The following is a 55,954-nucleotide window of genomic DNA, read 5'->3' on the forward strand; positions in this document are numbered from 1 at the left end:
TTCCACTGCCCGAGCACGTTGAAGATCGTGATGCTGATGATGCCCGGCCTGGCCATCGGCAACATGATCTGGAAGAACACGCGGGTGTGCGAGGCGCCGTCCACCATCGCCGCCTCCCCCACCGCCGTGGGCAGCGTACGGAAGAACGCGGTCAGGAAGAACACCGTGAACGGCATCGAGTACGCGATGTAGACCAGCACCAGCCCCGCATGCGTGTTCAACCCGATGTACGGCCCCACCAGCGGCACCGCCCCCATGTTCTGCACGACGAAGAACAGCGGCGTCAGCTTCAGGTACACCGGGAAGGCCAGCCCGGACACGAACAGGAAGTAGATCGGCCGGTTGGCGCGGAAGGGGTACCGGGCCAGCACGTACGCGGCCATCGAGCCGAGCAGCATCGTCCCGGCCACGCTGAAGGTGACGACGATGACGCTGTTGAGCATGTACTGCCCGATGTGCGCCTGCTCCCAGGCGCGGGCGAAGTTGTCCCAGTTGAGCTTGGCCGGCAACCCCCACGCCTCGCCGAAGATCTCGTCCTCGCTCTTCACCGAGGCCAGGAAGGTCCACAGGATCGGCACCACGACGAGCACCGTCCACACCAGGAGCGCGACGTGGGAGAGCACGGCCATCGGCCCGAGCCGCCGCCGGCGCTCCTGACGGGCCAGTTTGCGGGAGTTCGCCACCGTCCACGTGGTCGTCGTTGTCATCTAGTACTCGATTCGTTCGCGGCGTGACAGGCGCAGCGAGAGGATGGCGAAGCCGACGGTGAAGAAGAACATCATGACGCCGAGGGCCGAGGCGTAGCCGAAGCGGAAGTACTGGAAGGCGTTGCGGTAGATCTCGGCGGCCATGACGGTGGTCGACCAGTCGGGGCCGCCGTGCTGGTCGGTCATCACCCACACGATCGCGAACGCGTCGAGCGCCAGGATGCCGAGGTAGACCCAGGCCACCTGGATCGTGTCCCACAGCAGCGGCAGCGTGATGCGGAAGAACAGGCTGAACCGGCCCGCGCCGTCGATCTGCGCCGCCTCGAACATGTCGCGCGGGATGGAGGCCAGCCCGGCCGAGAACAGCACCACGTAGAAGCCGACCGCCTGCCAGACCAGCACGCCCAGCACCGACCAGAAGGCCACGCCGGGGTCGGACAGGAAGCCGACCGGCTTGGCGCCGAGCGCGATCAGCGGCCCGTTCAGCATGCCGCTGCCGTCGGGCCGGAACACCTGCTGGAACAGCACGCCCACCACGGCAACGGCCAGGACCTGCGGGAAGAAGAACACCACCCGGTAGAACTTCGAGCCCGCGATGCCCGAGGAGCCCTTGCGCCCGCCCACGTTGAGCAGGAAGGCGAAGAACAGCGCGATGACGATCGTGAGCAGCGGCAGCAGCACGAGCAGCATGGCGTTGTGGCTGACGGCCTTCCAGAAGACGCCGTCCTTGAACAGCCGGACGAAGTTGTCCAGCCCGATGAAGTCCGGCGTGGCCGTCACGCCGCGCCAGTCGGTCATCGCGATGCGGAACGCCTGGATCAGCGGCGAGATGACGTAGGCGAGGTAGAGGATCACCGGGGCTGCCAGGAACGCGGTGATGAACAGCCCGCGGCGATACCTGTTGAACAACATCAGCGCTTGAACTTCTTGATCGCGGAGTCGTTCTTGATCTCGTCGGCCTTCTTCTGCATGCGCTCCAGATACTTCTCCGGCGTCAGGCCGCCGGACATCAGCTCGCCGGTGGCCGCGATGCCCTCGTCCTTGAGCTGGCCGTACCAGGTGTTCCAGCGGTAGTAGACGGTGTTGGCGCCCGCGTCGGCGACGGCCTTGGAGGCGCTGGTGACGCCGGGCGAGATCGTGCGGCCCTCGGTCGCGCCCTTGACCGCGGTCACCGTCTTGACCATCTCGCTGAAGTCGCCGGCCGCCTTCTTCGACAACATGCCGCGCAGGTACTCGATGCCGCCCTGCGGGTTGGCGCTCCTGGCCGCGACCATGAAGTTCTCGCCGGGCTGGGTGTGCAGGGTGCCGTACGGCATCTTGTCGGAGCCGGTGACGTCGGGGATCGGGAACATGCCGTACTCGAAGTCGGGCGGGGTGGTGCTCTTCTGCTCGTTCTCCAGCCACGACCCGGACGGCAGCATGGCCACCTTGTACTTGTTCTGGGCCGTCTGGGTCTGCACGTGGTCGAGACCGGTCGTGCCCTCCATGAGGTACTTGGCGCCCACCTCGGCCCAGGCCGCGGCGGCGGTCTTCATGGCCTCGGTGGTCCAGGCGCCGTCCTCCAGGTTGTCGATGTTGACCAGCACCTCGTTGCCGCCGATCTTGGCGGCCATGGTCAGCAACGGCTCGTACAGGTACTGGGGGAACTTGCCGGCGTACGTGAAGGGCGCCATCTTGCCGGACTTCTTGATCGTCTCGCAGAGCTTGACGAACTCGTCCCAGGTCTTGGGGATCTCCCAGCCGTTGTCCCTGAACACCTTCTGTGAGTACCAGATGCCGTGGATGTAGTTCACGTAACCGAGCACGCTGAACTTGCCGTCGTAGGTGCCGATGTCGATGACCGACTGGTCGATGGTGTCCCTGACCTTGACGGCGGGGTCGTCCCAGCTCGGCGCGTCGAGCAGGGGGGTGAGGTCCTGGAGCTGGCCGTCCTGGGACAGGGCGCCGAAGTCCATGAAGTTGGCGCCGGAGTTGTCGATCACCTCCGGCGGGTTGCCGCCGGCGAACCGCGGCTGGAGGACCTTGGTGATCTCCTTGGTGGCGTTGTGCTTGATCTCGCTCTTCGGGTACTTCGCTTTGAACAGCGGCTCGTGGATGTTCTTGGCGTAGTCCTGGCCGAAGCCGCCGTCGAAGATCCACACCTCCAGCGGCTTGCCGTCCGCGACGCCGAACGGGTTGGCCGCGCTGGTCGCCACCGGCGCGGACGAGGCGGTGGCCGTGGGCTTGGCGGCCGGGGTGGCACAGGCGGCCAGCGCCCCCGCGACGGGGACGAGGGCCGCGCCGCGCAGGAGTTGACGACGGCTGATATGGGGGGTGTCAGGCATTGATGGCTCCTAGCTGTTCATGATCCTCGTCGTATTCGCCCTGCGTATCGGCTCTCCAGGGCCTTGTTGTGCTCGTCGCCGCCGGTCACGTTGACCGACAGGTAGACGGGAGGCCGCTCGCCCAGGGCGACGAGCTCCTCCACCGCCTCGGTGACCACCATCTGCGCGAGCAGCGCCGAGGTGATCGTGGAGACCGCGCCGTACGTGCCGCCGTCCGGCAGGTCGAGGACGGCGTCCCCGTACGGGGAGCCGTTGTCGAGCACGACGTCGGCCAGGTCCATGAGCTTGCCGCCCGAGGGATGGCGCGAGGTCATGCGCGTGCTGTGCGCGACCGAGGTGATCGCGACAAGCGGGTGGCCGCGCTCCTTGACCAGCGTGGCCAGCTCCACGACCGTGCCGTTCACGCCGGAGCTGGAGACCAGGACGAACACGTCCTGCGGCTCGACGGGGGCCAGGTCGTAGATCTCATGGGCGACGGCCGGGTCGCGTTCCAGCTCCGGGGTGAGCACGCTCGGCGGCCGGCCGCCGTACAGGACGAGGTCGCGCGGGGAGAGGCGGTTGCTGGGCACCAGGCCGCCGGCCCGTCCGGCGATCTCCATGGCGATGGCCTCGGAGTGCCCCGACCCGAACGCGTTGACCACCCCGCCGGCGCGCAGCGCGGCGACGATCAGGGCGGCGGCCCGGCGCACCGGCTCCGCCTGGCTCTCGGCGACCTGTCCGGCGAGGGCGAGGGCCTTGGACGCGTACCGCATGTCAGCCTCTCTCCACGCGGTGGCTCTCCACCGCGCTGATCGTCAGCTCGAACGCCTCGTTGGTGCGCTCGTACGTGCGCTGCGCGACCGCCACGTAGACGGCGTCGAGCACGAAGATCTGCGAGTGCACGGCCGCCAGCCCGCCCAGCCGGAACGTGGTCTCCCTGCTGGCCGTCGTCAGCACCAGGCCGGCCAGTTCGGCCAGCGGCGAGCGGGCGAAGGAGGTGACGGCGACCGTGGTCGCGCCGTGGCTGCCCGCCTCGGCCAGCGCCTCCATGACCTCGCGGGTGCGGCCCCGGTGGCTGATGCCGATGGCGACGTCGTCCGCGCCGAGCAGCGCCGCCTCCGACAGCGCCACGTGCGCGTCGCCGGCGCTCCAGCACGGGATGCCGATGCGGCGCAGCCTGCCTTCGAGCATGGTGGCGACGTTCCCGCTGGTGGAGACGCCGATCAGCAGCACCCGGCGGGCCCTGACGACGGCGTCGGCGACCTGGGCGACCATAGCGAGGTCGAGTTGGGCGGCGGTGTCCTGGATGAGCCTGGCGTCGGCGGCGGCCATCACCTCGATGGCCGAGTCGAGCGGGTCGTCGGGGCCGATCTCGTGCCCGACCCCCGCGCCCCAGCCGGCCTGCGCGGCTCTGCCGGTCTCCGTGGCGAGGGCGACCCGCAGCTCGGCGTAGCCGGAGAAGCCGAACGCCCGGCAGAACCTCGTCACGGTGGCGGGCGAGCTGCCCGCCCGTTCGGCCAGCGCGATGATGGTCGACCGCGCGGCCTCGGCGGGGTCGCCGAGGATCACCTCGCCGACCCGGCGCAACGCCTCCGGCAGACCGGGCAGTTCTGTTTCGACGCGCCCGAGGGCTCCTGAAGTCACGAATATTCCTTCCGAATACTCGGTCTTCTGGCGAAAATTATTCTTGCTTCCCGGTCACGTCAACCCCCAGAATTCGACCGTGACCAAATCGCTGGTGGTCGGTGTCGACGCGGGAGCCACCTCGACGCGCGTCTCCGTCCACACCCTCGACGGCACCCGCGTCGGCTACGCGCGGGCGGGCGCCGGCAACCCCTCGGCACACGGTCTGGACAAGGCGGTAGCGGCGATCGGCACGGCGCTCGGGCAGGCGCTGGGGTCGCACGACGGCGGCCGGGTCGTGGCCTCGCTGGCCGGGGTCGCGGGCCAGGTCGACACGCTGGTTCCCGAGCTGGCCCGGGTGTGGGCCGGCCACGGCATCGAGGCGGGCCCGCTGATCGAGCGCGACGTGGCGGTGGCCTACGCCGCCGGCACCGCCGAGCCCGACGGCTCGCTGCTGCTGTCGGGCACGGGCGCGGTCGCGGCCAGGGTCGCCGGCCACCGCATCGACACGATCGCCGACGGGCTCGGCTGGCTGCTGGGCGACGAGGGCTCGGGCTTCTGGATCGGCCGCGCCGCCGCCAAGGCCGTGGTCTCCGCCCTCGACCGGGGTGCGACGGGCGAGCCGGGCAGCCTGGTCGCGCTCGTCGTCGAGCATGTCCTGGGCGAGGAGCGTCCGGGGTCGCCGCGGGCGGTCGCCGACCGGTTCGTCCGGCTCGCTCAGGCCGACCACATGCGCCTGGCCGCGCTGTCCGCCCTGGTCAGCCGGGCGGCCGAGGCCGGTGACCCGATGGCGCTCAAGGTCGCCGAGGAGGCCGCCGACCGTCTTGTGGCCACCCTGCGCAGGGTGCACGTCTCGGGCGACATCGTGCTCGCGGGCAGCGTGCTGACCAACGAGGGGCCGGTGCGCCGGGCCGTGCTGGCGCGGCTGTCCGGCGAGCGGGTGCGCACGGCGCGCGACGCGGCGGGCGCGGCGGCCTGGCTGGCGGCCCGCGGCGTGCTGCCCGGCGACGACGGCCGGAGCTCGCACGCCGCGTTCACGCTCACTCCCTGACGCTCACTGCCTGACGTTCACCGGGTGAGGAGGGCCGCGCTGCCGTAGCTGCCGCCGAACCCGGTCACCAGGGCGGTCTCGCGCCCGGCGCGCAGTTCCCGCACCGCCTGGGCCACGTTGTTGAGCCCGTGCACGTACCCCTCCGACAGCAGGCCGCCGTGCGGGTTCACCCACGCGTGCCGCCGCTCCAGCAGGTACGCCCCCAGGTCCTCCCGCGCCACCAGCCCGAAGTCCTCCAGTTGCCGGGGCACCAGCCAGGAGTAGGCGTCGTAGAGCAGCGCCGCCCGGACGTCCGCGGGCCGCATCCCGGACGCCGCCCACAACAGCGGCGCGACGTGCGCGGAGAAGACGGCCGTCACGTCCGGCGAGCGGTCCATGGAGGAGCAGCCGGGCCCGCCGCCGCGGACGACCGCCCGGATGCGCGGGCCGTCCAGGACGCCGCTCACCAGCAGCGCGCACGCGCCGTCGGTCTCCAGGCAGCAGTCGGCGGTGCGCAGCGGCGTGCAGACGTACGGCTTGGCCAGGTAGGCGGTCAGGTCGAGGGGCTCGCGGCGCAGGGCGCGCGGGTTGGCGGCGGCGTTGCGCCTGGACTGGGCGACCACGGCGTGCAGGTGCTCGGCGGTGAGCCCGGTGTCGTGCAGGTAGCGGGTCGCGGCCATGGCGAACAGCGGGATCGGCCCCGCCAGGCCGTAGGTGTGGCGTTCCAGGGGGCCGGTGGAGGCGGTGTTCATCCGCGTGCCGGACCGCCCGTTGAGCGCCCGGAAGACCAGGACGTTCCTGGCCACGCCGGCGTGGATCAGCATGGCCGCGTCCCCCAGCACCGACGCCGCCTGTGTCCCGCCGCCGGCGATGTCGTTGTGCCAGCGCAGCCGCTCGATCCCCAGCGCGCGGGCCACCTGGACGACCGGCGCGGAGTCGTTCATGTGGTAGCTGAGCAGCCCGTCGACCTCGCCGGGGACGATCCCGGCGTCCGCGCAGGCGGCCCGGCACGCCTCGGCGGCCAGCTCCAGCTCGGTGCGCCCGGACTGCCTGGTCAGCTCGGTCATCCCGATCCCGGCCACGGCCGCGCACCCGGCGAAGGACTGCATCCCGCACGATAACACGTCAAGACAAGCGCTTGCTCGGTTCGCGGACGGCCGAGGCGCCAGAGGTGCCGTACGCGGAGTTTCCGGGCGGCCACAACGGCCACGTCTTCCGTCCGAAGGTCTTCGCCGCCAGGTTGGGCGAGGTCCTGAGCAGCGGGAAGGCACAAGCCGTGACTGGATGCCTTCACGCGGGCTGCCCCGTCTTGTAATACGGAGAGGTGATCAGCCGATAGCCCATCATCATCACCCCGAGGTGAGAGATGGATCTGCGCTACGTCAGATACGCGATGGCGATCGCGCGCGCCGGCAGCCTCCGCCGCGCCGCGACCGCGCTGCACATCGCGCAGCCCACGCTGTCGGAGCAGCTCAGGGCGCTGGAGAAGGAGATAGGCGTCGAGCTGTTCAGCCGTTCGTCCAGCGGCGTGCGGCTCACCGAGGCGGGCGAGGCGTTCCTGGCCCAGGCCACGGTCGCGCTCGACGCCTACGAACGGGCCGTGGCCGCCGCGCGCGGCACGGGCCGCACCGCCCGGCTGGGCGTGGCCGACGGGCTGGCCGACGTGGCCGCCCGGCTGCTCGCGCAGCTCCAGAACGTGCCGGTGCGGATCGCGCCGATGAGCACGGCCGAGCAGTTGGTCTCCATCGCCGACGGCACGTTGCAGGCCGGCCTCGGCTATGCCCCCGGCTCGCTGCCGAGGGGCGTGGCCCGGATGCTCGTCCACCGCTTCCCGGTCCGCGCGCTGCTCCCCCGCGACCACCCCCTGGCCGGGCAGGAGGCGCTGTCGCTCGCGGACCTGGCCGGCGAACCGCTGATCATGCCCGAGTCGGACGCGGTCGCCGGGGCCCGGCGGTTCCTGGAGGGGTTCGTCCGGCATCGGCTGCATCCCCGGCTGGGCCCGGCCGCCGCCACCCATGACCTGGTGATCGACATGGTGGGCGCGGGGGCCGGCTACAGCCTGTGCGTCCACGAGGGCAGCGCGGTGCCCGACGCGCTCACCTTCGTGCCCATCAAGGAGGACGTGCCGCCACTGGAGGCGGTCTTCCTGTGGAACCGACAGGCCGACGTCCACGAGGTGGTGAGCGCGGCCCGCCACGTCGCCCGCTCTGGATAGCGCTATTATCTATCGATGCGCATCTCAGAACTGAGCGCCCGATCCGGTGTCGCCATCCCCACGATCAAGTACTACCTGCGTGAGGGCATGCTGCACCAGGGCGAGCAGACCGCCGCGACCCGCGCGGAGTACGACGAGTCCCACCTGCGCAGGCTGCGCCTGATCCGGGCCCTGCTGGAGGTGGGCAGGCTCCCCGTGGCCGCCATCAAGCAGGTCATCGCCGCCGTCGACGACGAGACGCTGCCCATCCACCACATGCTGGGGATCGCGCACTACGCGCTCGGCCCGGTCGTCGAGCCCGAGCAGGACGAGGAGTGGCGAACCGCCAGGGCCGAGGTCGACCGGCTGATCGACGAGCTCGGCTGGAACGTCGTCGAGGGCGCTCCCACCCGCGACGAGCTGGCGCAGACGATGGTCCGCATGCGCCAGCTCGGCCTGCGCGTCGACCTCGCGCCGTACGTCGAGGCCGCCAGGAAGCTGGTGACCGAGGTCGAGATGGACACCATCCCCTTCGACGGGCCGCGCGACGCCGCCGTGGAGGCCCTGGTGCTCGGCACCGTCCTGTACGGCAAGGCGTTCGACACGCTGCGCCGCATGGCCCAGGAGTCGGAGTCGGCCCGCCGGGTGGGACAGCGCCAGCGGTAAGAGCCGGTCGGGGGCCGTCAGAGCACGCCGTTGCGCCGCAGGATCTCGAGGGCCCGCACGGTGGCCGCGCCCCGCCATTCGAGCGCGCCGGCGGGCGAGATCCGCGCGTAGTCCACGACCCAGCCGCCGTCCTCCTGCTGCGTCCCGGCCAGCCGGTCGAGGTCGGCGGCGATCACCTCGGGCGCGAACAGCTCGCGCGCCGGCCGTCCGGGGTAGGGGGCGAAGTCGAGGGGGTGCAGCCGCTCCTCCGCGGTGCCGCCCTCCACGGGCACCCGCCCGTCCTCCGGGATGTGCGCGGCCAGCCGCTTGAGCAGCCCGGCCGCCTCGGGCCGCGTCCCGTGGACGGCGTCCAGGAAGCGCACGGCGAAGGAGAGCACGTAGGCGTGCGGCCGTTCGTCCAGCGCCTGGATCGCGTCGAGGCAGTAGCGGGTGGCCCGCTCCAGCCACGGGTGCGCGGCCACGGCCGGATCGTGGGCGGCCACGCCGTGGGCCGCCGCCGCGGAGACGGCCGTGATCTGCAACGACGAGACGCTCGTGTCCGCGCCCGCCCACCAGGGCGCGGTGCCCTCGGGCAGGGTGAGCGGCAGCGCGAACGGCAGCCCGCCGTCGGGCATCGTCACCGACTCCAGCCAGTCGCACAGCGCGACGGCCTGCGGCGCGGTGTCGGGGCCGATCTCCTCGAACACCTCGAAGGCGTGCAGCGCCGCGCCCGGCTGGCTCTCCGGCGAGCGCAGGTCGGGCTCCAGGCCCCAGCCGTAGCCGCCGTCGGGGTTGCGGTAGGCGTCGAGGGCGCCGAGCACGGAGGCCGGGCCGGTCTCCTCCATGAGCAAGTGGAAGCGCCGCCGGTCCAGGACCCGCGCGTGCGTGGCCAGGAACCCGGCGACCGCCGAGAGATTGACGTTCATACGGCCATCGTGCCCGCCGCGCGAGCTCGGGTCTTGTCCGAACCGGACATGTCAGCCGGTGTCGTCCACCGGCCGTTTCAGCAGCCACGACGCGGCCCGCTGGAGCAGGGCCCGGTGGATCTCGTTGTCGTAGGACCTGGTGTCGTGCCCCAGCGCGTCGTAGACCACCCGGCCGCGGCGCACCGGTCGCGCCCACACCAGCGGCTGGCCGTGCGCGGAGGCCAGGGGGCGCACGTCCGGCAGCACGTCGAGGTCGCTGTAGACCTCGTCGACCAGGTCGAAGTCGCGCAGGCCCGCCACGATGGGGTGGGCGGCGCCGTGCACCCGCACGCCGGTCCAGCCCAGGGGCGGGTGGTGGGACTTGGGCCAGTTCCAGCTGCCGCCGAGCACCCGCGGCCAGCTCTGCCAGTCGTCGAAGCAGACCGCGGCCGTGTGCACGCACAGCAGGCCGCCGCCCCGGTCGAGGTGGTCGAGGAGCGTGGTGCGGGCCTGGGCGGGCAGCGCGAAGCGCCATTCGCCGCGCAGGTCGGCGAAGCGGTCCTGGCCCATCTGCCAGCGCAGCGCGTTGACCGTGATGAGCTGCACCTCCGGTGGCTCGCTCAGCGCGCCCGCGATGTCCTCGGTGATCTCGGACTCGACGCCCACCTCGCCCAGCACGTCGGCGAGCGCGGCCGACGTGGCGGCGAAGTCGTGGAAGAGCCCTCCTGACAGGATCAGATTTCTCGCCACGCCCCCAGCCCATCACGCCCGGCCCGCCTTGGCCACCCACAGAGCCGCCCCACCGACCCCCCACCGAGCCGCCACCGAGCCGCCACCGGTTCCCACCGAGCACCCACCGAGCCGCCCGGCCGGGCGACAGGGCATGATGCCGGACGTGGACTTCGAGGAATACCGCCCCATGTTGCTGGGCCTGGCCTACCGCCTGCTCGGCAGCATGTGGGACGCCGAGGACGTCGTGCAGGAGGCCTGGCTGCGGTGGGAGGGCACCGACCGGAGCCAGATCAGGGAGCCCCGCGCGTTCCTGCTGACCGTGGTCTCGCGGCTGGCCCTCGACCAGCTGCGCTCGGCCAGGGTGCGGCGGGAGGCGTACACCGGGCCGTGGCTGCCCGAGCCGGTCGCGACGGGCGAGACCGGGCCGCTGGACACGGCCGAGCTGCGCGACACCGTCTCCTTCGCGACCCTGCACCTGATGGAGAAGCTGTCGCCGCCGGAGCGGGCGGTGTTCGTGCTGCGGGAGGCGTTCGAGCTGCCCTACGACGAGATCGCCGAGATCGTCGGCTCGTCGGTGGCCAACGCCCGGCAGATGCACCACCGCGCCTCGGTCCGGGTGTCGCAGGGCCGCGACCGGTTCACGCCGACGAACGAGGACCACGCCAGGCTGCTGACGAAGTTCATGGAGGCGGCCGGCGGCGGCGACCTCGACGCGCTGACCGAGCTGCTGCACGAGGACGTCGTCATGTGGAACGACGGCGGCGGCAAGGTCCGGGCCGCCCTGCGCCCGATCCTGGGCCGGCGCAAGGTCAGCGGCTTCATCGGCGGCCTGCTGGCCCGCTACGACTTCAGCCGGGCGCGCCTCGTCGAGGCCAACGGCCGCCCCGCCCTGTGGACGCACGTGGCCGGAAGCGACCAGCTCATCGCCCTCGACGTGCGCGACGGCCGTATCCAGGGGCTCTACGGCGTGCTCAATCCGGACAAGCTGACCCGGGTGCGGCCGGACTGATCGGCCCGTCACTATAGTCGGCTTATGGATCTCGGCATCTCGGGCAAGGTCGCCCTGGTCACCGGCGGCAGCGCGGGCATCGGCCTGGCCGCCGCCAAGAGCCTCGCGCGCGAGGGCTGCGACGTGTGCGTCAGCTCGCGCAACCCGGAACGGCTCGCGGACGCGGTGGTGGAGCTCCAGCAGTTCGGCCACGTGGTGCACGCCGTGCTGGCCGACGTGGAGGACCCGGCGGCGGCTCAGCGGGTGGCCGACGAGACGCGCGACGTGCTCGGCCCGGTCGACATCCTGGTGGCCAACGCGGGCGGCCCGCCCACCGGCCGCTCCGACGAGGTCGGCCTCAAGGACTGGGACGTCGCGGTGCAGCGCAACCTGCTCGGCACCGTCCGGCTGATCCAGGCGGTGCTGCCGGAGATGCGGTCGCGGGGGTGGGGCCGGATCGTCACCGTCACCAGCTCGTCCGTCCGCGAGGCGATCGACGGGCTGGCGCTGTCCAACGCCATGCGGCCGGCCGTCGCCGGGCTCGTGCGCACGCTGGCCCGCGAGGTGGGCGGCGACGGCGTGCTGGTCAACAACGTGCTGCCGGGGGCGATCGACACCGAACGGCTGCGCGGCATGTCGGGCGGCGACGACGTGATCGAGGAGCGCGGCCGGGCCGTGCCGGTCGGGCGGGTCGGTCAGGCCGAGGAGGTGGGGGACGTGATCGCGTTCCTGGCCAGCGAGCGGGCCTCGTACGTCAACGGCGTCTCGATGCTGGTCGACGGCGGCGCCAGCCGGGTCATCGCCTGAGCAACGCGGCGACGACGCCGGCCGCCCACTCCTCGTCCTTGTCGGCCGGGTCCACGAAGTAGGACAGGTTGGCCCGGTGGAAGCAGGCGCCCATCAGCAGGGCGGCCGCCGCGCCGGGGTCGAGGCCGGGGTCGGCGCGGCCCGCGGCCCGCTCGGCGTCGAGGATCTCGGCCAGCGCCCTGATCGGCAGGTGGGGGCCTGTGTTCGTGGTGGCCAGCATGTGCTTGAACCGGGCCAGCAGCGAGGGGTCGGCCAGCATGCCGGAGGCGATGGTGGCGGCCTCGGTGTAGAACTCCAGCGCCGCCAGGGTGAAGCGGGTGAGGTTGTCGGCCAGGTCGCCCTCGCCCGTGCTCATCCGCAGCCGGGCCAGCGCGGGGGCGAGCGCGGGCAGCCGTTCGAGCAGCACCGCGAGGAAGATCTGCTCCTTGCCGGCGAAGTGCTTGTAGAGCAGCGCCTCGGAGCAGCCGGCCGCCTGGGCGATGCGCCGCGTGGTCGCGCCCGAGATGCCGAACTCCCGAATGGCCTGCTCGGCGGCGTCGAGGATGCGCTCACGGGTGCTCATCCGCCCATGATATGAGCGAGTGCTCACCAACCCACGCGTGCATGACATCCTTCCCTTAGGGACCATTGGGGAGAAGGTAGGGGAATGGACAAGCCGGTCATCGTGACGGTCGACGACGACCCGGGGGTGTCGCGGGCGGTGGCTCGTGACCTCAGGCGCCGGTACGGCCATGAGTACAGGATTGTCCGCGCCGAGGCGGCCCACGACGGCATCGAGGCGGTCAAGGAGATGCGGCTGCGCGGCGACGAGGTGGCGGCGATCCTGGCCGACTACCGGATGCCGCAGATGAACGGCGTGCAGTTCCTGGAAGCCGCCATGGACATGTACCCGTACGCGCGCCGGGTGTTGCTGACCGCCTATGCCGACACCGACGCCGCGATCCAGGCGATCAACGTGGTCGACCTCGACCATTACCTGCTCAAGCCGTGGGACCCGCCGGAGGAGAAGTTCTACCCGGTGATCGACGGCCAGCTCGACGCCTGGATGCGGACCGACCGGACGGCGCGTCCCGAGCTGCGCGTGGTGGGCGACCGCTGGTCGGCGCGCTCGTACCAGGTGCGGGACTTCCTGGCCCGCAACCACGTGCCCTACCAGTGGATGCTGGCCGAGGACCCCGAGGGCGCGCAGCTCGTCAAGGCGGCGGGCGAGGGGTGTCACCTGCCGCTGGTGGTCACCGAGGACGGCACCACGCTGGAGTCCCCCGACCAGGCCACGCTGGCCACCGCGGTCGGGCTGTCCACCACGCCGGCCACCGACTTCTACGACCTGATCGTGGTCGGCGGCGGGCCCGCGGGCCTCGGCGCGGCGGTCTACGGCGCGTCGGAGGGCCTGAACACGGTGCTGGTCGAGGCGCACGCCTCGGGCGGCCAGGCGGGCCAGAGCTCCAGGATCGAGAACTACCTGGGCTTCCCCGACGGCGTGTCCGGGCAGCAGCTCGCCGACCGGGCGCGCCGGCAGGCGCTGAAGTTCGGGGCCGAGCTGCTGAGCGCGCGCAAGGTCACCCATCTGGAGCCGCGCGGGCAGGCCCGGGTGATCGGCTTCAAGGACGGCGGGGAGATCGCCGCCCACGCGGTCATCCTGGCCACCGGCGTCACCTACCGGCGGCTGGAGGCGCCCGGCCTGGACGAGTTCGTCGGCCGGGGCGTCTTCTACGGCGCCGCGCTGACCGAGGCGCCGGCGTGCAAGGACAACGAGGTCTACATCGTCGGCGCGGCCAACTCGGCCGGGCAGGCGGCCGTCTACCTGGCGGGATTCGCGCGCAAGGTCCATTTGTTGGTGAGGAGTGATGGTTTGGAGAAGTCCATGTCCCACTACCTCATCGAGCAGATCAACGCGATCGACAACATCGAGGTCAGCCTCCTGACCGAGGTCGTCGCCGGCGCCGGTGACGACCACCTCGAACGGCTCACGCTGTCGACCAAGGGCGAGGAGCGCACGGTCGACGCCCAGTACCTGTTCGTGTTCATCGGGGCCGAGCCTTACACGTCGTGGCTGGGCGAGACGATCGAGCGGGACGCCAAGGGGTTCGTGCTGACCGGGCCCGACCTGGTGCAGGGCGGCAGGCGGCCGCGCAACTGGGCGCTGCGCCGCGAGCCCTACTACCTGGAGACCAACGTGCCGGGCGTGTTCGCCGCGGGGGACGTGCGGGCCGAGTCGATCAAGAGGGTGGCCTCCGCCGTCGGTGAGGGCGCGATGGCCGTCGCGCTGGTGCATCGTTATCTGGAGAAGCAATGACCGACACCGTCGACATCGACGAACTGCGCAAGCTCTTCCTGTTCGAGCGGCTGACCGACGAGCAGCTCGGCAAGCTGGCCGCCAGCGGCCGGGTGCGCTCGTACGCCCAGGACGAGGACGTCGTCCGGCAGGGCGAGCCGGCCGAGTGCTTCGCCGTGCTGCTGGAGGGCGAGGTGCAGATGATCAACGAGACGGTCAGCGCCGGCACCGTCGCCATGCCGCGCGCCTCCCAGCCCGGCGTGTACGGCGGCGCGACCTCGGCGTACCTGGGCGACCGGGCGCCGGAGACCTACCAGCACACGCTGCGCGCGACCGCGCCCTCGCGGATCTTCCTGCTGCCCGCCAAGAAGTTCGCCTACATCGTGGCCGAGTGGTTCCCGATGGCGATGCACCTGCTCGACGGCATGCTGTCGGGCGGCCGCATGCAGCGGGAGATCATCGACCGGCGGCAGCGGCTGACCGCGCTCGGCACGATCACGGCCGGGCTCACGCACGAGCTGAACAACCCGGCGGCGGCGGCCGTGCGCGCGGTGAGCGAGCTGCGTTCGCTGATCAAGGCGTCCCGCATCCAGCTCGCCCAGCTCGCCGAGGCCGGCATCCCGCCGGAGAAGCTGCGCACGCTGATCGAGGCCCAGGAGGCGTGCACGAGCAACCTGGGCAACCAGCCGCTGCGCTCCCCGCTGGAGATCTCCGACGCCGAGGACGAGCTCGGCGAGGCGCTGGAGGACGTCGGCGTCGAGGACGCGTGGGAGCTGGCTCCCGCGCTGGTCAACGCCGGTTTCACCGCCGAGTACCTGCAGAAGATCCGCGGCAAGGTGGGCGAGGAGCACACCCCGGCCGCCCTCCACTGGCTGGCCGAGGCCGTCGAGATCTCCCAGATGCTGAACGAGGTCACCGAGGCCACCGAGCGCATCACCTCGCTGATCCGCTCGGCCAAGCAGTACTCGCAGATGGACCGGGCGCCGTTCCAGATGATCGACGTGCACGACCTGCTCGACAGCACGATCGCCATCTTCCGCGGCAAGACCCCGCCGGGCGTCAGCGTGGTCACCGACTACGACCGCACGTTGCCGCTCATCCCCTGCTACGCGGGCGAGCTCAACCAGGTGTGGACGAACCTGATCCACAACGCGCTCGACGCCATGGGCGAGGAGGGCACGCTGACCGTCCGCACGGCCCACGACGAGGACGAGGCGATCGTCGAGATCGGCGACACCGGCCCCGGCGTGCCCGAGGCGATCAAGGACCGGATCTTCGAGCCGTTCTTCACCACCAAGAGCGTGGGCGAGGGCACCGGGCTCGGCCTGGACATCTCCTACCGCATCGTGGCCGGGCGGCACGGCGGCGAGCTCAAGGTGCGCTCGGTGCCGGGCGAGACCTGGTTCGAGGTGCGCCTGCCGCTGCGCGAGCCCGCCGCCGTCCAGTGAGCCGGATCCGCTGAGCCGGACCTGCCGGCGCGGCGCGGGTCACCAGACGTTGTCCCGCGCCGTGTCGAGGGCAGTCAGCACGGCGCCCTCCAGCACCGCGTTGCCCCCGACCCGGGTGGCCCTGACCTCGGTGGGCGCGGGCGACAGCTCGCCCAGCCGGGCGGCGACCTGCCCGGCGAGCTCGTCGCCGCCCTCCTGGCCGGTGGCCCCGCCGAGCACCACCAGGCCGGGGTCGAGCAGGGTGACGAAGGCGAAGGCGCCCTTGGCCACCCGGCGCGCCAGCTCCTCCGGCCGGGTCGTGTTCTGGAGCAGGATGCACAACGGCGTGCCCTCCACGTCGAGGAAGCCGACCTCCCCCGCGCCCCCTGACGCGCCGCGCCGCACCCGCCCGCCGAGCACGACCGCGGCGCCGATGCCGTCGTCCAGCCAGAGCAGCACGAAGTCGTCGCTGCCCTGGGCGGCGCCGGTGCGCAGCTCGGCGACCGCGGCCAGGTTCACCTCGTTCTCCAGGACGACGGGCACGCCCAGCCGCTCGCGCACGGCGCCCACCAGGCCGGGCCGCCACCCGGGCACGTCGTTGGCCACCGCCAGCTCGCCGTCCATGGGTTTGACCAGGCCGGGGGCGCCGATGACCACGTTGTCGAGCGCGCGGCCCCCGGCGGCCTCGGCGACCGTGGCCGCGACGAGGGCGACCAGGTCGCCGGAGATCTCGCGGACGGCCGAGCCGACCACGTGGCCGGTGAGGTCGGCGACCGTGACCTTGATCGCCGTGCGGCGCAGGTCGACCCCGGCGACATGGGCCCGGCCGGCGACCAGCGCGTAGAGGCGGGCGTTGGGGCCGCGACGGTCCTCGCCGCGCTCGCCGGCCTCCTCGATGAGGCCGCCGCCCTTGAGCCGTTCGATCAGGTCGGAGACGGTGGGCCGGGACAGGCCGGTCAGCTCACGAAGCTGCGGAGCGGTCAGCGGACCGTGCTCCAGCAGCAGGTCGAGGGCGAGCCGGTCGTTGATCGCACGGGCCATGGACGGGGTCGCGGTCTTCACGCCGCCCATAATAGTCAGGAAGCCTCCCTGATAGCTCTTTTCATCAGGAAGGTTGCCTGATAGTTTCTGTGGCCATGAGCCCTCATCGCGCCATCGCGGCCGTCTTCGCCGCACACGGAGCCGTCGCAGGAAGTTTCGCCACCCGCATCCCGTGGCTCCAGGAGCACGTCCACCTGAGCGCGGCGATGCTCGGGTTCGCGCTGCTCTGTCCCTCGATCGGGGCCTTCGCGGCGATGCCGCTGGCCAGTCGCCTGGCCCACCGGTTCGGCAGCCGCGCCACCACGCGCGCGCTGCTCGCGCTGTGGTGCGGCGGCCTGGCCCTGCCCGCCTTCGCCCCCGCCCCCGTCTGGCTGTTCGTCATCTTCCTGCTGTACGGCGCGTCGGCGGGCATGTGCGACGTCGTCATGAACGCCCACGGGGTCACGCTCGAACGGCATCTGAAGAAGCCGGTCATCTCCGGCCTGCACGGCATGTGGGCCGTCGGCAGCCTGGCGGCGGGCGGCCTCGGCACCCTGGCCGCGCACGCCGGCGTCGACGCCCGCCTGCACCTCGGGGTCGTCGCCGCCGTCCTGGTGGTCGCGGGCGGGATCGCCGGGCGCGGGCTGCTGCCCGACGGGCCGCGGGCCGCCGCCGGGCCCGCGCCGCGCCGGTTCGCCCTGCCCTCGCGGGCCATCGCGGCCATCGGCGTGGTCGGCTTCTGCGGCACCTTCGCCGAGGGCGCCAGCTCCAACTGGGCCGCGGTCTACCTCACCAACGTCGCCGACGCCGGGCCCGGCGTGGCCGCCGCGGGTTACACGATCTTCATGCTCTGCATGGCCGGCGCCCGGCTGCTGGGCGACCGCGTGGTGCGCCTGACCGGCCCGGTGCGGGCGGTCCGGACGGGCGGGATCGTCGCGGTCGCAGGCGGCGTGCTGGTGGTCCTGGCCCGCACGCCCGCGCTGGGCATCGTCGGGTTCGCGCTGGTCGGGCTGGGGGTCGCGGTCATCGTGCCGCTGGTGTTCGCGGCGGCGGGGAACGCGGGGCCCACGCCGGGCGAAGGGGTCGCCGGGGTCGCGACGATCACGTACCTGTCGGGGCTGACCGCGCCTGCGGTGACGGGATGGGTGGCCGACGGCGTGTCGTACCCGGCGGCGTTCGCGCTGATCACGGGGATCCTGGTGGCGCTCACGCTGCTCGCGCCGGTGCTGCGGCCGCGCGAGGCGGCCCAGGAGGTGGCCCTGGAGCGGCAGCCGGCGTGATACGCTCCCAAGCGAGCGCTTGGTTTACATACGGAGAGGCCGCCGCATGAAGTTCTCGACCTTCCACCTCTTCCACCGCTTCGACGGCCAGAGCTTCAAGGACGTCTACGACTACCATCTGGAGCTCATCGAGCTGGCCGAGGAGCTGGGCTTCGACGGGGTGCGGCTGGCCGAGCACCACTTCCGCGACTACGGCGTGGCCCCCAACCTGTTCACCATGCTCGCCCACGCCGCCGCCCGCACCTCCCGGCTCCGGCTCGGCACCGGCATCGTGGTGCTGCCGCTGCACAACCCCGTCCACGTGGCCGAGGAGGCCGCGCAGGTGGACGTGCTCTCCGGCGGGCGGCTCGACCTGGGGATCGGGCGGGGGTACCAGAGCTTCGAGTTCGAGGGCTTCGGGATCGACCTGGCCGAGGCGCGCGACCGGTTCAACGAGGCGCTGGAGGTGATCCTCGGGCTGTGGACGCGGGAGTCGTACCGGCACGAGGGGAAGTTCTACCGGACCGGCGCCGAGGTCTCGCTCGTGCCGCGTCCGCTGCAGTCGCCGCACCCGCCGCTGCACGTGGCCGCGGTCTCCCCCGAGACCGTCACCATGTACGCCGAGCGCGGCCTGCCCGTCCTGGCCGACCCGGCGGCGACGTTCCGCAAGGTCGTCAAGGCGGCCGAGACCTGGCGGGAGACGGCCGCGCGGGCCGGTCACCCGGCGGGCGCCGACCTGGTGGTGGCCCGCAGCGTCTATGTCGCCCCCACGCTGGAGCGGGCCCGCGAGGACCAGGCCAGGTTCGAGGCGTCCTTCGACCGCTCGCGCATCTTCAACGAGCGCAGCGCGCCCATCGACCCGAGGACCGGCAAGGCCGCCGAGGGCTTCGAGTACTACCAGGACCGCTACCTCAAGGGCGGCTCGGTCTCGCCGGACTTCCGCTGGGAGCAGCTTGAGGTCATCGGCGACCCCGCCCGGGTGATCGAGCAGATCTCGCTGCTCAGGGACGCCGGCTTCAGCAACCTCCTGTGCGACTTCGGCAGCACCAGGCCCATGCCGCTGGAGGACATGAAGCGGGTCATGCGCTTCTTCGCCGCCGAGGTCATGCCGGCCTTCGCCCCCGCAGGAGGATGACGATGATCCACAGCCTCACCCTGTCCGACGTCCTGGCCGACCACGCCCGCAGCCGCCCCCGGGTCACCGCCGTGGTGGACGGGGACGTGCGGCTCACCTACCCCGAGCTGGACGCCCGCGTGACGCGGCTGGCCGACGCCCTGGCCGGGCGCGGCGTGGCCGCCGGTGACCGGGTGATGTGGCTCGGCCAGAACGCGCACGCCGTGCTGGAGCTGCTGCTGGCCTGCTCCCGCCTGGGCGCGGTGCTCTGCCCGGCCAACTGGCGGCAGTCCGGGGACGAGCTGCGGTTCGTCCTGGCCGACCTGGCGCCGCGGGTCGTCGTCTGGGAGCACTCCGACACCGCCGCCGAGCTGGCGGACGAGGCGACGTGGGTGCGCGCGGGCGAGGCGTACGAGGAGCTGGTCGCCGGAGGCTCGCCGCGCGAGTTCCCGCAGGTGGACGACGCCGAGCCGGTGCTCGCCCTCTACACCGCCGCCTTCGGGGGCCGGCCGGCCGCCGCCCTGCTCAGCAGCGCCGCCCTGGTGGCCCACAGCGCCACGCTGCTCGTCGTACGGCAGATGGAGCCGGGGTTCACCTTCCTCAACGACGGGCCGCTCTTCCACGTCGGGACGATGATGTTCTGCCTGGCCACCCTCCAGATCGGCGGCACGAACGTGTTCACGCCCGCCTTCGACGCCGAGGAGGTCTGCCGGCTGGTCGACGCCGAGCGGGTGACGCAGGCGTTCCTGTTCGGCCCGATGATCGACGCGGTCGCGGCGGCGAACGCGGGCGGCAAGTACGACCTGTCCTCGCTGCGCTTCGTCGCCCACTCCGCCGAGTGGGACGACATGATCACCGTGGACGACTCGCCCTGGTGCCGCTCGAAGATGGGCGGGTACGGGCAGACGGAGGTGGGCGGCATGCTCACCTTCCTCGGGCTGGCCGAGGGCGGCGCGGGGTTCGCGGGACGGCCGTCGCCGCTGGTCCAGGTGCGCATCCTGGATCCGGAGGGCGTGGAGGTGCCGGCGGGCGAGGTGGGCGAGATCTGCGCGAGGGGCAAGACCCTCTTTTCCGGATATTTCGCCCGGCCCGACTTAAATGCGGAGAAGTCGCGGTACGGCTGGCATCACACCGGCGACCTCGGCCGCCGCGAACCCGACGGCACCATCACCTTCATCGGCCCCCGGCTCCGCATGATCAAGTCGGGCGCCGAGAACATCTACCCGGCCGAGGTCGAGCGCGCGCTCAGGACCCACCCGGCCGTCGCCGACGCCGCGGTGATCGGCGTGCCGGACCCGCGCTGGCACCAGGCGGTCAAGGCGGTGGTCGTGCTGAAGCCGGACGCCGCCGCCGCGCAGGAGGACCTGGTCGCGCACGTCAGGAGTGAGCTGGCGGCGTACAAGAGGCCGCGCGAGGTGGTGTTCGCCGACGCCATCCCCAAGCAGGGCTTCACCCCCGACTACGACGCCCTCGACGCCGCGTACGGCGGCGGCAACTACCCGGGCGCCTGACCCCCGAGCCGGCCGCCCGGCGCATGCCGGGCCGCACCGGAATGCCGCCGGCTCCTCCCGCGGCGTCCGTGGCACGCCGGTGACGTTCTCCAGGCCGGCCGCCCACAGCTCGGGGACGGTGATTCTCCGGGCGGTGTCCCGCGCGTCCACTCGTCCGGAGACTGATCGATTTTGCTATGCAACTCGCAATTGAGAGTCTACTCTCACAATTATGCGCCTTCCCATCGAACGTCCTGCGGAATTCCCCTTCGATCCCCCGGCCGGGCTGGCGGGCCTTCCGGCGATGACCCGTCTGGAGTTCGCCGACGGCCATCTCGGCTGGCTGGCCACCACCGCCGAGGCCGCCCGCGCGGTGCTGGGCGATCCCCGGTTCAGCGCCCGGCAGGAGCTCAAGCACCGAACCGCGGATCGAGCGCATCGCCGCCGACCACCTCGACGCCATGGCCGCCGCCGGGCCGCCGGCCGACCTCGTGACGGCGTACGCGCTGCCGATCCCGTCGCTGGTCATCTGCGAGCTGCTCGGCGTCCCGTACGCCGATCACGACTGGTTCCAGGAGCTCAGCGCCCGGCTCGTCACCTTCGGCGCGGACGGCGCGGGGGCGCTCGCCGAGCTGACCGGCTACCTGCGCGACCTGGCCCGCCGCAGGCGCGTGGAGCCGGACGACGGCCTGATCAGCGACCTGACCGGCGAGCTCGACGACGAGCTCGCCGGACTCGCGGTGATCCTGCTGGTGGCGGGCCCCGAGACCACGGCGAACATGCTGGCGCTGGGCGTGTTCGCGCTGCTGGAGCACGGGCGCCCGGACGAGGACGGCGCGGTCGAGGAGCTGCTGCGCTGGTTGTCGATCCTGCATCTCGGCGCGCCGTCCAGGGCCGCGCTGGAGGACGTGGAGGTGGCCGGCGTGACGGTCAGGGCGGGTGAGACCGTGGCCCTGTCCCTGCCCGTGATCAACCGCGACCCCGCCGTGTACGCCGACCCCGACCGACTGCTTCCGGACCGCCCGGAGGCGCGCCGCCACCTGGCCTTCGGGCACGGCGTGCACCAGTGTCTCGGCCGGCAGCTCGCCAGGATCGAGCTGCGGATCGGCTACCGGGCGCTGTTCGAGCGCTTCCCGGGCCTGCGGCTGGCCGTGCCGGCGGCCGAGGTGCCGGTCAAGCACGACGCCTCGGTGTACGGCGTCCGGAGCCTGCCCGTCACCTGGTGACCCGGCGCGCTCACAGGACGGCGAGCGGGGTGATCGGGCTGCCGGTGCCTCCCTCGATGCGCAGCGGCGCGGCCACGAAGACGAACTCCGTCCGCCCGGCCGCGCCCAGCTCCTCCAGCCACAACATCTCGACCAGGTGCACGCCGTGCCGGTGGAGCAGGATGAGATGCAGGTCGTCGGCGGCGCACTCGTCGGCGAGCTGGTGTTCGTTCAGGCCGCCCACGGCGGCGTTGTCGCAGGCCACCGCCGACACGTCCTGGGCGGCCAGCCAGGCGCCGGCCTCCGCCGACAGCCCCGGCTGCCCCGCCCAGTACTCCTCGCGCGACCGCTGCCACACCAGCGGCCATCCCGTACGGACCACCGCGACGTCGCCGGGGCGCGGCGTGGCGATCTCCTGGAGCAGCCCGGCCGGGATCCGGAAGTCCGCCGGCAGGTGGTCCAGCCCGAGCCGCCGGGGCACGTCGAACAGCACGCCCCTGGCCACCACGCCGCCGACGTGCTCGATCCCGCACCTGGTGGCGCCGTAGGAGCGGACGCGGGCGGCCGGGTGGCCGTTGTAGAGCCGGTCGCCGGTCCACATGTGGCACAGCGCGTCCATGTGGGTGGTGGTGCCGTGGTGGCTGACCAGCAGGGCGTCGTCGGCCACCCGCAGGCCGTCGCCGACCGGGCGGGCGCCCGCGGCGTAGTCGCCGCCGTCCACGGACATGAAGTGCTGCGGCAGCGGGCGGCCCCGCAGGTGGGGGACGGTCGTGGGGGCCGCCGAGGAGGTGGCTCCCCTGATCGGCATGGCCAGGCTCAGCACCTCGCCCGTGACGGCGCTGCGCAGGGCCTCCAGGACGACGGCGGGGGTCAGCAGGTTGAGGGTGCCCCGCTGATCGTCTGGGCCGAATCGTCCCCAGTTGTTAGGCTCGTGCACCAAGTAAGCGCTTCCTTTCCTGCGGAGGTCTGATGTACTGCGATCCCCGGTTCTCCCGCGTGCGCGAGGCGTTCGAGCGGAACTTCGCCGAGGGCGAGGAGCTGGGCGCGGCGGTGGCCGTCCACCTCGACGGCGAGCTGGTCGTGGACCTGTGGGACGGCGTCGCCGACCGGCACACGGGACGCGCCTGGGAGGCGGACACCCCGGCCTTCGCGTACTCGTGCACGAAGGCGGTGGCGGCCACCGTGCTGCTCCGGCTCGCCGAGCGGGGGCTGGTGGACGTGCGGGCGCCGGTCGCCGACGTGTGGCCGGAGTTCGCCGCCGGGGGCAAGGAGGCGGTCACGGTCGAGCACGTGCTGACGCACTCCTGCGGGCTGCCGGTGATCGAGACGCCGGTGCCGGTGGCGGAGTTCGAGGACCTGCCGGCCATCGCGGCCCGGCTCGCCGGTCAGACGCCCCTGTGGGAGCCGGGGACGGCGCACGGGTACCACGCGCTGACGTACGGCTTCCTGGTCGGGGAGGTGGTGCGGCGGGTCACCGGGAAGTCGGTGGGCGAGCTGGTGGCGGCGGAGATCGCCGGGCCGCTGGGGCTGGACCTGTGGGTCGGCGCGCCCGACGACGTGATCCCCCGCGCCGCCCGCCTCAAGGCCCCCACCCGCCCCCGCCCCGCCCCCGAGAACGCCGCCCCCGCGCCCGCCCCGGGAGCCCCCGGGACCTCCGGGCCCGCTCCGGGAGCCCCCGGGACCTCCGGGCCCGCCGGCGGAGGGACCGGGCCGGGCGCCGGTGGGGGGCGGGATCTGCTGGGTGAGATGGGCCGGGCGGTGCTCGATCCGGGCAGCCTGATGAACCGGGCGCTCGGCAACCCGGCCATCCGCCTGCTCGAAGGCGGCGCGAACAACCCGGTGATCCTGCGCGCCGGATGGCCCGCCGCCGGGGTCGTCACGACCGCCAAGGGCCTGGCCGGGTTCTACCGCGCGCTGGTCGGCGGCGACCTGCTGAGCTCCGCGACCCTCCAGGACGCCCTGCGCCCCCGCGTCAGCGGCCCCGACCGCGTGCTGTTCATGGACACCGCGTTCGGACTCGGCTACATGCGCCCGTCGTTCACGTTCCCGATGCCGTCGGCGACCGCGTTCGGCCACTCGGGGATGGGCGGCTCGCTCGGCATGGGCGACCCCGACCGCAGGCTCGCCTTCGGGTACGTGATGAACCGGATGGCCGACAGCCTCACCGGCAACCTGCGCGGCCTGCGCCTGATCGAGGCCGTCTACCGCTCCCTGTGATCCCACGGCGCGCGTCACTGCATGGTCACGCCGCCGCTCACCGACAGCGTCTGGCCGGTGATGTAGGCGGCGCGGTCGGTGCACAGGTAGGCGATCAGCCCCGCGACGTCGGCGGGCGTGCCCAGCCGGCGCAGCGGGATCCCTTTGGCGATCTTGTCCACGAGCCCCGGCTCGGCCTCGGAGATCCGCCGGAGCATCGGGGTGTCGGTCGGCCCGGGGCAGACGACGTTCGAGGTCACCCCGCCCCTCGCGGCCTCCCGGGCGAGCGTCTTGGCCAGGCCGAACAGGCCCGCCTTGGTGGCCGCGTACGCGCCCTCGCCGCCCGACCCGGCCCTGGCGCCGTCGGAGGAGACGAACACCAGCCGTCCCCAGCCCCTGGCCGTCATGCCGGGCAGGAGCAGCTTGGTCATGAGCATCGGACCGCGCAGGTTGACCTGCCACATGAGGTCCCAGTCCGCCGGGTCGCTCGCCGTGAACGGCTGCACGACCGACACCCCGGCGTTGTGCACGAGCACGTCCACGGGCCCGGCCTCGGCGCAGAACGCCTCGACGGAGGCGGGCGAGGCCAGGTCCACGGCCAGCGCCCGCGCCGCGGGCAGCGCCGCGGCCGTCCGGCGGGCGCCCGGCAGGTCCACGTCGGCGACCGTGACGCGGGCGCCGAGCGCGGCGAGGTCGGTCGCGACGGCCGTGCCGATCGCGCCCGCTCCCCCGGTGACGACGGCGACGCGGCCGTCGAGGCGCAGGCCGTCCATCACGTCCACGCCCGGACGAGGTCGGCGGCGGCGACGCGGGTGGCCAGCAGGCCGATCGTGTTGCGCAGGACGGCCTTCGCGTAGTCCTCGGGGATCCCGGCCACGGCGTCCCGCACCACCGTCACCCGGTAGCCGAGGTTGACCGCCTCCAGCGCCAGCCCCGGGATGCCCAGGTTGAGCGAGACCCCCATCGCGACCACGGACGAGACGCCGAGGGAGCGCAGCGTCATGTCCAGCGAGGTGCCGGTGAACGGCGAGAACCCGTGGTGCCGCCGGCTCTCCAGGTCGCCGTCCTCGCGCAGCTCGGGCAGCACCTCCACGGCGGGCGTGCCCTCCAGCATGTGCGCGGGGTCCTTGAGCAGGGAGACGATGAAGGGGCAGTTGCCGGTGTGCGAGCCCGCCCGGTCCGGCCGGAAGACGGCCGTGCAGTGGATCACCGGGAGCCCGGCCGCTCGGGCCGTGCGCAGGACGCGGGCGGCGTTGGGGACGACGTCGTGACGGGCGCAGGCCGCCACCAAATCCGGAAATTTCGTGAGATCGCCGACGACCCCCCGCTGCATCTCCATCACCAGCACGGCCGACCGCTCCACCCGCACCCTCCGTCATTTAGCCGAGCGCTTGCTTGGGTCCGCCACAGCATAACACCGCCTCCACGGCCTCACCGGACGTCACCTTTCATCACAAAGGGCGAAATTTCTCCAGACGTGACAACCCACACCCCGGGTGAGACCGTCGAATGCACGACGGCATGGCTGATGGGGGTTGGACTTGGTCCCTGGTTACCGTGAAGTTCGTCAGCTCGGCGCGGGCCGCACCGGCCGCGTGTTCCTCGCCACCTACCAGTCCACCGGCGCCTACGTCGCGATCAAGTACCTGAACGCCACCCTGCGCAGGGACCCCGAGTTCATGGACCGCTTCAGGGCCGACACCCATCAGCTCGTCGAGCTCGACGACCCCAACGTGGTCCGCCTCTACGAGTACGTCGAGACCCCGGACCGGGCCGCCGTCGTCATGGAGCTGGTGGACGGCGTCTCGCTGCGCACACTGCTGGCCGAGCACGGCCGGACGGCCCCGGAGGCGGCCTTGGTGCTGCTCAAGGGCATCCTCGCCGCCCTGGCCGCCGCGCACGAGAAGGGCGTGCCGCACCGGGACGTCAAGCCGGAGAACGTCCTGGTCCAGGCGGACGGCACGAGCAAGCTGGCCGACTTCGGGGTGGTCGTGCACGCCGAGGAGCCGGGGGTGCCGGCGGGGAGCCCGGCGTACATGTCGCCGGAGCTGTGGACGCAGGGCCGGGCCGGGCCGCCGGCCGACCTGTACGCGGCGGCCTGCGTGCTGTTCGAGGCGGTCAGGGGGCGGCCGCCCTACCGCGCGTACAAGGAGGGCGGGGACGGCGGGGACGGCGAGCTGGACGTCGCGGCCCTGCGGGAGCTGCACCTGGCTGCGCCGGTGCCACTGGAGGTGGTCCCGGACGCCCTGCGCGACCTGCTCAGGCGCGGGCTGGCGAAGGACCCGGCGGCCCGGTACGCCTCGGCCCGGCAGTTCGCGGCCGAGCTGGAGGAGGACGCCGTCGCAGGATACGGGCCCGACTGGGAGCAGCGCGGCCGCCGCCGGCTCGCCGAGCTGGCCACGCTGCTGGCCCTGCGCTTCCCGCTGGCGGCCAGGACCGATCAGGACGCCCGCGCCCCGGGCCGGCCGCGCGCCGGGATCCGCGGGCGGGCGGTCCGGCTGCCCGCGCTGCCGCCGCACCTGTGGGTGGCGGGCGCGACGGTGGTCGCCGTGGCGATCGCCCTCGTGATCTCCGGCGGACGGCTGTCGCCGGGGGCGGGCACGATCCTGATGCCGCAGCCGAAGCCGCCGGGCGAGCTGAACCCGGCGCCGGTCGACGCCCACACGCCGACGCCCCGCAGGAGCACGCCCGCCACGGTCCGCGGCAGCGCGTCCCCGCCCGCCGCCACCGGCGGGCCGCACGTCTCGACCGGCCCGCCCGTGCCCACGAGTGCCGCCCCGCCGACAGCGCCCCCAACAGGGCCCCCGACAGGGCCCCCGACAGGGCCTCCGACGGTGCCGACGCGGGCGCAGAGCGGGACCGCCCTGCCGCCGCCCGCCGTACGGGAGGCGAGCATCGCGCGGTGGAGCGGTTCGGCGGGCGCGATCAGGGTGGCCGCGGACGGCACGGGGCCGGTGCGGCTGCGGATCACGTACACGCGGCGGCTCGGCGACGGGCCGGTCACCACCGTGCGGCGGGAGACCCTCACGTTGCGCGGCAGCACCGCCTACACCAGCGGGGTCCGGCACGATCCCGGGAGCGTGGACTGCGGGGTGCGGGCCTACCTCGGGATCGTCGTCATGACCGAGCCGGCGGCGGTCAACGGGCCGCAGGTGAGCGAGGTCGCGGTGGACGGCCCCGCCTGCACCGCCCCACCGCCGACCCACTCCGGCCCGGCCACCCCGACCGGCACCGCGTCCCCGACCGGCGGGCAGCCCGTGGCGCATCCCACGGAGGCCGCCTCCCCGGCGCCCTCCCCCACGGGGGAGGGCGGGCTGGTGCCCGGCGGTCAGGAGCAGGAAGGCCGCTAGAAGCAGGGCCGCAAGGAGGGCGCAGCGCGGGCGGCCGGGCCGCGGGGTCGGGGGGGCCGGTTTCGTGAAGCAGTGGCTCTTGTTCGGTAACCAAGCGTGCGCTAGCTTGGCAGCGATGAGCGGTGACACCTCCCCCACCGGCGCCGCAGGGGCGCGCGGCGAGCTGGTGATCCGGCGCTGCGTGTCCTGCGGCCGCCGCGGCTGCCTGCCCGAGCCGTCGTGCCCGTCGTGCGGCGGCGCCGAGCTGGCCGCCGAGCCCGCCAGGGGCACGGGGACGGTCCACACGTTCACCGTCGTGCACCGGTCGTTCGCGCCCGGCTACCGGGGGCGGGAGCCGTACGTGCCGGCGTGGGTGGACCTGGACGAGGGCGTGCGCGCGTTCGGGCACGTCGTGGGGTGCGCGCCGGAGGAGGTCCGCGTCGGGATGCCGGTGCGGGTGACGTTCGTGGACGATCTGCCGCATTGGAGGCCCGTGTGAAACTCGGCAACGTGCTCATCCCCGTAGCCGACCTGGACGAGGCGATCGCCTTCTACGGCCTGCCGGTGAAGTTCAGGGACGGCGACCGGTTCGCCGCGCTGGACGGCGGGGGCGTCACCGTGGCGCTGGCCGGTCCGGCCGAGCACGTCACCGCGTCGGCGGCGCCGTCGTACAAGGTGGACGACGTGGCGGTCACGGTGCGCGAGATGGCGGCGCGCGGGGCCGAGGTGGTGCGCGCGCCCGAGGACGGGCCGCACGAGAGGCGGGCCGTGCTGCGCGACCCCTCAGGAAACACGTTCGTGCTCTACTCGCCCCTCTGACCTGGAGGCACCCCCCATGGCGCGATCACCCTACGGCAACTACGGCCACGCGATCCTGACCGCGGGAGCGCTGCGCACGCCCGACCGGGTGGCGCTGACGTACTGCGGCGAGCGCAGCTTCACCTACGACGAGCTGAACCGGGCCGTCAACCGCCGGGCGAACGCGCTGCTGGCGGCCGGGATCACCGCCGGGCAGCGGGTGGCGGCGCTGCTCAACGAGACGCTGCTGGTCGCCGAGGTCTACCTGGCCCAGGCCAAGATCGGCGCGGTGACGGCGGCGCTCAACCCGTACTGGCCGGCCGAGACGCTGCGGGCCGTGGTGGCCGCCTCCGGCTGCACGGCCTTCGTGTACGACTCCACGGTCGCCGACCTGGTCGGCGGCATCAGGGACGCCCTCCCGCAGGTCACCACCTGGATCGACGCCGGTGAGCTGACCGGCGGCCTGGAGGAGGAACCGCCGCTGGGCGGCTTCCACGACGACCCGCTGGCCCTCTACTACACCTCCGGCACGACCGGCCTGCCGAAGGCCGTCGTGCACACCCACGCCTCCTCCCTGGCGACCGCCCAGATCTGGCTGGACGTGCCGCGCGGCCCCGACTCGGTGTTCGGCACCGGCGCGATCATCTGGGGCATCGGCTTCCCCGCCATCGTCGGCCCCGCCCTGTACGCGGGCATGCGCCTGGTCCTGGAGCAGGACTGGGGGCCAGCGAACTTCCTGCGCGTGGTGCCGCGCGAACGGGTCACCCACGTGTCGCAGATCCCGTCGTTCTACGCGGCGCTGCTGGGGACGTCCGAGCACGAGGGGGTGGACCTGTCGTCGATCCAGGTGATCATGCTGGGCGGCGAGCCGCTGACCGCGACCATGCTCGACCGCATCAAGGCCAGGCTGCCCGGGGCCGGGGTCTACTCCTACTACGGGCAGACCGAGGCGCCGTACACGTGCATGGGCCGCGTGGACGACGGCTCGACGCCGCTGGGGTCGTCCGGGCGGGCGCGCACGGGCAACGCCGTACGGATCACCGGCCCGTCCGGCGTCGCGGTGACCGGCGAGGTCGGCGAGATCAACCTGGCCGGGCCGCACCGCATGGCGGGCTACGACGGCACGGACGACCACGGCGTCCTGCGCGGCGAGTGGTACGTGGGCGGCGACCTCGGGACGTTGTCGGCCGACGGCGTGCTGCGCGTCCTCGGCCGCCGCGAGGACTCCATACTCAAGCACGGCCAGTGGACGCAGCCCGCCACGATCGAGGAGGCCGTCTCGGCCCTGGACGGCGTGGCGGAGGCCGGCGCGGTGGGCGTCCCCGAGGGGGCGGACGAGCAGCGGGTGCTGCTGGCGGTCGTGCCGCGCGCCGGGCAGTCGCTGGACGCCGCCAAGCTGTCGCTCGCCCTGGCCGACACGCTGCCCCCGCACCAGCGGCCCGACCACATCGTGGTGACCGGCGAGCTGCCGCACTCCCAGGACGCCTCCGGCGGCCCCGGCAAGCTGCTGCGCCGCCGGATCCGCGAGCAGCACGGGCACCTGCTCGGGTGAGCGCCCAGAACCACGGGAACCGGGACCTCCCCCGCGCCCCTCACGACCGCGAAACCCGGGACCCTCACGACCGCGAAACCCGGGACCCTCACGAGCACGACACCCGGGACCCTCACGAGCACGACACCCGGGACACCCCCCGCATCCCTCGCGAGCACGAGGTCAAGGAGCTGGTCGCGGCGGCCGGGGTGCCGGTGCCGCGTGGGGTGGTGGTGCGCGACCTGGACTTCGCGGCGGCCGGGGAGCTGGCCGAGCCGCTGGTGCTGAAGGCGTTCGGCCCGGGGCTGGTGCACAAGTCGGAGGCGGGGGCCGTACGGCTCGGCCTGCGGGCGGACGGCCTCGCCGCGGCGGCCGCGGAGATGCGCTCCCGGCTCGACGTGGAGGGGTTCCTGGTCGAGGAGCAGGCGCCCGCCGGGGTGGAGCTGATCGTCGGGCTGGTCGGCGACCCGGGGTTCGGCCCGGTGCTGCTGGCCGGGCTGGGCGGCGTCTGGACGGAGGCGATGCGCGACACGGCGCTGCGCCTCTGCCCGATCTCCGAGCCGGACGCGCGCCTCATGCTGGACGAACTGCGCGGCGCGGCCCTCCTGCGCGGCCACCGCGGCCACCCGCCCGTGGACGTGGACGCCGTCGTCAAGCTGCTCATGACGGTCGGCGGCCCCGGCGGCCTGTGGGAACGGCTGGAACTGGGCGACTTCGAGCTGAACCCGGTCATCGCCACCCCTTCCGGCGTGACCGCGGTGGACGCGCGCCACCTGCCCGGCCGGCCGCGCCCGCCCGCCGCCCGCGAGCCGGCCGACTTCCTGCCGCTCTTCGAGCCCCGCGCGGTGGCCGTCGTCGGCGCCTCGGCGAGCAGGCCGAACTTCGGGAACATGTTCCTCGACTTCTACCGGGCGGCCGGGGTGCCGCTGGTGGCCGTGCACCCGTCGGCCGCCGAGGTGGCGGGGGTTCCCGCGGTGCCGTCGCTGGCCGCCGCCGACGTGGACTACGCGCTGGTGGCGGTGCCCGCCGAGCGGTGCGCCGAGGTCGTGCGGCAGGCGTCGGGCATCCCGTACGTGCAGGTGATGAGCGGCGGGTTCGGCGAGGCCGGACGCGCGGACCTGGAACGCGACCTGGCCGGGGCCGCCCGCGCGGCGGGCACCCGGCTGCTCGGCCCCAACTGCATGGGCGTGTACTGCCCGCGCGGCCGGCAGACGTTCGTCGGCGGCGGCGTCGGACCGGCGGGGACGGTCGCGCTGATCTCGCAGAGCGGCGGCCTCGCGGGCGAGGTGATCAAGGTCGGGGAGCGGCGCGGGCTGGCCTTCAGCCGGGTCGTCACCGTGGGGAACGCGGCCGACGTGACCCCCGCCGAGCTGCTGTCCTGGCTGGCCCGCGACCCCGAGACGCGAGCCGTCGGGCTCTACCTGGAGGACCCGCGCGGCGGCCGGGAGCTGCACGAGGCGCTACGCGCGGCAAGGCTGCCGGTGGCGCTGCTGGTCGGCGGGCGCAGCTCGCAGGGACAGCGGGCGGCGCTCTCGCACACCGGCGGCATGGTGAGCGACCTGCGGGTGTGGGCGGCGGTCGCGGCCCAGACCGGCACGGCGCTGGTCTCCTCCCAGGACGACCTGATCGGCGTGCTGGCCTTCTTCCAGGCGCACGGCTCCCGCGTGACGGACGGCGACCGGGTGCTGGTGATCGGGCCGAGCGGCGGCGCGGGCGTGCTGGCGGCCGACGCGTTCGACCGGGCCGGCGTGCGGCTCGCCCCGCTGCCGGACGGCGTGCTCGACGGGCTCGGCCTGGCCGCCGCGGGCAACCCGCTGGAGGTGCCGGTGGGGCCGCGCGGGCGTCCCGGGCTGGTGCCGGAGGTGATCGGGGCGATCGTCCGGCGGGAGCCGTACGCGGACGTGGTCGCCCACGTGAACGTGCAGAGCTTCTTCACCTACGGCGACGCGGCCGAGCCCCTGTACGCCTACGCGCGGGCGCTGGCCGGCGCGCAGGAGGCGCTGCCGCGGGTCAGGATCACACTCGTCACCAGGAACGGCGAGTGCGCGCCCGCGGGCGTGGAGGACGAGGTACGGCGGATAGCGGCGGCGGCAGGCGTCCCCGTCTACCGCTCCATGGAGGCGGCCGCGGCGGCCGTCGCGGCAGGAGGTAGTCGTGGGACTGCTTGACGGCAAGGTCGCGCTGATCACGGGCGGGGCCAGGGGCATGGGCGAGTCGCACGTGCGCCTGTTCCTCGAAGAGGGCGCGCGGGTGGTCTTCGGCGACGTGCTGGAGGAGGAGGGCAAGGCGCTGGCCGCCGAGACCGGGGCCGCGTACGTGCGGCACGACGTGCGCAGCCCGGACGAATGGCGGCGGGCCGTCGGCACGGCCACGGAGCTGCACGGCCGGCTCGACGTCCTGGTGAACAACGCCGGCATCCTCACCTACGGCCGCATCCAGGACATGGCGCCCGAGGACTTCGACCGGGTGATCGACGTGAACCTCAAGGGCACCTGGCTGGGGGTCAAGTCGGTGATCGAGCCCATGAAGGCGGCCGGGCGCGGCGCCGTCGTGAACATCTCCTCGATCGAGGGGTTCGTCGGGGCGGAGGGGTTGTCGGCGTACGCGGCCTCGAAGTTCGCGGTGCGCGGGCTGACTAAGTCGGCCGCGCGGGAGCTGGCCCGGTTCAGGATCCGGGTGAACTCGGTGCATCCGGGGGCGATCAACACGGCGATGGCGGTGAACCCGGACCTGATGGCCGAGGTGGACGCGGAGGCGTTCGTGAAGTCCATGGTCATCAAGCGGTTCGCGAAGCCGGTGGAGGTCTCGCACGTGGTCGCGTTCCTGGCCTCGGACCGGGCCAGCTACTGCACGGGGAGCGAGTTCACGGTGGACGGAGGGTTGCTCACCGGAGCCGGTTACTAGGCCCGCTGGGCGCGACACGCGAGCCTTTTCCTGTTAAATCACCCACCCTGGACGTGTCCGACAGCTTGGTTGAGCTGCGGTTATGCGCCCGGTGATGTCTTTACCCTCTCTTGGGGCGTGCTTGACCTTGGTCACGAAGCGGTAACCTCGCACCGCACGGAAGACTACAGGTTTCCGGTTTTGCCACACATGTCCCGGGTTACCCCCGTGTACCCGAGTATGTGTGGATAAATCCGGATCTTGACCGGAAGGTTCCCCCATACTTCCATGACGCCCGAGATGCAGAAGTACATCGACCTGCTGGAGAGCCAGCTCGGCTACGCCGAGAAGGCCGGTGCGTACACCAAGTTCGGCGACTGGTACGGCAAGACCGTCGAGTTCGACGCCGACTACTCCGCCGCACCCTGGTGTGACATGTACCTCTCCTGGGCCGCGCACAAGCTCGGCTACCAGGAGTGGATCGGGCAGTTCGCCTGGACCGTACGGCACGCCGAATGGTTCAAGGCGCAGGGCGCCTGGGGGAAGACGCCCAAGCCCGGCGCGCTCGTCTTCTACGACTGGAGCGGCACCGGCAAGATCGACAACATCGACCACGTCGGCATCGTCACGCGGGTCGAGGGTGACACGATCTTCACCATCGAGGGCAACATCGACGGCGGCGTCGCCAAGCGCAAGGAGCGCGACACCAGCAAGGTCGTCGGCTATGGCTACCCCGAGCGCGTCAAGGCCCGTCTCGACGAGGAGGCGGCCCAGAAGCGGGCCGACGAGCAGGCGGCGACGCCCGCCAGGCCCGGCACCGACGTGGGAACGCTCCAGCTCCCCGCCGACTCGCTCAGCTCCCTGATCCCGCACGTCGAGCAGGAGCGCGCCGCCGAGGCGCCGCTCGCCGCGCGTCCGAAGGCCAAGTCCGACAAGCCCGCCAGGACCACGGCGTCCTCGCCTTCGGCGTCCCCCGCCGCGCCCTCCGCGTCCGCCTCGCCGGCGACGGGGGCGGCTCCCGTGCCGACGGCGGCGGCCGGGAAGTCGGGACAGAAGTCCAAGCACGCCAAGGCGACGACCGCCGACACCACGTCCGCCACCGCCGAGCCCCTTCCCGCGCTCGTGGACGCCTCCTCGACCGGCTCGATGCCGGCGATCGGCTCACCGTCGCTGGTCGGGTCCGCGCTGATCGCCGCGCTGGCGCTCGTCGCCCTGGCGAAGACCCGCCAGAGCCGCCTCCGCCCGGCGACCGCCTCGGCGAAGGCCGCCCGCGTACGCGCCGCCGCGACCCTCTCCGCGAGGGAAGGCGTCACGACGGGCGTCACCACGGGCGTCACTGCCGGTATCGCCGTGCCCGTCGCTCTGCCTGTTCCCGTGCCCGTCGCCGTGCCCCTTCCCGGAACGCGTTCCAGGCGCGGCACCCACGCCGCCCCCTCCCGCCACCGGCGTCGCCGCCGTCCCGCGGAGACGCGCCACGAGCACACCCGCCCCTCCTCGCTGCGGACCACCGCCGAGCCCGCCGACCCCTTCGAACTCACCACCGCCCCTTCCGGCACGGGCTTCGAACGCGCGGCCGCCTCACCCGAGACCGGCCGGAGGCACCGCTTCGAACTCGCCGCAGACTCCCCCGGCACCGGCCGGGAAGGCGGCTTCGAGACCGGCCGGGAAGGCGGCTTCGAGTTGGCGGCCGTCTCTCCCGAGATCGGTCAGGGGGGCCGCTCCGGGCTTGGCGCGGGCTCTTTCGAGGCCGGTCGGAACCGTACCTTCGAGTTCGCCGCCCCCGTCCCCGAGTTCGGCCTCGCGGGCGGCGCCGAGGTCTCGGCCGGTGTGGACGCGTTCGAGCCGTTCACCGACCGCATGGCCCCGCCGCGGCGGCTGGACAGCGCCTCGTTCCGGCCCGCCCCCGACACGGCGCCCTTCGAGCCCATGTTCGACACCGGCCCGATGGTGCCGATCTCGCTCCCCCCGGCGACGAGCACGTTCAGCGCCTTCTCCCCCGGCCCCCGACCGGGCGCCGAGGTGGCCGCCCGGACGAGGACGACGCCGCGGGCCGCCCAGGCGTCCGGGATCGGCGCGACGTACCAGGGCCGTCGCCGCCGCAGCGAGCCGCTCCTGGACGCGTACGCCGCCGAGCACCCGTTCTTCATGGACGAGTTCACCGCCGATTCCGTCCCGCGCGGCCGCCGCCACCGTCGCGCCGCGACCGCCGGAACCGCCGGGACCGCCGCGACCGCCGGGACCGCGGTCTCGCAGCACCCGCGAGGCCCGCGCCAGCAGTCCGGCGGCACGAGCACCGTCGACGCCTTCGTCCAGGACGCCCCTCTGCGCGGCCGCCGTCACCGCACCCCCACCCGCGAGATCGTCAGCACCCCCGACTGGGGACGTCAGCCCGCCTGAGGACGCCCCGCCGGTGACCGAGCGACCGAGCCGCGGGGAGGGCCGGGTGAGCGGCGGCCCGGCGGGGTCAGGTCACGTCGTAATCGGCGGCGAAGGCGGCCAGGCGGGTGACCGCGTCCCGGCTGCGCGTCCACGGCCGGACGATCAGCCGTTCCACCCCCAGCTCCGCCCAGGCGGCCACCTCGCCAGGAGAGCCCAGCGCGTACGCGTGCGCCGTGACCGGCACCCCCGCCCCCAGCCGCGCCAGCTGCGGCCTGATGGACTCGATCGTGTGCGGCATGCTGATCCACCCGTCGCACAGCCGGGACGCCCGGCGCAGCGCCGCCGCCGACTCCCCGCCTGCCAGCACCGGCAGCCGCCCCTGCACGGGCTTGGGCTCGAAGGCGACCTCCGGGAACCGGTAGAACCGTCCGGAATGGGCGACCACGGGTTCGGTCCAGAGCCGCCGGACGATCTCGATGACCTCGTCCAGGCGGGCGCCGCGGGTCTCGAAGGGCAGCCCGGCCGCCGCCCACTCCCCGCGGTACCAGCCCGCGCCCACGCCGCAGATCGCCCGTCCGTCCGACACCACGTCCAGGGTGGCGAAGGCGCGGGCCGAGACGAACGGGTGGCGCAGCGCCAGCAGGTGCACGGCGGTGCCGAGCCGGACGCGGGTGGTGAGCCCGGCCAGCCAGCACAGGTAGGCCGGGGCGTCGAACAGCGGGGTCGTCGGCTTGATGCCGGGGTCCTCGGTGCCCGGGTAGACGGCGAGCGACAGGTCGGTGGCGAACACCAGGTGCTCGGGCAGCCACACCGACTCGAACCCCAGCTCGTCGGCGGCCACGGCCACGTCCTTCCAGGCGTCCGGGTGCAGCAGGCCCAGCGGCACGCCGTACTTCACGGGTACCTCCGCAGGTCGCGGGTGCCCAGGCAGGCGCGGACGTGTTCGCGGTGGGCGGCGGCGGTGCCGTGCGCAGCCGACAGGGACCAGGCCCGCGCGAGCCAGAACCGCAGGTCCAGCTCCTCGGTGTAGCCGATGGCGCCGTGGGTCTGCAGGGCGACGCGGGCGGCCAGCGTCGCCGCCTCGCCCGCCGCGGCCTTGGCGGCGCCGGCGTCCCGTCCGGCCGTGGGCGCGTCCCGGTCGACGGACAGCGCCGCGCGGTGCACCAGCGGCGCGGCGAACTCGACGGCGACCGCCACGTCGGCGAGCCGGTGCCGGACGGCCTGGAAGGACCCGATCGCCGCGCCGAACTGCCTCCTGACCCCCGCGTACGACACCGAGACCGCGAGCAGCTCCCGCGCGACCCCGATCAGCTGGGCGGCGGTCGCCACCGCGACGGCCCGCGCCGCGAGCGCCACCCGGTCCGCGCCGGGATCAGCACGTCCGGACGCTTCGAAGGCGACGTCGAACAACGGCCGGCACGGATCCACCCCCGGCACGGCGGTGAGCCGCGCCTCGTGCCCCGCCAGCACCCGCACCCCCTCCCCCGTACGCGCCACGACCAGCACGTCGGCGAGATCGGCGTCGGCCATGTACGCCTCCCCCGGCAGCAGCACCCCCACGCACACCCCGCCCGAGGCCAGCTTGGCCGCCTCGGGCGCCAGGAAGGGCGTCAGGAACGCCGCCGCCACCGCCGTCTCGACCACCGGCCCCGGCAGGCAGGCCCGCCCGGTCTCCTCGACCGCGGGCAGCACGTCGGTCAGCCCGAGCCCGAGCCCGTCGAGCTCCGGCGGCAGCAGCAGCCCGAAGAACCCCAGCTCGGCCAGCCGGTCCCAGGCGGGACGGCGTTCGGTCCGCAGCGCGCCGGGTGGGCAGTGCGCCCGCAGCACGTCGCGGACGGTCGCCCCCAGGGCGAGTTGCTCGTCGGTGAAGGCGAAGTGCATGAGGGCGACTCCAGAGGGGTCATCGAGGCAGGCCCAGGACACGCTCGGCGATGATGTTGCGCTGGATCTCGTTGGTGCCCGCGTAGATGGGCCCGGCCAGCGAGAACAGGAAGCCGTCCAGCCAGGCCGTCCCGCCGGCGCGGTCGCCGAGCAGGTCCATGGCCAGCTCGTGCATGCGCAGGTCCAGCTCCGACCAGAAGACCTTGCCCATGCTGGCCGCCGCCCCGATCTCGGCCCCGGCCATGATCCGGCGGGCGGTGGCGAAGGTGTGCAGCCGGTACGCCTCGGCCGCCGTCCAGCAGCGCGCGGCCCGGTCGGCGAGGGCGGGGTCGGCGTCCAGGGCCAGGTCGAGGAGGCGGTCGGCGGTGGCGAGGAAGCGGCCGGGGCTGCGCAGGGTCAGGCCGCGTTCGGAGGAGGTGGTGGACATCGCGATCCGCCAGCCGTCGCCCGGCTCGCCGAGCACCATGGAGTCGGGCGCGAACACCCCGTCGAAGTGCAGCTCGGCGAACCCGGGCAGGCCGTCGAGCTGGGCGATCGGCCGGACGGCGACGTCGTCCAGGGGGAACAGGAAGTACGTCAGGCCCTTGTGCCGCGCGCCGGAGGTGCGGAAGAGGCCGAAGCCGTGGGAGGCGTGGGCGGCCCGGGAGCTCCAGGTCTTGTGCCCGTACAGGAGCCAGCCGCCGTCGGCGCGTTCGGCGCGGGCGGTGAGCGCGGCGAGGTCGCTGCCGGCCTCGGGCTCGGACCAGGCCTGCGCCCACACGTCCTCGGCCGTCGCCATCCGGGGCAGCCAGCGTCGCCGCTGCTCGGGGGTGCCGAAGCGCATGAGGCTGGGGGCCAGGAGGAAGATGCCGTTCTGGCTGACCCGGGCGGGGGCGCCGGCGGCCCAGTACTCCTCCTCGAAGATCAGCCACTCGATCAGGGACGCGGCGCGGCCGCCGTACTCGCGCGGCCAGGAGACGACCGACAGCCGCTCGCCGGCCAGCTGCGCCTCCCAGGCACGGTGGGCCAGGAAGCCTTCGCCGGTGTCCATCGGCGGGAGCCGCTCGGGCACGTGGGCGGCCAGCCAGTCGCGAACCTCGGCGCGGAAGTCCAGCTCGGCCGGGGAGAAGTCGAGATCCACGAAACCAAACTAGCGCACGCTTGGTCCGCTGGCCAGGCCGCCGCCCGTCGGCCTAGTGTGGACGTCGTGCAGGGTCTTCTGCTCCGGCTTTCCACGCTCGACACCGACGCCGAGAGCGCGGTGCGGGTCATCGCCTACTTCGACTCGCTGGTGCGCGACCACGTCACCGTGCCGGTGCTGCTCGCGGCCACCGCGCGGCTGGCGCGATGTCCGGTCGGCCTGGACGACGCCACCACCGGCCGGCGCCTCCGTACGGGCCCGGACGGCCGGGCCGCCAAGGCGGAGAGGCCGGACGAGGGGAAGGCAGCCGGGGATGGGGCGCGGGCGAGGGAGCTGAGCGGCGGCCTGGGCAGCGTGTGGATGGAACGCGAGGGCGCCCCGCACGGCCTCGACGACATCGTGCTCGAACGGTTCGCCGCCGCCGCCGAGCTGACCTTGGAACGCGCCGCCGCGCAGACCCGCGAGGGCCGGGACCCCGCGCTGGTCGAGCTGGTGCTGTCGGCCGAGACCGGCGAGGCGGAACGCGCACGGGCGCTGCGCCTGCTTGGCTTCGCGCCATCCACCCCGCTCCAGGCCCTGGCCTTGGCCCTCCCCGGCGACCCGCTTGCGGCCGGGTTGCGGGCGATGGGGCACCGCGTGCGTACGGCCAGGATCGGCGACACCCAGGCCGCGCTGGTGGCCACCACCGTCGAGGGCGAGCTGCCCGAGGGCGCCCGCGTGGGCATCGGCCCCGAGCTGCCCGGGGCGCACGCGGCCGAGTCGTGGGCCAAGGCCCGCACGGCGCTGCGCTTCACCGGCCCGCACGACCGGGTGGTGCGCTGGACCGATCTCGGCGCGCTCGCGCTGTTCGCCGACCTGCCCCGCCCGGCCGTCGCGGAGCTGGCCGACGTGCGGGCGATGGCGCGGCTGAGCGAGGACCACCTGCTCGCGGTGCGCGCGCTGTGCTCGGCCGGATCGGTCCGCGCCGCCGCCACCGGGGTGCACCTGCACCACAGCTCGATGGCGGCCCGCATCGCCCGGGCGGAGTCGGCGCTGGGCTTCTCCCTCGCCGACCCGGCCGGACGCCTGCGCGCCCACCTCGCCCTGGCCCTGCTGCGCCTCCTCGCGAACGCCACCACGGCCGACGCCACCACGGCCGACGCCGCCGCCGCGAACGCCGCCACCACCGACGACGACGCCGCCGCTACAGGCGGTACGCCCGCCTGAGCGCGGCCAGCCGGGTCTCCCGCGCCCGCCTGCTCAGCGGGGTGTCGGGCACCATGACGTCGAACCCGTGGAACGCCCCCGGGTAGAGGTGGAACTCGGTGGACACCCCGGCCCGCGCGAGCCGCTGGGCGTAGTCGATGTCCTCGTCCCTGAACACCTCCAGCTCGCCCACGTCGACGAACGCGGGCGGCAGCCCCGACAGGTCCTCGGCCCGCGCCGGCGCCGCGTACGGCGGGACGTCCGGGCCGCCCGCCCGGTCGCCGAGCAGGGCGGACCAGCCGTAGAGGTTCGCGGCCCGGTCCCAGACCACGGCCTCGGTGAACTCCAGGCTCGACGGGGTGGTGTTGCGGTCGTCGAGCATCGGGCAGATCAGCAGCTGGAGGACCACCTCGGGCCCGCCCCGGTCGCGGGCGAGCAGCACGGTCCCGGCGGCCAGCCCCCCACCCGCGCTGGCCCCGCCGACGGCCAGCCGGGCGGGGTCGATGCCCAGCTCCTCGGCGTTCTTGACGGTCCACACCAGCCCCGCGTAGCAGTCCTCGACCGGCGCGGGGTGCGGGTGCTCGGGCGCGAGACGGTAGTCCACGGAGACCACGACGACGCCGAGCCGCTCGACGTACTCGATCATCGAGGCCTCGTCCACCTCGGGCATGCCGACGATCATGCCGCCGCCGTGGATCCAGTAGAGGCCGGGCCGGCCGGCGCCGTCCTGCGCGGGGCGGTAGACGCGGACCCGGATGTCCGGTTCGCCGTCGGGGCCGGGGACGCGGCGGTCCTCGATCCGCACCTCGGTCTCGGCGGGCGGCATCGCGGCCAGCATCGCGTGGATCTGGGCCCGGTGCCCGGCCAGCTCCTCCGCGTCGAGCGCCGTCACGTCGAACGCCGGGAAGGGCGCGTTCTCCAGGGCGGCACGCAGGTCGGGATCGAGGTTGGGGTGGAACGCCATGAGGACTTCCTTCCACGGAGGGGGCTTGCCGTACCCCTCGATGGTCGGATTTCGCGCGACGGCGCGGCAACCGCCATCCGGCTGCCGTTGCGCGCGCCCCGCCCGCCGTCCGGCGACCTCGGCCGGGGTCGGCCGGGGTCAGCGGGGGGCGGCCGGGGTCAGCTCAGCAGGGTGACGACCTGTTCGGCCAGGGGCGCGGCGCTGGCCGGGTTCTGGCCGGTGACCAGCCGGCCGTCCACGACGACCTGCGGCTGCCAGTCGGGGGCGGGCTCGTGCCGGGCGCCGCGCTCGGTCAGCGCGTCGGCCAGCAGGAACGGCACCACCCCCGCCACGCCCCGCGCGGTCTCCTCGCTGTTGGTGAAGGCGGCCACCCGCCGGCCGTCCACCAGGTGGGAGCCGTCGGACAGGGTCAGGCCGACCAGCGCGGCCGGGCCGTGGCAGACCGCCGCGACCACGCCGCCGCGCTCGTAGACCTCGCGGCCGACGCGGGCCACGTCGGGGTCGGCGGGGAAGTCCCACATGGTGCCGTGGCCGCCGGCGTACAGGACGGCGTCGTAGGCCGAGGCGTCCACGCCGGAGAGGGGGGCGGTGTCCTCGTCCAGGCCGGTGGCGAGGAAGGCGGCCTGCGCCGGGTCGTCCGGGTCGTGGCCGTCGCGCGGCGGGCGGCCGCCGGCGATGCTGGCGACGTCCACCTCGAAGCCGGCCTTGGTGAAGATCTGCCAGGGATGGGCCGCCTCGGGGACGTAGTATCCGGTACGCTCCACGCCGCCGAGGTCGTCGTGGCTGGTCAACACGATCAGGATGCGCTTGCTCATGCCTTCGAGCATGGCCGGGAAAGCCCATCAGCTACAAATAGCGAAATATCAGTCCTGGCATCAGAATAGTGATGTGTCGTCTCTCTCGCTGGACCTGCTGCGGACCTTCCTCGCCGTCCACAGGACCGGCTCCATCACCGCCGCCGCGCAGACGCTCGGCCTCTCGCAACCCGCGGTGACCGCCCAGGTCAAGACGCTGGAGGCGACGCTCGACCGGCCGCTGTTCGACCGGCTGCCGCGCGGCGTCGCGCCCACCCCCGCCGCCGACGAGCTGGCCCGCAGGGTGGCCCCCGCCCTCGACGCGCTGGAGGAGGTGGCCGGCTCGGAGCTGCCCTCGGACGAGGCCGTGCACCTGGGCGGCCCGGCCGAGTTCCTGTGCGAGGAGGTCATGCCGATGCTCGCCCCGCTCGTCCGCGACGGGCTGCGCCTGCGCACCACCCTCGGCCTGGCCGACGACCTGCTGGCCGACCTCGCGGCCGGACGGCTCGACCTGGTGCTGTCCACGATCCGGCCCCGGGTGCGCGGCATCCAGGCCGACCCCGTCTACGACGAGGAGTTCGTCCTGGTGGCGGCGCCGTCCGTGGCCCGCGCGCTGCCGCCCGGCCGGGTCGAGCCCAAGGAGCTGGCCGCGGTGCCCGTGGTGGCCTACGCCGAGGAGCTGCCCATCGTGCGCCGCTACTGGCGGGCCGTCTTCGGGCGGCGGCCGTCGATGGCCGCGCAGGTCGTCATCCCGGACCTGCGCGGCGTGCTGAGCGCGGTGCGGGCGGGCATGGGCGTCTCCGTCCTGCCCGCGTACCTGTGCCGGCGCGACCTGGCCGAGGGCACGCTGGTCGTGCTGGCCGAGCCGGCGGAACCGCCGATCAACACCGGCTACCTGGCCGTACGGTCGGGGGCGCCGGCCAGGCCGGCCGTGGGGCGGGTGCGGGCCCACCTGCTGGCGGCGTTCCGGGCGGCGCCGCCGTACTGAGGACGAAGGGGGATGACGGGCGATCACCTTGGGCATGCTGGGCACATGTGTCATTCCACCGACAGCCGGCCGCCCGCCCCGCCGATCCGGGGCGAGGTGGCGGCGCACGAGCAGATCACCCTGACCTCAGCCGACGGCACCCGCTTCATGGCCTACCGGGCCGACCCTGCCGAGCCGAACGGCCGCGGCGTGGTGATCATGCCGGACGTGCGCGGCCTGCACCCGTTCTACCGCGACCTCGCGGTGCGCTTCGCCGAGGCCGGGTTCCGCACGATCGCGATCGACTACTTCGGCCGCACCGCCGGGACCGACGACCGGGGCGACGACTTCGACTACATGCCGCACGTCGACCAGCTCAAGCTCGACCAGGTGCAGGCCGACGCGGCGGCCGCGACCGCCGAGCTGGCCGCCGGCGGCCCGGTGTTCACGGTCGGCTTCTGCATGGGCGGCGCCCTGTCGTGGCGTCAGGGCGCGGAGGGCAACGGCCTGGCCGGGAGCATCGGCTTCTACGGCGCGCTGCGCTTCATCGACGAGCCGACGACCGGCCCCGGCGCGCCGCTGCTGCTGCTCAGGGGCGGCGCCGACAAGGTGTCGAGCCCGGAAGAGTTCGACGCCTACACCGCGGCGCTGGACCGGGTGGGCACCGAGCACGAGACCCACGTCTACGAGGGCGCGCCCCACTCCTTCTTCGACCGCTCGTTCAAGGAGTGGGAGGACATCTGCCAGGACGCCTGGCGCCGCATCCTGTCCTTCACCGAACGGCACTCAGCCTAGGTACGCGGCCCGCACCACCGGATCGTCCCTGACCCGCGCCGGCGTCCCGGACGCGATGACCCTGCCCAGGTCCAGGACGACGATCCGGTCGCAGATCTCCATGACGAAGCCCATGTCGTGCTCGACCAGCAGCACGGTGGTGTCCAGAGACCTGACGACCTCGCCGAGCCGGGCGGTCTGGGCGGCGTCCAGGCCGGAGGTGGGCTCGTCCAGCAGCAGGAGCCGCGGACGGTCCGCGAGGGCGCGGGCCAGCTCGACCATCCGGCGCTGCCCGACCGGCAGCGCGGCGGCGTACGCGTCGCGCAGCGGGGTGAGCCCGCACAGGTCGAGCACCTCGGCCACGCGCGCGCCGCGCTCGCGCTCGATCCGCCGCCGGCCCGGCCACCCGGCCAGGTCGGCGGCCAGTCCGCCGCCACCGCCGTGCCAGTCGAGCGCGGCCAGCACGTTCTGGGCCACGGTGAGCCGGCCGAACACCTGCGTGCGCTGGAACGTCCTGCGCACGCCGGCCCTGGCCCGCCGGAGCGCGGACACGCCGGTCAGGTCGCGCCCGTCCAGCGTGACCCGGCCCGCGACCGGCCTGCGCAGCCCGGACACCACGTCGAACAGGGTGGTCTTGCCCGCGCCGTTCGGCCCGATGACCCCGCAGACCTGGCCGGGCCCGGTCTCGAACGAGACGCCGTCCAGCGCCCTGACGCCGCCGAAGGCCACGGACACGCCCTGCACCGCCAGCATTCACCTCACCCCCAGGTAGGCGGCGGTCAGCCGGTCGCCGTCCACCTCCGAGCGGGGGCCCGTCCAGGTGACGGCGCCCAGCCGCATGAACGCGACCCGGTCGGCGACGGCCAGCGCCTCGGTCGCCTTCTCCTCGACCAGCAGCAGCGCCACGCCCCGGTCGCGCAACTCGGCGAAGACGTCGAACACCTGCCGCACCACGAGCGGGGCCAGGCCGAGCGAGGGCTCGTCGGCGATCAGCACCCGGGGCGGGCGCACCAGGGCCGGGGCCAGCGTGAGGAGCTGCTGCTCGCCGCCCGACAGCGCGCCCGCGGCCACCGTACGGCGGGCCGCGAGCTGCGGCAGGCGCCGGTAGACCGGCTCCGGATCGTCCAGCCAGGTGCGCAGGTTCTCCTCCACGGTGAGCCCGGGGAAGACGCCCCGCCCTTCGGGGGCCAGCAGGACGCCGGCGCGCGCCCGCCGGTGCGCCGGCCAGGCGGTGACGTCCACGCCGTCGAGCAGGATCCGGCCGCCGGTCACCGGCAGGTCCCCGGCGGCGACGGCGCACGCGGTGGACTTGCCCGCGCCGTTCGCGCCGAGCAGCGCCACCACCTCGCCGGGCCGCACCTCCAGCCGCACCCCGTGCAGGACGGTGCAGTCGGCGTAGCCCGCCACGACGTCCTCCAGCACGAACAGCGGCCCGCCGGACCCGCCGCCCCCGGCCGCGGCCCGCCGGGCCACGACCCCGGCGACCACCTCGGCCGGAGGCGCGGAAGGCGTGCCGGAAGAAGCGGCGGAAGAAGCGGTGGGAAAAGCGCCGGAAGGAGCGGTGGGAAGGCGGCGGGCGCGGCGGCGATGGCGGGCCTCGGCGAGCTGGGTGAGCACGCCGTCCGGATGCCGGGCCAGGATCATGCCGCCCGCGCCGAACAGGATCGACCCGACGTGCGCGGACACGTCCCAGGTCGCCAGCAGTTCGGGCACGGCCACCGCGACCAGCCCGCCGAGCACCGCCCCGCCGATCCTGCGCACGCCCTGCAGCACCACCACGGCCAGCCAGACGAACCCGGCGAACGCCGGCAGGTCGGTGGCCGTGACCGACCCCTTGGAGATCGCGAACAGCACCCCGCCGAGCCCGGCGATCGCCGACGCCAGCACGAACAGCACGATCTTGGCCCGCGGCGCGGACAGCCCGGAGGTGACGGCCGCCGCGGGTGCCGACCGCACGGCGAGGACGGCCCGCCCCGACGCCGACCGCTCCAGGTTGCGCACCAGCAGCGCCACCAGCCCGATCAGCGCCAGCAGCACGGCCACCCGCACCCGCGGGTCGGAGGTGTCGGCGAAGCCGAGCCCGAGCGCCGGCAGCGCCCATCCGATGGTCCCGTTGCTGAAGGCGTCCACCTGGAACAGCACCTGGTCGGCCAGCAGCGCCAGGGCCAGCGTGGCCAGCGTCAGCACCCGTCCGCCCAGCCGCAGCGCGGGCAGCGCCACGACCAGCCCGACGGCCCCCGCGGCGGCCACCCCGAGCAGGATCGCCACGACGAACGGCAGCCCGGAGGCGAACGCCCACCCGCAGGTCAGCGCCGCCATGGCGGCGAAGGCGGCCTGCGCCAGGTTCACCATGCCGCCGATCCCGGTCACCACCACGAACGAGCAGAAGATCAGCGCCAGCACCAGCCCCTGGGCCGCGACGCCCACGTAGTACTCCGGCCCGAGCAGGGCGAAGACCGCCAGCGCGGCCAGGCCCGCCGCCCACGGCAGCCGCCTGCGCCAGGCCGGCACCCCGGCCAGGTGGTCGGGCGGCGGGACGTCCTCGGCGGCGCTGCCCGCCACCCGCTCCCGCGACCGGTTCAGCAGCAGCAGCCCGGCGAACAGCAGGATCACCGGCACGGCCGTGCGCAGCCCGGTGACCTCCTCCAGGAAGTCGGTGTACCCGGCGACCAGGTTCTGCACGACGCCGAGCGCGAGCCCGGCGGCGAACGTCCAGGGGATCGAGCGCAGCCGCCCGAACACCGCCGCCGTCGCCGAGGCGAACAGCAGCACCGTGTACGCCGTCGCGTCCAGCCCGAGCACCGGCGCCGCCAGCACCCCGGCCAGCCCGGCGAGCCCCGACCCGAGCATCCAGGCCAGCGCCGAGGTGGCGTCGGCGTCGATGCCCCGCAGCGTGGCCAGGCGGCGGCGGTCCACGGAGGCGCGCATGCGCAGCCCGTACGGCGTGTGCCGCAGGAACGCCCACAACCCCGCCGCCGCGACGGCCGAGAAGGCGAAGGTGATGAGCTGGTCGGTGTCCAGCCGCACGCCGAGCGGGTCGAACGACACAGCCGGATGGGGGCCGACGCCGCGCGGCAGCGAGGTGGCGTCCGTGGCGGGCAACCCGGCCAGCTCCACGGCCAGCAGGCCGAGCGCGGGCAGCGCGATCGTGAGCCCGATGGTGGCGACGATCTGCGCGGTCTCCCCCGCCTGGGCGAGCCCGCGGAACATGGCCCGGTGCAGCAGGTAGCCGAGCGCGGGCGCGAACAGCCCGGCCGCCACCACCGCCGACAGCCAGGCGGGCAGCCCGGCGGCGGCGGTGAGCTCGTAGAACACCAGGGCGGCCAGGAAGCCGACGGCGCCGTGGGCGAAATTGAACACCCCGGTCGCCGCGTAGGACAGGGTCAGGCCGGAGCCCATGATCGCGAAGACGGCCCCGGTGACCAGGCCGCTGAGCACGTACTGGAGGATCATTTCAGCGGCACGTTGTCGAAGCAGGCCATCCTCCTGGCCACCTGGAAGGCCCCGCCCTCCAGTTTGACCAGGGCGCCGCAGCCGTTCGGCTCGCTGTGGTCGCGCGGGTAGCGGATGCGGCCGAACCCGGGGTTCTCGTAGAGGTAGTCGCCGTTGGCGGTGGCCAGGAACTTCTCCCTGGTCAGGTCCTTGCCGGTGCGCTTGAGGACGTCGAGGAAGATGTCGGCGGCCCAGTAGCCGATCGCCAGGTGCTGGGTGAGCGCGGTGCCGGGGGCGACCTGCTCGACGTCCTTCTTGAGCTGGGCGATCTCGGGCGCCGGCGACTCGAACGGCTCGAACATGGGCGCGGCGATCACGCCGTCGAGCGCCTGCGCGCCGGCCGGGTCCTTGAGGATGGCCAGGTCGTAGCTGGTGGCGTCGGTGAGCACGCCCTTGTACCCGGCCCGCTTGAGCGCCGCGTAGAGCCCGACGTTGAACTTGGTGCCGGCGATCACCGAGACGACGACGTCGGGGGCCTTGCCGCCGTCCGAGGTCATGATCTTGTTGACGTACGGGAGCCAGTCGGGCGGCGGGGCGGCGGCCGGCAGGCCGGAGTTCACGCCGGCCAGCTCGAACCCGGCCGCGGTGAACGACTGGGAGATGGTCGTGCCGCCGTACTTGCTGCCGCTGGAGTCGCTGGTCTGCACGTAGACGCTCTTGCCGGCGGCGCCGCCGAGCAGGTCGGCCATCTGCCTGCCCCACCACGTCTGGGAGCCGGCGCCCTGTTTGGGGGCCAGACAGCCGTTGTAGCCGAACCCGGTCCTGGTGCCGCACCACTGCGGCCCGGTGGCCCAGCCGAACCAGGGGACGCCCTGCTGTTCGAGGAAGGCCGCGCCGCCGAAGTTCGGGGCGTGCACCGGGACCAGGGCGAACACCTGGTCCTTCTGGACGAGCTTCTTGGCCGCCGCGTCGCCCTTGGCCGCGTCCTGGGCGTCGTCCTCGGCGCCGATGAAGTCGATCTTCCGGCCGTGCACACCGCCCTCGGCGTTGGCGCGGGCGAACCTGGCCTTCGCCCCGATCTCGGCGTCCCTGGTCGAGTAGCCGCTCGCGCTGGTCTTGGTCAGCACGCCCCCGATCTTGATCGTGGTGTCCGTCACTCCCGCGCCCGACTGGGCCGCGCCGGTCTGCTGAGCCGCGCAGCCGGCGACGAGCAGCGTCAGGGTGAGCGCCGCCGCGCCCCGCCGTACCATGTTGTTCTCCTCGCGACTCGGCCTAGCGCTCGCTTGGTTTCGCTGAGCGTAGATTTGCCGGAAGAGGGTGTCAACGGCATACCGAGCAACCGCTTGCTCGCAGACGGCGCACCGGGCTAGCGTGGGCCCATGCTGATGCGCGCGGCCGTGCTGACCGGGTTCCACGCCCCCATGGAGATCCGCGACGTCGAGATCAACGACCCCGGCCCCGGCGAGGTGCGCGTCCGGATCAGGGCCTCGGGCGTGTGCGGCTCCGACCTCAAGGCCATCGACGGCAAGAGCCCGGTGGTGGGCGCGCCGCCGTTCATCCTGGGGCACGAGAGCGCGGGCGTGGTGGAGAGCGTCGGCGCGGGCGTCACCTCCGTCAGGCCGGACGACCACGTCATCATCGCCATGAGCGGCCCCTGCGGGCGCTGCCGCCACTGCGGCTCCGGCCGCTTCCACCTGTGCTCGGGCCCGCAGCGGCTGCCGACCATCATGGGCGGCCCGCCCAGGGTCACCCTCGACGGCCGGGAGACCCGCCGCTTCATCGGCATCGGCTCGTTCGCCGAGTACGCGGTGGTCGCCGAGGCCATGTGCGTCAAGATCGCCAAGGACGCGCCCTTCGCCGCCATGTGCCTGCTGGCCTGCGGCGTGGTCACCGGCGTGGGGGCGGTGCTGAACGTGGCCGAGGTGCCGCCGGGCGCCTCGGTCCTGGTGGTCGGCTGCGGCGGCGTGGGGCTCAACGTCATCCAGGGCGCGGTGCTCGCCGGCGCCACCACGATCATCGCCGCGGACGTGGCCGAGGGGAAGCTCAAGCTGGCCGAGCGCTTCGGGGCCACCCACCTGCTCACCGCCGGCGACCTGCCCCGCCAGGTGAGCGCGCTGGTCCGCGGCGGCGTCGACTACGCCTTCGACGCGACCGGCGTCCCCGGCGTGCTGGCGGACGCCTTCGCCGCCACCCAGCCGGGCGGGACCACGGTCATGGTCGGCAGCCCGCCCCAGGGCCACCCCATGGCGCTGGACACCGGCCTGCTGTTCTCCTCGCGCCGCCTCATGGGCACCCAGGGCGGCGACGCCGCGCCGCACCGCGACCTGCCCATGCTGGCCGCCCAGTACCTCCGCGGCCGCCTCGACCTCGACGGCCTGATCACCGAACGCCTCCCCCTCGACCAGATCAACGAGGCCGTCGCCCACGTCCGCCAGGGGACGGTCGCCCGCACGGTCATCACGTTCTGAGGCGCTATTCTCATTTTCTTTGGAATAGTGGAGGTTGTCCCATGTCGTACCCCCAGCAGCGCTACCTCGGCGAGACCGGCGAGATCAGCGCCACCCTGCGCCCGGCGGACAACGGCCCCGACCTGTCGATGGCGACCGGCACCCGCGTCCACTACCTGGGCACGGGCGGCTCGACGAACGGCGCCTACGGCCTTTACCGCTGGGAGATGGGCCCGCGTCCCGGCGGCGCGTCCCCGCACTTCCACCGCACCATCACCGAGTCGTTCTACGTGCTGACCGGAACCGTCCAGCTCTACGACGGCGACAAGTGGGCCGACGGCCGCCCCGGCGACTTCCTGCACGTGCCCGAGGGCGGCGTGCACGCCTTCCGCAACGCCTCCGGCGAGCCGGCCTCGATGCTGGTGCTCTTCACGCCGGGCGCGCCGCGCGAGGCGTACTTCGAGGAGCTGGCCGAGATCACCCACAGCGGCCGTGAGCTCACCCCCGAGGAGTGGACCGAACTCTGGCTGCGCCACGACCAGTACGCGGTCTGATGGCGGATTTCCCCGAAGAGCCCGTCTACCGGCACCTGGCCCGCGTCGGCAAGGCGCTGGCCAGCCCGGTGCGGCTGCGCCTGCTCGACGTGCTCGACCAGGGCGAGCGCACGGTCGAGGAGCTGGCGCGGGCGGCGGGCGTGCCGGTCAAGAACACCTCGGCCCAGCTCCAGCACCTGCACGCGGCCCACCTGGTGACCAGCCGTCGGGACGGCACGCGGGTCCGCTACCGGCTGGCCGACGAGCAGGTCTCGCGCTTCCTGGGCGACCTCCAGCGTTTCGCCCACGACCGGCTGTCCGGCCTGCGCGAGGCGGTGCGGGAGCACCTGGGCGACCTGTCCGGCGTCACGGCCGACGAGCTGGCCGCCAGGCTGGCCGATCCCGGCACGGTGGTCGTCGACGTCCGGCCGGCCGCCGCCTACGCCAAGGGGCACGTGCCGGGCGCGATCTCGGTGCCCCTGGACGACCTGGCGGGCCGCCTGGCGGAGCTGCCGGCGGACGCCCGGGTCGTGGCCTACTGCGGCGGGCCGTACTGCGTGCTCTCCCCGCAGGCCGCACGCCTGCTGCGCGAGCGCGGTCTCGACGCCCGCCCGCTGGACGGCGGCCTGATCGGCTGGCGGCGTGCCGGGCACGAGGTCGTGCGGGAGCGTACTGTGAGCGGGTAATCGCCCACAGTGAGGGAGGCCCGCATGCTCGCCAGAGGAGCCGTCGCGGCCGGTCTGCTCGCGGTCGTGACCGTGGGCGGCGCCGGCCCCGCGCAGGCCCGCTACCGCTACGACTTCCGCAGCCGCGAGGTGGTCATCTGGAGCGAGCCGAAGGGCGGCGCGGCCCAGCTCGGCGTGGGCCGTCCCGGCGACGGCTTCGACTCCGACCGGTCGGAGGAGCACGAGCTGTTCCGCTGCGACGACGCCTTCGACAGCACCCTGTGGCACCACGGCACCGACGCGGCCACCGGCGTCGTCGGGTGGGTGCCGGCCTGCCACCTCGACGACCCCGACTGACCGGTCGCCGGCGGGGTCAGCGCCCGGCGCCCACCGGCTCCTGCGCGCGCTCGCGGCGCGGCTCCGGCTCGTCCTCCTCGTGGCCCTCGACCGACAGGTTCGGCAGCAGCCGGTCCAGCCAGCGCGGGCACCACCAGTTCGCCCGGCCGAGCAGCACCATCGTGGCCGGCACGAGGAAGCCGCGGATGACGGTCGCGTCCACCGCGATGGCCACGGCCAGCCCGACGCCGAACGTCTTGACCATCGCGTCCGGGTAGGCGATGAACGCCACGAACACCGCCACCATGATCAGGGCGGCCGAGGTGATGACCCGGCCGGTCGAGCCGAGGCCCTCGGCCACCGCCCGGCTGTTGTCGCCGTGCCGGGCGTGGGCCTGGCGCACCGCCGTCAGCAGGAACACCTCGTAGTCCATCGACAGGCCGAACAGCACCGCGAACAGCATCAGCGGCACGTAGCTCTCGATCGGCACGGAGAAGAACAGCGTCTGGAGGTAGGAGGAGTCCATCGGGGCGTCCATGCCGACCAGGCCGCTGCCGAGGCCGATCGAGAACACCAGCGCCAGCGCGCCGAACGCGGCGCCCAGCGACACCAGGTTCATCACGGCGGCCTTGACCGCGACGACGGGCGCGCGGAAGGCGAACAGCAGGAGCAGCGCGCTGAGCAGCACGACCACGCCGATGACCAGCGGGGTGCGCTCGTTCATGCGGTCCCCGGCGTCGGTCAGCCCGGCCACCTTGCCGCCGACGTGCACCTGGACGCCCGGGATCGAGATGGCCCTGACCTCCCTGACGACCTCGGCGGCCTTCGGGTCGCTCGGCGCGTAGTCGCTGATCGTCTGGAGCAGCACCGAGCGGCCGGAGGCGTTGACCTTCGGGTCCGACACGTGGGCGACCCCGTCGACGCGGGCGACCTCGTCGGCGAGCCGCTTGACGGTGGCGTCCCCGGCGCCGGAGACCTTCTCCGGCAGCTCGGCGACCACGATCAGCGGGCCGTTGCTGCCGGGCCCGAAGGCGGTGGCCATCAGCTCGTACGCGCGCCGCCCGGCCGAGTCCTTGGCCGCGTACCCCTCGTCCAGGGGCCCCAGCTGCAACGCGAGCGCGGGCGCGGCCAGCGCGCCGAGCACGAGGACGCTGCCGATCAGCACCCGCCACGGCCGGCGCGCCACCCACGCGCCGAGCCCGGCCCAGCCCGCGCCCCCGCCGCGGGTGGACGACCGCCCGCGCACCAGCGGCACCTTGAGCGCGTTGACGCGGTGGCCGAGCAGCCCGAGCAGGGCGGGCACGAGGGTGACCGAGGTCAGCACGGCGAAGACGACGGAGATGCCGGTCACCCAGCCGAGCGTGCTCAGCAGCGGGAACCCGGCCAGCATCAGCGCGCTCAACGCGATGATCACCGTGCCGCCGGCGAACACGACGGCCCCGCCCGAGCTGGAAACCGTCCGGCGTACGGACTCCACGACCGGCACGCCGTCGGCCAGCAGCTTGCGGTGGCGCGACAGCAGGAACAGCGCGTAGTCGATGCCGACGCCGAGCCCGATCATCGTGGACATGATCCCGGCCTGCTTGGGCATGTCCACGACGTAGCCGAGCAGGCCGATCACACCGAGCCCGGTCGCGACGCTGACCAGCGCGGCGAAGATCGGCACCATCGCGGCGACCAGCGTCCCGAACGCGAAGACCAGCACGAGCAGCGCGCAGACCACGCCGATGATCTCGCTCGGCCCGGTCTTGATCTCCTTGCTCGCCGGGTTGGAGTCGGCGGCGGGCACCACTTCCAGCCCCGCGTCCCTGGCCGGGGCCGCGGCGTCGGACAGGGCCTGGGTGTCCTCGCCCACCTTGTCGGGGTCGTTGCCCTGCATCTTAACGGTGATCACGCCGATCTGCAGGTTCGAGGCGATGCCGCCCATCCGGTAGGGCGTGTCCACCTGGACGACGTGCGGCATCGTGCGCATCGCGGCCACCGAGCGCTCGACGGCCTGCTTATGCGGTCCGTCGGTGAGCTTCCCGTCCGCGGAGTACAGGAGGAGTTGCACGGTTCCGCCGGTGGCGTAGCCGGGGCCGAAGCCCTCCTTCATCAGGTCGTGCGCGCGCTGCGCGTCGGTGCCCGGGATGGAGGCGTCGTTGCTGACCGGGCTGCCGAGCGCGAGGCTCGCCCCCATCAGGCCCGCGGCCAGGACCACCCATAAAGCCAGCACGATCCGCCCGTGCCGCGCACACCAGCCACCCAGCCGACCAAGAAACCGCGTCATCGTCTCGCCCCTGCCCGACGGCCGTCCTGTACGGTCGTACAGGACTACGATAAAACGGAGGACATCGGAAATTCCGGATCCCGTGGGAAATGAGACGATGACCACACCCGACGACACCCGCTCCCGGATCCTGGCGGCCGCGCGCGAGCTGTTCGCCGAGCGCGGCTACGCGGGCACCTCGCTGGCCGACATCGCCGCCGCGGTCGGGCTGACCAAGACCGCCGTCGCCTACCACTTCCACCCCAAGGACCGGCTGGCCTCCGAACTGCTCTCCCCCGCCGCGGCCGAGATGATCACGCTGCTCGACACCGAGCACCCCGACCGCAAGGCGTTCGTCGAGGCCCTGGCCGTCTTCGCGGTGCGGCACCGCGCGGTGATCCGCCTGTTCATGGAAGACCTGGCGGCCGACGACAGCCAGCCGCCCGGCTCCGAGCGCGCGGTCGTCGGTACGTTCAGGGACGAGATCTTCGCCAAGCTCGCCGGCGAGAACCCGGGCCCTGAGGCCAGGGTCAGGTGCTGGGCACTGCTCGGGGCGCTGCAGTGGGGCGTGGTCAAGACCATGGACCTGCCCGAGGACCAGGTCACGGCGGTCATGCTGGAGTCCGCGCTGGCCTTCTGACGGCTTCCCCGCCGCCTCCCCGCCCCCTCTCCACCACCTTCCCGCCGCTTCCCCACCGCTTCTCCGCCGCCTCCCCCCGCTTGTGGGCGCGCCGGCGGCGGCTACAGGCCGGTCGAGGGGTCGGTGGCGGGGCCGGTCGGGGTCTGCGTGGGCTCTTCGGGGCCGGGGCCGGGGCCGCCGGACTGGCCGGCGACGCCGACCGTGATCACCACCACGTCGCCGGGCGCGGCGCAGCTGCCCGGGGTCAGGCTCTGGCTCAGGACGGTGTCCGCCTTGGCGTCGTCGTCCACGACCTGGGCGCGGGACCGTACCGTGAAGCCGGCCGCGACCAGGTCGGCCCGGCCGTCGGCGCGGGGCCGCCCCACCACCGACGGCACCTCCACGCCCTGGCGGGCCACCGTGAGCGCCACCGTCGCGCCGCCCGGCAGGCGCGCGCCGGCCTCCGGCCGCGTCGCGAGGACCTGGCCGTCCGGCTGGTCGGAGCAGGCCCGGGTGACCGTTCCCGCCGCGAGCCCGGCGGCGGTGAGCGCCGCCTCGGCCGCCGTGCGCTGCCGCCCGATCACGGACGGCACCGGCACCCCCGCCGACACCTCCAGCGCGACCGCGCCGCCCCGGCCCACCACCGTGCCGGCCGCCGGACGGCTGCCCAGCACTCGGCCGATCTCCCGCGGCGAGTCGGTTCTGGTGACCGTGCCGACGGTCAGCCCGGCCTGCTTGAGCGCCTTGACCGCGTCGGCCCGGCCCAGGCCGGTCAGCGGCGGGACCACGACCGTCACCGGCCGCCCGGCTGTCGGCTCACCGGTCGGCTCACCTGTCGGTTCGACGGCGGGCGCGACGGTGGGCACGCGCTGCCGCTCCGCCGGCTTCCCGCCCGGACGCGAGGAGGCGTGCGCCGAACGCGCCGGGCTCGGCGGGTTCGGCGGCAGCACGGACGCCTGGCCGGAGCGGTGGCCGTTGAGCGCGGGCACGATCACGGTGAGGACGACCGCGGTCACCAGCAGCGCCGCGCACACCGCCACGACCGCCTGCACCCACCCGGCCCCGCGTCCCCGGCCCTGCCGGTCCGGCGCACCCCTCCCGGCCCGCGTCCGCAGGCCGTCCGGCGTCCTCGGGCCGTCCGGCGGGCCGACCTCGTCCGGCGTCCGCAGGCCGTCCGGCGGGCCGGCCTCGTCCGGCGTTCTCGGGCCTCGCGTGGGCGCCTCGACCGGCGCCGTCGGGCCCCGCGGGGTCGTCGGGGTCGTCGGGCCGGTGGACGTGGGGGGTTCCGGGCCGGCGCCCGTCCGCGAGCGCAGGTGGTAGGCGCCGGCCACGCCGGTGACCTCGGGCTCGGCCAGCGGCACTGGCGGACGTTGCCCGGGGACCAGCGGCACGTCGCCGTGCCCATGGTCCGGCGCGTCCGGCTCGCCGAGCAGCGCGAGCAGCAGTTCCCTGCTGGCGGGCCGGTTCCTGACGTCCTTGTCCAGGCAGGCGGCGACCAGCACCCGCAGCCGCCCGTCCAGCCGGCCCAGCTCGGGCGGGGCGGTCAGGATGCGGTGCAGCACCGGCGCCACCGAGTCCTGCCCGAACGGCGCGCTCGCGTTGGCCGCGAAGCACATCGTCGCGCCCCAGGAGAAGACGTCGGCCGCCCCCGTCACGGCCGAGGCGGTGATCTGCTCGGGAGCCATGTACGCCGGCGTGCCCACGCCCCTGTTCGTCACCGTGGCCGCCGCGTCCAGCGCCCTGGCCAGGCCGAAGTCGATCACCCGCGGCCCGTCGGGCCCGAGCAGCACGTTCTGCGGCTTGAAGTCCCGGTGCACGATGCCCGCCCGGTGGATCGCGGCCAGCGCGGTCGCGGTGCCGACCGCCAGCCGCTCCAGCGCGCCGCCGTGCCGCGGCCCGGTCAGTGAGACCTCCCGGTGCAGCGAGGGCCCGTCGACGTACTCGCTCACGATGTACGGCCGGCCCTCGTCGAACCCGGCGTCGATCACCTGGGCCGTGCAGAACCTCGCCACATGCTTGGCCAGCTCCACCTCCCGCAGGAACGCCCCTTGCTCGTCCCCCACGGGCCCGTGCAGCAGCTTGACCGCGTACCTCTCGCCGCTTCGCGAACCGAGGAACACCGCGCCCTGTCCGCCTTCACCCAGCCGCCCGGCGAGCTCGTACTCGCCGAGTCTGTGCGGGTCCCCCGTTCTCAGCGGCTGCGCCGTCGGCACGGGGCGCCTCCCCTCGCCGCCACCCCTTCTTGCTCTCCACTGAAGGCAACGGGCGGCGTTCAGTCAACAGTGTGCACGGCAATCGCCGCCTGACCGTGACACAGCCGGTCAGGAGGCGCGGGAGAGCCGGCCCGAGTACATGACGGCGCCGGTGTCGGACCGGGTCACCTTGACCTGGAACCGGTTGGGGTCGTCCGAGGGGACGATGCGGACCGTCCCGGCGTGGCACGCCTGGCCCTTGACCTGGCCGAGTGCGAACACGACGGCGCTCCTGGTGGGGGTGAGCCGACCGGAACAGTGCAGGTCGGCGCCCCAGCGCATGGTGGATGCGCCGCCGGCGCGCAGGCGCAGCTCGACCGGGAAGACCCGGCCGGCCGTGGGGTGCTCGGCCGATCCCGTCCAGGTGCCGTCCAGGGGGGCGCGCGTCGCGTCCGGTTTCCCGGTGGTGGGGGTGGGGATGTGCTGGGCCGTCCCCTTCCCGGGGCCGTCCATGCCGGGTCCTTGGGACGCGCGCAACCAGAACACGAAACCGGCGACCCCCATCGCGACCCCGGCCACCGCCACGACCACCTGCCACCTCCGCCACGACCTCCGCCCCGCGCCGGCGGGCGTCCCTTCGGCGGGAGTGAAGGAGGGGCCCCCGCCCGCGACGGCGGGCGTCCCTATGGGGGGAGGGGAGGCCGCTCTCCCGGCCGCGACGGCGGGCGTCCCTTCGAGAGGTGCGGTGGGCGCTTCCCCGGGCGCGGGGGCGGAGGGCCTTTCGGCGGAGGGCCAGGGGACTGTGGCGGGCGCGTCTTCCGGAGAGGGGCGGGGCGCGGTGGTGGGGGTTCTGTCGAGGGTGGGGGTGGTGTGCGGGAAGGGGGGCGGCGAGGCTGGGGCGGCGGCTTGGGCGCCGGAGGGCAGGACGTCGCCCGTTCCGCCGTCCTGGCCGAGCAG

50 protein-coding genes and 1 pseudogene (2 of these 51 cut by a window edge) are annotated in these 55,954 nt (G+C 73.8%); 27 read left to right on the forward strand and 24 right to left on the reverse strand.

Annotated elements, in window-relative coordinates; all coding sequences use genetic code 11:
* The 5 genes in view from ACIBQ6_RS24935 to ACIBQ6_RS24955 are tightly spaced (at most 17 nt apart) and all read right to left on the reverse strand, a layout consistent with a single transcriptional unit that may run on beyond the window.
* Nucleotides 1-707 carry the 5' portion of a carbohydrate ABC transporter permease gene (locus ACIBQ6_RS24935; RefSeq protein ID WP_352363084.1) on the reverse strand. Its footprint begins 211 nt before the window's first position, so the window shows 707 of its 918 coding nt (coding positions 1-707); its start codon is at nt 705-707; its stop codon lies beyond the left edge, outside the window.
* Nucleotides 708-1,619, reverse strand: a complete 912-nt coding sequence (locus ACIBQ6_RS24940) for a sugar ABC transporter permease (RefSeq protein WP_352319946.1) — start codon at nt 1,617-1,619, stop codon at nt 708-710.
* On the reverse strand, nt 1,619-3,031 hold the full coding sequence (gene ngcE, locus ACIBQ6_RS24945) for an N-acetylglucosamine/diacetylchitobiose ABC transporter substrate-binding protein (protein ID WP_397214740.1): 1,413 nt from the start codon (nt 3,029-3,031) through the stop codon (nt 1,619-1,621). The genes ACIBQ6_RS24940 and ngcE overlap by 1 nt, the downstream gene beginning before the upstream one ends.
* A 17-nt stretch (nt 3,032-3,048) precedes the next feature.
* Nucleotides 3,049-3,783: a sugar isomerase domain-containing protein gene (locus tag ACIBQ6_RS24950; RefSeq protein WP_397214742.1), complete on the reverse strand. Its 735-nt coding sequence runs from the start codon at nt 3,781-3,783 to the stop codon at nt 3,049-3,051.
* Nucleotide 3,784: 1 nt separating this feature from the next.
* The gene (locus tag ACIBQ6_RS24955) at nt 3,785-4,654 is read right to left on the reverse strand and encodes a MurR/RpiR family transcriptional regulator (RefSeq protein WP_358298526.1); all 870 of its coding nucleotides are present in this window, start codon (nt 4,652-4,654) and stop codon (nt 3,785-3,787) included.
* Between the two features lie 79 nt (nt 4,655-4,733).
* On the opposite strand from ACIBQ6_RS24955, the gene ACIBQ6_RS24960 reads away from it, so the two are divergent.
* Nucleotides 4,734-5,684 (forward strand): N-acetylglucosamine kinase, encoded by a 951-nt coding sequence (locus ACIBQ6_RS24960; RefSeq protein WP_397214744.1) that lies wholly within the window; start codon nt 4,734-4,736, stop codon nt 5,682-5,684.
* A 17-nt stretch (nt 5,685-5,701) separates the two neighbouring features.
* Here ACIBQ6_RS24960 and ACIBQ6_RS24965 read toward each other — a convergent pair whose 3' ends face one another.
* On the reverse strand, nt 5,702-6,772 hold the full coding sequence (locus tag ACIBQ6_RS24965; protein ID WP_397214746.1) for a thiolase C-terminal domain-containing protein: 1,071 nt from the start codon (nt 6,770-6,772) through the stop codon (nt 5,702-5,704).
* A 257-nt stretch (nt 6,773-7,029) separates the two neighbouring features.
* Here ACIBQ6_RS24965 and ACIBQ6_RS24970 point away from each other — a divergent pair, with 257 nt between their 5' ends.
* On the forward strand, nt 7,030-7,878 hold the full coding sequence (locus ACIBQ6_RS24970; RefSeq protein ID WP_397160974.1) for a LysR substrate-binding domain-containing protein: 849 nt from the start codon (nt 7,030-7,032) through the stop codon (nt 7,876-7,878).
* A gap of 15 nt (nt 7,879-7,893) precedes the next feature.
* Entirely contained in the window at nt 7,894-8,523 is a 630-nt protein-coding gene (locus ACIBQ6_RS24975) for a MerR family transcriptional regulator (protein WP_397214748.1), read from the forward strand.
* A gap of 17 nt (nt 8,524-8,540) precedes the next feature.
* Here the strand turns inward: ACIBQ6_RS24975 and ACIBQ6_RS24980 are convergent, their stop codons facing one another.
* Both ACIBQ6_RS24980 and ACIBQ6_RS24985 read right to left on the reverse strand, forming a co-directional pair.
* Nucleotides 8,541-9,428: a hypothetical protein gene (locus ACIBQ6_RS24980; RefSeq protein WP_397214750.1), complete on the reverse strand. Its 888-nt coding sequence runs from the start codon at nt 9,426-9,428 to the stop codon at nt 8,541-8,543.
* 51 nt (nt 9,429-9,479) lie between these two features.
* Nucleotides 9,480-10,157 (reverse strand): ThuA domain-containing protein, encoded by a 678-nt coding sequence (locus ACIBQ6_RS24985; RefSeq protein ID WP_397214752.1) that lies wholly within the window; start codon nt 10,155-10,157, stop codon nt 9,480-9,482.
* Between the two features lie 136 nt (nt 10,158-10,293).
* On the opposite strand from ACIBQ6_RS24985, the gene ACIBQ6_RS24990 reads away from it, so the two are divergent.
* The gene (locus ACIBQ6_RS24990) at nt 10,294-11,148 is read left to right on the forward strand and encodes an RNA polymerase sigma-70 factor (RefSeq protein WP_397214823.1); all 855 of its coding nucleotides are present in this window, start codon (nt 10,294-10,296) and stop codon (nt 11,146-11,148) included.
* A 24-nt stretch (nt 11,149-11,172) separates the two neighbouring features.
* Nucleotides 11,173-11,934 carry an SDR family oxidoreductase gene (locus tag ACIBQ6_RS24995; RefSeq protein WP_387681901.1) on the forward strand — a complete coding sequence of 254 codons (762 nt, stop codon included), beginning with the start codon at nt 11,173-11,175 and terminating at the stop codon, nt 11,932-11,934.
* Here the strand turns inward: ACIBQ6_RS24995 and ACIBQ6_RS25000 are convergent.
* Nucleotides 11,924-12,496 (reverse strand): TetR/AcrR family transcriptional regulator, encoded by a 573-nt coding sequence (locus tag ACIBQ6_RS25000; protein WP_397214754.1) that lies wholly within the window; start codon nt 12,494-12,496, stop codon nt 11,924-11,926. The genes ACIBQ6_RS24995 and ACIBQ6_RS25000 overlap by 11 nt on opposite strands.
* Nucleotides 12,497-12,580: 84 nt before the next feature.
* Here ACIBQ6_RS25000 and ACIBQ6_RS25005 point away from each other — a divergent pair, with 84 nt between their 5' ends.
* Nucleotides 12,581-14,230: an FAD-dependent oxidoreductase gene (locus tag ACIBQ6_RS25005; protein ID WP_352319969.1), complete on the forward strand. Its 1,650-nt coding sequence runs from the start codon at nt 12,581-12,583 to the stop codon at nt 14,228-14,230.
* The gene (locus ACIBQ6_RS25010) at nt 14,227-15,657 is read left to right on the forward strand and encodes an ATP-binding protein (protein WP_397214756.1); all 1,431 of its coding nucleotides are present in this window, start codon (nt 14,227-14,229) and stop codon (nt 15,655-15,657) included. The genes ACIBQ6_RS25005 and ACIBQ6_RS25010 overlap by 4 nt, the downstream gene beginning before the upstream one ends.
* A gap of 39 nt (nt 15,658-15,696) precedes the next feature.
* On the opposite strand, the gene ACIBQ6_RS25015 is transcribed toward ACIBQ6_RS25010, so the two are convergent.
* Nucleotides 15,697-16,698, reverse strand: coding sequence for an ROK family protein (locus ACIBQ6_RS25015; protein ID WP_387681892.1), 1,002 nt, complete (start codon nt 16,696-16,698; stop codon nt 15,697-15,699).
* Between the two features lie 74 nt (nt 16,699-16,772).
* On the opposite strand from ACIBQ6_RS25015, the gene ACIBQ6_RS25020 reads away from it, so the two are divergent.
* The 4 genes and pseudogenes from ACIBQ6_RS25020 (at nt 16,773) to ACIBQ6_RS25035 (ending at nt 21,745) form a co-directional block, all read left to right on the forward strand.
* A complete protein-coding gene (locus tag ACIBQ6_RS25020) occupies nt 16,773-17,936 on the forward strand; it encodes an MFS transporter (protein ID WP_358298544.1) in 1,164 nt (387 codons plus the stop codon).
* Between the two features lie 46 nt (nt 17,937-17,982).
* The gene (locus ACIBQ6_RS25025) at nt 17,983-19,050 is read left to right on the forward strand and encodes an LLM class flavin-dependent oxidoreductase (protein WP_352319977.1); all 1,068 of its coding nucleotides are present in this window, start codon (nt 17,983-17,985) and stop codon (nt 19,048-19,050) included.
* 2 nt (nt 19,051-19,052) lie between these two features.
* Nucleotides 19,053-20,540: an AMP-binding protein gene (locus tag ACIBQ6_RS25030; protein WP_397214759.1), complete on the forward strand. Its 1,488-nt coding sequence runs from the start codon at nt 19,053-19,055 to the stop codon at nt 20,538-20,540.
* A gap of 211 nt (nt 20,541-20,751) precedes the next feature.
* A pseudogene (locus ACIBQ6_RS25035) lies at nt 20,752-21,745 on the forward strand (cytochrome P450).
* Nucleotides 21,746-21,755: 10 nt separating this feature from the next.
* On the opposite strand, the gene ACIBQ6_RS25040 reads toward ACIBQ6_RS25035, so the two are convergent.
* On the reverse strand, nt 21,756-22,664 hold the full coding sequence (locus ACIBQ6_RS25040; RefSeq protein WP_397214761.1) for a cyclase family protein: 909 nt from the start codon (nt 22,662-22,664) through the stop codon (nt 21,756-21,758).
* 29 nt (nt 22,665-22,693) lie between these two features.
* Here ACIBQ6_RS25040 and ACIBQ6_RS25045 point away from each other — a divergent pair, with 29 nt between their 5' ends.
* Nucleotides 22,694-23,941 (forward strand): serine hydrolase domain-containing protein, encoded by a 1,248-nt coding sequence (locus tag ACIBQ6_RS25045; RefSeq protein WP_397214763.1) that lies wholly within the window; start codon nt 22,694-22,696, stop codon nt 23,939-23,941.
* Nucleotides 23,942-23,955: 14 nt separating this feature from the next.
* On the opposite strand, the gene ACIBQ6_RS25050 is transcribed toward ACIBQ6_RS25045, so the two are convergent.
* Nucleotides 23,956-24,693 (reverse strand): SDR family NAD(P)-dependent oxidoreductase, encoded by a 738-nt coding sequence (locus ACIBQ6_RS25050; RefSeq protein WP_358298693.1) that lies wholly within the window; start codon nt 24,691-24,693, stop codon nt 23,956-23,958.
* Nucleotides 24,693-25,283 carry an isochorismatase family cysteine hydrolase gene (locus ACIBQ6_RS25055; protein WP_397214765.1) on the reverse strand — a complete coding sequence of 197 codons (591 nt, stop codon included), beginning with the start codon at nt 25,281-25,283 and terminating at the stop codon, nt 24,693-24,695. The genes ACIBQ6_RS25050 and ACIBQ6_RS25055 overlap by 1 nt, the downstream gene beginning before the upstream one ends.
* Nucleotides 25,284-25,461: 178 nt before the next feature.
* Between ACIBQ6_RS25055 and ACIBQ6_RS25060 the strand changes: the two genes are divergently transcribed.
* From ACIBQ6_RS25060 to ACIBQ6_RS25090, 7 genes are all read left to right on the forward strand, one after another.
* Nucleotides 25,462-27,270 (forward strand): protein kinase, encoded by a 1,809-nt coding sequence (locus tag ACIBQ6_RS25060; protein WP_397214767.1) that lies wholly within the window; start codon nt 25,462-25,464, stop codon nt 27,268-27,270.
* A 115-nt stretch (nt 27,271-27,385) separates the two neighbouring features.
* Nucleotides 27,386-27,748, forward strand: coding sequence for a Zn-ribbon domain-containing OB-fold protein (locus ACIBQ6_RS25065; protein ID WP_387681867.1), 363 nt, complete (start codon nt 27,386-27,388; stop codon nt 27,746-27,748).
* Between the two features lie 11 nt (nt 27,749-27,759).
* On the forward strand, nt 27,760-28,068 hold the full coding sequence (locus tag ACIBQ6_RS25070) for a VOC family protein (protein ID WP_358298560.1): 309 nt from the start codon (nt 27,760-27,762) through the stop codon (nt 28,066-28,068).
* 16 nt (nt 28,069-28,084) lie between these two features.
* Nucleotides 28,085-29,599 carry a class I adenylate-forming enzyme family protein gene (locus ACIBQ6_RS25075; protein ID WP_397214769.1) on the forward strand — a complete coding sequence of 505 codons (1,515 nt, stop codon included), beginning with the start codon at nt 28,085-28,087 and terminating at the stop codon, nt 29,597-29,599.
* A 143-nt stretch (nt 29,600-29,742) separates the two neighbouring features.
* The gene (locus tag ACIBQ6_RS25080) at nt 29,743-31,746 is read left to right on the forward strand and encodes an acetate--CoA ligase family protein (RefSeq protein WP_397214825.1); all 2,004 of its coding nucleotides are present in this window, start codon (nt 29,743-29,745) and stop codon (nt 31,744-31,746) included.
* Nucleotides 31,733-32,482, forward strand: coding sequence for a glucose 1-dehydrogenase (locus ACIBQ6_RS25085; RefSeq protein ID WP_358298564.1), 750 nt, complete (start codon nt 31,733-31,735; stop codon nt 32,480-32,482). Before ACIBQ6_RS25080 ends, ACIBQ6_RS25085 begins: the two co-directional genes overlap by 14 nt.
* Before the next feature lie 267 nt (nt 32,483-32,749).
* The gene (locus ACIBQ6_RS25090) at nt 32,750-34,858 is read left to right on the forward strand and encodes a CHAP domain-containing protein (RefSeq protein WP_397214772.1); all 2,109 of its coding nucleotides are present in this window, start codon (nt 32,750-32,752) and stop codon (nt 34,856-34,858) included.
* Nucleotides 34,859-34,925: 67 nt separating this feature from the next.
* Here ACIBQ6_RS25090 and ACIBQ6_RS25095 read toward each other — a convergent pair whose 3' ends face one another.
* From ACIBQ6_RS25095 to ACIBQ6_RS25105, 3 genes are read right to left on the reverse strand one after another with little or no spacing between them, the layout of a single operon-like run.
* Nucleotides 34,926-35,738 (reverse strand): TIGR03619 family F420-dependent LLM class oxidoreductase, encoded by an 813-nt coding sequence (locus ACIBQ6_RS25095; RefSeq protein ID WP_387681852.1) that lies wholly within the window; start codon nt 35,736-35,738, stop codon nt 34,926-34,928.
* Complete coding sequence (locus tag ACIBQ6_RS25100) at nt 35,735-36,721, reverse strand: acyl-CoA dehydrogenase family protein (protein WP_387681849.1); 987 nt, start codon at nt 36,719-36,721, stop codon at nt 35,735-35,737. The genes ACIBQ6_RS25095 and ACIBQ6_RS25100 overlap by 4 nt, the downstream gene beginning before the upstream one ends.
* Before the next feature lie 19 nt (nt 36,722-36,740).
* Nucleotides 36,741-37,841: an acyl-CoA dehydrogenase family protein gene (locus tag ACIBQ6_RS25105; RefSeq protein WP_397214774.1), complete on the reverse strand. Its 1,101-nt coding sequence runs from the start codon at nt 37,839-37,841 to the stop codon at nt 36,741-36,743.
* 66 nt (nt 37,842-37,907) lie between these two features.
* Between ACIBQ6_RS25105 and ACIBQ6_RS25110 the strand changes: the two genes are divergently transcribed.
* Entirely contained in the window at nt 37,908-39,047 is a 1,140-nt protein-coding gene (locus ACIBQ6_RS25110) for a helix-turn-helix domain-containing protein (RefSeq protein ID WP_397214776.1), read from the forward strand.
* Here the strand turns inward: ACIBQ6_RS25110 and ACIBQ6_RS25115 are convergent.
* Together ACIBQ6_RS25115 and ACIBQ6_RS25120 are read right to left on the reverse strand one after the other, a co-directional pair.
* Nucleotides 39,025-39,990, reverse strand: coding sequence for an alpha/beta hydrolase (locus ACIBQ6_RS25115; RefSeq protein ID WP_397214778.1), 966 nt, complete (start codon nt 39,988-39,990; stop codon nt 39,025-39,027). The genes ACIBQ6_RS25110 and ACIBQ6_RS25115 overlap by 23 nt on opposite strands.
* Nucleotides 39,991-40,148: 158 nt before the next feature.
* Complete coding sequence (locus tag ACIBQ6_RS25120) at nt 40,149-40,805, reverse strand: type 1 glutamine amidotransferase domain-containing protein (protein ID WP_387681840.1); 657 nt, start codon at nt 40,803-40,805, stop codon at nt 40,149-40,151.
* A gap of 73 nt (nt 40,806-40,878) precedes the next feature.
* On the opposite strand from ACIBQ6_RS25120, the gene ACIBQ6_RS25125 reads away from it, so the two are divergent.
* Together ACIBQ6_RS25125 and ACIBQ6_RS25130 are read left to right on the forward strand one after the other, a co-directional pair.
* Entirely contained in the window at nt 40,879-41,772 is an 894-nt protein-coding gene (locus tag ACIBQ6_RS25125) for a LysR family transcriptional regulator (protein WP_397214780.1), read from the forward strand.
* A 45-nt stretch (nt 41,773-41,817) separates the two neighbouring features.
* Nucleotides 41,818-42,546, forward strand: coding sequence for a dienelactone hydrolase family protein (locus ACIBQ6_RS25130; RefSeq protein WP_358298581.1), 729 nt, complete (start codon nt 41,818-41,820; stop codon nt 42,544-42,546).
* Here ACIBQ6_RS25130 and ACIBQ6_RS25135 read toward each other — a convergent pair.
* From ACIBQ6_RS25135 to ACIBQ6_RS25145, 3 genes are read right to left on the reverse strand one after another with little or no spacing between them, the layout of a single operon-like run.
* Nucleotides 42,538-43,278 carry an ABC transporter ATP-binding protein gene (locus ACIBQ6_RS25135; protein ID WP_358298583.1) on the reverse strand — a complete coding sequence of 247 codons (741 nt, stop codon included), beginning with the start codon at nt 43,276-43,278 and terminating at the stop codon, nt 42,538-42,540. The genes ACIBQ6_RS25130 and ACIBQ6_RS25135 overlap by 9 nt on opposite strands.
* The gene (locus tag ACIBQ6_RS25140; RefSeq protein ID WP_397214783.1) at nt 43,279-45,978 is read right to left on the reverse strand and encodes an ATP-binding cassette domain-containing protein; all 2,700 of its coding nucleotides are present in this window, start codon (nt 45,976-45,978) and stop codon (nt 43,279-43,281) included.
* On the reverse strand, nt 45,975-47,207 hold the full coding sequence (locus ACIBQ6_RS25145; protein ID WP_352363008.1) for an ABC transporter substrate-binding protein: 1,233 nt from the start codon (nt 47,205-47,207) through the stop codon (nt 45,975-45,977). The genes ACIBQ6_RS25140 and ACIBQ6_RS25145 overlap by 4 nt, the downstream gene beginning before the upstream one ends.
* Nucleotides 47,208-47,336: 129 nt before the next feature.
* Between ACIBQ6_RS25145 and ACIBQ6_RS25150 the strand changes: the two genes are divergently transcribed.
* The 4 genes from ACIBQ6_RS25150 to ACIBQ6_RS25165 are packed head-to-tail and all read left to right on the forward strand — an operon-like array spanning nt 47,337 to nt 49,959.
* Nucleotides 47,337-48,425: an alcohol dehydrogenase catalytic domain-containing protein gene (locus ACIBQ6_RS25150; protein ID WP_397214785.1), complete on the forward strand. Its 1,089-nt coding sequence runs from the start codon at nt 47,337-47,339 to the stop codon at nt 48,423-48,425.
* Between the two features lie 41 nt (nt 48,426-48,466).
* Nucleotides 48,467-48,958, forward strand: coding sequence for a cupin domain-containing protein (locus tag ACIBQ6_RS25155; protein WP_358298591.1), 492 nt, complete (start codon nt 48,467-48,469; stop codon nt 48,956-48,958).
* Nucleotides 48,958-49,623 carry an ArsR/SmtB family transcription factor gene (locus ACIBQ6_RS25160; RefSeq protein WP_397214787.1) on the forward strand — a complete coding sequence of 222 codons (666 nt, stop codon included), beginning with the start codon at nt 48,958-48,960 and terminating at the stop codon, nt 49,621-49,623. The genes ACIBQ6_RS25155 and ACIBQ6_RS25160 overlap by 1 nt, the downstream gene beginning before the upstream one ends.
* A 24-nt stretch (nt 49,624-49,647) precedes the next feature.
* Nucleotides 49,648-49,959, forward strand: a complete 312-nt coding sequence (locus tag ACIBQ6_RS25165; protein ID WP_352319407.1) for a hypothetical protein — start codon at nt 49,648-49,650, stop codon at nt 49,957-49,959.
* Between the two features lie 16 nt (nt 49,960-49,975).
* On the opposite strand, the gene ACIBQ6_RS25170 is transcribed toward ACIBQ6_RS25165, so the two are convergent.
* Nucleotides 49,976-52,153 (reverse strand): MMPL family transporter, encoded by a 2,178-nt coding sequence (locus tag ACIBQ6_RS25170; protein ID WP_397214789.1) that lies wholly within the window; start codon nt 52,151-52,153, stop codon nt 49,976-49,978.
* Nucleotides 52,154-52,304: 151 nt separating this feature from the next.
* Between ACIBQ6_RS25170 and ACIBQ6_RS25175 the strand changes: the two genes are divergently transcribed.
* A complete protein-coding gene (locus tag ACIBQ6_RS25175) occupies nt 52,305-52,826 on the forward strand; it encodes a TetR family transcriptional regulator (RefSeq protein ID WP_352362996.1) in 522 nt (173 codons plus the stop codon).
* Between the two features lie 101 nt (nt 52,827-52,927).
* Here ACIBQ6_RS25175 and ACIBQ6_RS25180 read toward each other — a convergent pair whose 3' ends face one another.
* Together ACIBQ6_RS25180 and ACIBQ6_RS25185 are read right to left on the reverse strand one after the other, a co-directional pair.
* On the reverse strand, nt 52,928-55,018 hold the full coding sequence (locus tag ACIBQ6_RS25180; RefSeq protein WP_397214791.1) for a PASTA domain-containing protein: 2,091 nt from the start codon (nt 55,016-55,018) through the stop codon (nt 52,928-52,930).
* A 108-nt stretch (nt 55,019-55,126) separates the two neighbouring features.
* Nucleotides 55,127-55,954, reverse strand: partial view of a protein kinase gene (locus ACIBQ6_RS25185; RefSeq protein ID WP_397214793.1) — the 3' portion only. The gene runs 783 nt beyond the window's last position; 828 of the gene's 1,611 nt are visible here — the last part of the coding sequence; its start codon lies off the right edge, out of view — the gene reads right to left on this strand; the stop codon is at nt 55,127-55,129.

Source organism: Nonomuraea sp. NPDC049655 (assembly GCF_044465465.1).
Lineage (GTDB): Bacteria > Actinomycetota > Actinomycetes > Streptosporangiales > Streptosporangiaceae > Nonomuraea.

Bases quoted from the DNA above. Each gene is read 5' to 3' on its own strand.
- ACIBQ6_RS24970 (WP_397160974.1), top strand. From the start codon at position 7,030: ATGGATCTGCGCTACGTCAGATACGCGATGGCGATCGCGCGCGCCGGC.
- ACIBQ6_RS25165 (WP_352319407.1), top strand. From the start codon at position 49,648: ATGCTCGCCAGAGGAGCCGTCGCGGCCGGTCTGCTCGCGGTCGTGACC.
- ACIBQ6_RS25155 (WP_358298591.1), top strand. From the start codon at position 48,467: ATGTCGTACCCCCAGCAGCGCTACCTCGGCGAGACCGGCGAGATCAGC.
- ACIBQ6_RS25160 (WP_397214787.1), top strand. From the start codon at position 48,958: ATGGCGGATTTCCCCGAAGAGCCCGTCTACCGGCACCTGGCCCGCGTC.
- ACIBQ6_RS25025 (WP_352319977.1), top strand. From the start codon at position 17,983: ATGAAGTTCTCGACCTTCCACCTCTTCCACCGCTTCGACGGCCAGAGC.
- ACIBQ6_RS24940 (WP_352319946.1), bottom strand. From the start codon at position 1,619: ATGTTGTTCAACAGGTATCGCCGCGGGCTGTTCATCACCGCGTTCCTG.
- ACIBQ6_RS24975 (WP_397214748.1), top strand. From the start codon at position 7,894: ATGCGCATCTCAGAACTGAGCGCCCGATCCGGTGTCGCCATCCCCACG.
- ACIBQ6_RS25130 (WP_358298581.1), top strand. From the start codon at position 41,818: ATGTGTCATTCCACCGACAGCCGGCCGCCCGCCCCGCCGATCCGGGGC.
- ACIBQ6_RS25010 (WP_397214756.1), top strand. From the start codon at position 14,227: ATGACCGACACCGTCGACATCGACGAACTGCGCAAGCTCTTCCTGTTC.
- ACIBQ6_RS25140 (WP_397214783.1), bottom strand. From the start codon at position 45,978: ATGATCCTCCAGTACGTGCTCAGCGGCCTGGTCACCGGGGCCGTCTTC.
- ACIBQ6_RS25020 (WP_358298544.1), top strand. From the start codon at position 16,773: ATGAGCCCTCATCGCGCCATCGCGGCCGTCTTCGCCGCACACGGAGCC.
- ACIBQ6_RS25115 (WP_397214778.1), bottom strand. From the start codon at position 39,990: ATGGCGTTCCACCCCAACCTCGATCCCGACCTGCGTGCCGCCCTGGAG.
- ngcE (WP_397214740.1), bottom strand. From the start codon at position 3,031: ATGCCTGACACCCCCCATATCAGCCGTCGTCAACTCCTGCGCGGCGCG.
- ACIBQ6_RS25120 (WP_387681840.1), bottom strand. From the start codon at position 40,805: ATGAGCAAGCGCATCCTGATCGTGTTGACCAGCCACGACGACCTCGGC.
- ACIBQ6_RS25090 (WP_397214772.1), top strand. From the start codon at position 32,750: ATGACGCCCGAGATGCAGAAGTACATCGACCTGCTGGAGAGCCAGCTC.
- ACIBQ6_RS25145 (WP_352363008.1), bottom strand. From the start codon at position 47,207: ATGGTACGGCGGGGCGCGGCGGCGCTCACCCTGACGCTGCTCGTCGCC.
- ACIBQ6_RS25050 (WP_358298693.1), bottom strand. From the start codon at position 24,693: ATGGACGGCCTGCGCCTCGACGGCCGCGTCGCCGTCGTCACCGGGGGA.
- ACIBQ6_RS25135 (WP_358298583.1), bottom strand. From the start codon at position 43,278: ATGCTGGCGGTGCAGGGCGTGTCCGTGGCCTTCGGCGGCGTCAGGGCG.
- ACIBQ6_RS25005 (WP_352319969.1), top strand. From the start codon at position 12,581: ATGGACAAGCCGGTCATCGTGACGGTCGACGACGACCCGGGGGTGTCG.
- ACIBQ6_RS25075 (WP_397214769.1), top strand. From the start codon at position 28,085: ATGGCGCGATCACCCTACGGCAACTACGGCCACGCGATCCTGACCGCG.
- ACIBQ6_RS24990 (WP_397214823.1), top strand. From the start codon at position 10,294: ATGCCGGACGTGGACTTCGAGGAATACCGCCCCATGTTGCTGGGCCTG.
- ACIBQ6_RS25000 (WP_397214754.1), bottom strand. From the start codon at position 12,496: ATGAGCACCCGTGAGCGCATCCTCGACGCCGCCGAGCAGGCCATTCGG.
- ACIBQ6_RS25100 (WP_387681849.1), bottom strand. From the start codon at position 36,721: ATGCACTTCGCCTTCACCGACGAGCAACTCGCCCTGGGGGCGACCGTC.
- ACIBQ6_RS25065 (WP_387681867.1), top strand. From the start codon at position 27,386: ATGAGCGGTGACACCTCCCCCACCGGCGCCGCAGGGGCGCGCGGCGAG.
- ACIBQ6_RS24995 (WP_387681901.1), top strand. From the start codon at position 11,173: ATGGATCTCGGCATCTCGGGCAAGGTCGCCCTGGTCACCGGCGGCAGC.
- ACIBQ6_RS25175 (WP_352362996.1), top strand. From the start codon at position 52,305: ATGACCACACCCGACGACACCCGCTCCCGGATCCTGGCGGCCGCGCGC.
- ACIBQ6_RS24950 (WP_397214742.1), bottom strand. From the start codon at position 3,783: ATGCGGTACGCGTCCAAGGCCCTCGCCCTCGCCGGACAGGTCGCCGAG.
- ACIBQ6_RS24980 (WP_397214750.1), bottom strand. From the start codon at position 9,428: ATGAACGTCAATCTCTCGGCGGTCGCCGGGTTCCTGGCCACGCACGCG.
- ACIBQ6_RS25045 (WP_397214763.1), top strand. From the start codon at position 22,694: ATGTACTGCGATCCCCGGTTCTCCCGCGTGCGCGAGGCGTTCGAGCGG.
- ACIBQ6_RS25150 (WP_397214785.1), top strand. From the start codon at position 47,337: ATGCTGATGCGCGCGGCCGTGCTGACCGGGTTCCACGCCCCCATGGAG.
- ACIBQ6_RS25030 (WP_397214759.1), top strand. From the start codon at position 19,053: ATGATCCACAGCCTCACCCTGTCCGACGTCCTGGCCGACCACGCCCGC.
- ACIBQ6_RS24965 (WP_397214746.1), bottom strand. From the start codon at position 6,772: ATGCAGTCCTTCGCCGGGTGCGCGGCCGTGGCCGGGATCGGGATGACC.